At 71.1% G+C, this 57,086-nt stretch carries 55 protein-coding genes and 2 pseudogenes (2 of these 57 running past the window's edge); 38 read left to right on the forward strand and 19 right to left on the reverse strand.

The genetic code is table 11. The features are described 5' to 3' along the window. Together LV457_RS07980 and LV457_RS20185 are read right to left on the reverse strand one after the other, a co-directional pair. Positions 1-315 carry the start of a DUF2252 domain-containing protein gene (locus LV457_RS07980; protein ID WP_232170243.1) on the reverse strand. 1,017 nt of this gene lie to the left of the window's left edge, so 315 of the gene's 1,332 nt are visible here — the first part of the coding sequence; it begins with the start codon at positions 313-315; its stop codon lies beyond the left edge, outside the window. Between the two features lie 28 nt (positions 316-343). Further along, positions 344-2,107, reverse strand: a complete 1,764-nt coding sequence (locus tag LV457_RS20185) for a PQQ-binding-like beta-propeller repeat protein (RefSeq protein WP_232170244.1) — start codon at positions 2,105-2,107, stop codon at positions 344-346. A 91-nt stretch (positions 2,108-2,198) separates the two neighbouring features. On the opposite strand from LV457_RS20185, the gene LV457_RS07990 reads away from it, so the two are divergent. Together LV457_RS07990 and LV457_RS07995 are read left to right on the forward strand one after the other, a co-directional pair. Continuing rightward, on the forward strand, positions 2,199-2,645 hold the full coding sequence (locus tag LV457_RS07990; RefSeq protein WP_232170245.1) for an SRPBCC family protein: 447 nt from the start codon (positions 2,199-2,201) through the stop codon (positions 2,643-2,645). Between the two features lie 41 nt (positions 2,646-2,686). Continuing rightward, positions 2,687-2,860: a CsbD family protein gene (locus tag LV457_RS07995; protein WP_232170246.1), complete on the forward strand. Its 174-nt coding sequence runs from the start codon at positions 2,687-2,689 to the stop codon at positions 2,858-2,860. Between the two features lie 5 nt (positions 2,861-2,865). On the opposite strand, the gene LV457_RS08000 is transcribed toward LV457_RS07995, so the two are convergent. Genes LV457_RS08000 through glp form a run of 4 tightly spaced genes read right to left on the reverse strand, consistent with a single transcriptional unit; the run spans position 2,866 to position 7,849 of the window. Then, positions 2,866-5,019, reverse strand: coding sequence for an AAA family ATPase (locus LV457_RS08000; RefSeq protein ID WP_232170247.1), 2,154 nt, complete (start codon positions 5,017-5,019; stop codon positions 2,866-2,868). A gap of 1 nt (position 5,020) precedes the next feature. Further along, positions 5,021-5,914, reverse strand: a complete 894-nt coding sequence (pssA, locus tag LV457_RS08005) for a CDP-diacylglycerol--serine O-phosphatidyltransferase (RefSeq protein ID WP_232170248.1) — start codon at positions 5,912-5,914, stop codon at positions 5,021-5,023. Positions 5,915-5,922: 8 nt separating this feature from the next. Beyond that, positions 5,923-6,636, reverse strand: a complete 714-nt coding sequence (locus tag LV457_RS08010) for a phosphatidylserine decarboxylase (protein ID WP_374198761.1) — start codon at positions 6,634-6,636, stop codon at positions 5,923-5,925. Positions 6,637-6,655: 19 nt separating this feature from the next. Continuing rightward, positions 6,656-7,849 (reverse strand): gephyrin-like molybdotransferase Glp, encoded by a 1,194-nt coding sequence (gene glp, locus LV457_RS08015; protein ID WP_232170444.1) that lies wholly within the window; start codon positions 7,847-7,849, stop codon positions 6,656-6,658. Between the two features lie 23 nt (positions 7,850-7,872). Here glp and LV457_RS08020 point away from each other — a divergent pair, with 23 nt between their 5' ends. The 7 genes from LV457_RS08020 to LV457_RS08050 are packed head-to-tail and all read left to right on the forward strand — an operon-like array spanning position 7,873 to position 15,359. Beyond that, complete coding sequence (locus LV457_RS08020; RefSeq protein WP_232170249.1) at positions 7,873-8,358, forward strand: PH domain-containing protein; 486 nt, start codon at positions 7,873-7,875, stop codon at positions 8,356-8,358. Continuing rightward, positions 8,355-9,806 carry a PH domain-containing protein gene (locus tag LV457_RS08025; protein WP_232170250.1) on the forward strand — a complete coding sequence of 484 codons (1,452 nt, stop codon included), beginning with the start codon at positions 8,355-8,357 and terminating at the stop codon, positions 9,804-9,806. Before LV457_RS08020 ends, LV457_RS08025 begins: the two co-directional genes overlap by 4 nt. A 10-nt stretch (positions 9,807-9,816) precedes the next feature. Then, complete coding sequence (locus LV457_RS08030) at positions 9,817-11,058, forward strand: aminotransferase class I/II-fold pyridoxal phosphate-dependent enzyme (protein ID WP_232170251.1); 1,242 nt, start codon at positions 9,817-9,819, stop codon at positions 11,056-11,058. Positions 11,059-11,082: 24 nt separating this feature from the next. Next, on the forward strand, positions 11,083-11,835 hold the full coding sequence (locus LV457_RS08035; protein WP_305071240.1) for an alpha/beta fold hydrolase: 753 nt from the start codon (positions 11,083-11,085) through the stop codon (positions 11,833-11,835). Beyond that, the gene (locus tag LV457_RS08040; protein ID WP_232170252.1) at positions 11,832-13,355 is read left to right on the forward strand and encodes a UDP-N-acetylmuramoyl-tripeptide--D-alanyl-D-alanine ligase; all 1,524 of its coding nucleotides are present in this window, start codon (positions 11,832-11,834) and stop codon (positions 13,353-13,355) included. Before LV457_RS08035 ends, LV457_RS08040 begins: the two co-directional genes overlap by 4 nt. A gap of 28 nt (positions 13,356-13,383) precedes the next feature. After that, positions 13,384-14,493 (forward strand): hypothetical protein, encoded by a 1,110-nt coding sequence (locus LV457_RS08045; RefSeq protein ID WP_232170253.1) that lies wholly within the window; start codon positions 13,384-13,386, stop codon positions 14,491-14,493. 47 nt (positions 14,494-14,540) lie between these two features. After that, a complete protein-coding gene (locus LV457_RS08050; RefSeq protein ID WP_232170254.1) occupies positions 14,541-15,359 on the forward strand; it encodes an HAD-IIA family hydrolase in 819 nt (272 codons plus the stop codon). Here the strand turns inward: LV457_RS08050 and LV457_RS08055 are convergent. Beyond that, positions 15,356-17,065, reverse strand: coding sequence for a DEAD/DEAH box helicase (locus LV457_RS08055; protein ID WP_232170255.1), 1,710 nt, complete (start codon positions 17,063-17,065; stop codon positions 15,356-15,358). The two genes, LV457_RS08050 and LV457_RS08055, sit on opposite strands and share 4 nt — an antisense overlap. An 89-nt stretch (positions 17,066-17,154) precedes the next feature. After that, positions 17,155-18,123: a hypothetical protein gene (locus LV457_RS08060; protein WP_232170256.1), complete on the reverse strand. Its 969-nt coding sequence runs from the start codon at positions 18,121-18,123 to the stop codon at positions 17,155-17,157. Between the two features lie 176 nt (positions 18,124-18,299). On the opposite strand from LV457_RS08060, the gene LV457_RS08065 reads away from it, so the two are divergent. Beyond that, entirely contained in the window at positions 18,300-18,866 is a 567-nt protein-coding gene (locus LV457_RS08065) for a putative colanic acid biosynthesis acetyltransferase (protein ID WP_232170257.1), read from the forward strand. Positions 18,867-19,052: 186 nt separating this feature from the next. Further along, complete coding sequence (groL, locus tag LV457_RS08070; protein ID WP_232170258.1) at positions 19,053-20,678, forward strand: chaperonin GroEL; 1,626 nt, start codon at positions 19,053-19,055, stop codon at positions 20,676-20,678. Positions 20,679-21,161: 483 nt separating this feature from the next. Here groL and LV457_RS08075 read toward each other — a convergent pair whose 3' ends face one another. Beyond that, positions 21,162-21,659, reverse strand: coding sequence for a MarR family winged helix-turn-helix transcriptional regulator (locus tag LV457_RS08075; protein WP_232170259.1), 498 nt, complete (start codon positions 21,657-21,659; stop codon positions 21,162-21,164). Positions 21,660-21,682: 23 nt separating this feature from the next. Here LV457_RS08075 and LV457_RS08080 point away from each other — a divergent pair, with 23 nt between their 5' ends. Continuing rightward, entirely contained in the window at positions 21,683-23,233 is a 1,551-nt protein-coding gene (locus tag LV457_RS08080) for an FAD-dependent monooxygenase (RefSeq protein ID WP_232170260.1), read from the forward strand. On the opposite strand, the gene LV457_RS08085 is transcribed toward LV457_RS08080, so the two are convergent. Continuing rightward, positions 23,172-23,672 (reverse strand): MarR family winged helix-turn-helix transcriptional regulator, encoded by a 501-nt coding sequence (locus LV457_RS08085; protein ID WP_308192176.1) that lies wholly within the window; start codon positions 23,670-23,672, stop codon positions 23,172-23,174. The genes LV457_RS08080 and LV457_RS08085 overlap by 62 nt on opposite strands. Positions 23,673-23,752: 80 nt before the next feature. On the opposite strand from LV457_RS08085, the gene LV457_RS08090 reads away from it, so the two are divergent. From LV457_RS08090 to LV457_RS08110, 5 genes are all read left to right on the forward strand, one after another. Beyond that, positions 23,753-23,956: a hypothetical protein gene (locus LV457_RS08090; RefSeq protein WP_232170261.1), complete on the forward strand. Its 204-nt coding sequence runs from the start codon at positions 23,753-23,755 to the stop codon at positions 23,954-23,956. A gap of 88 nt (positions 23,957-24,044) precedes the next feature. Beyond that, the gene (locus LV457_RS08095) at positions 24,045-24,863 is read left to right on the forward strand and encodes an SDR family oxidoreductase (RefSeq protein ID WP_232170262.1); all 819 of its coding nucleotides are present in this window, start codon (positions 24,045-24,047) and stop codon (positions 24,861-24,863) included. 76 nt (positions 24,864-24,939) lie between these two features. Continuing rightward, a complete protein-coding gene (locus tag LV457_RS08100) occupies positions 24,940-26,337 on the forward strand; it encodes a lipase family protein (RefSeq protein ID WP_232170263.1) in 1,398 nt (465 codons plus the stop codon). Further along, positions 26,334-27,719: an alpha/beta hydrolase family protein gene (locus LV457_RS08105; protein WP_232170264.1), complete on the forward strand. Its 1,386-nt coding sequence runs from the start codon at positions 26,334-26,336 to the stop codon at positions 27,717-27,719. Before LV457_RS08100 ends, LV457_RS08105 begins: the two co-directional genes overlap by 4 nt. A 25-nt stretch (positions 27,720-27,744) precedes the next feature. Further along, a complete protein-coding gene (locus LV457_RS08110; RefSeq protein ID WP_232170447.1) occupies positions 27,745-28,137 on the forward strand; it encodes a VOC family protein in 393 nt (130 codons plus the stop codon). On the opposite strand, the gene LV457_RS08115 is transcribed toward LV457_RS08110, so the two are convergent. Further along, complete coding sequence (locus tag LV457_RS08115; protein ID WP_308192178.1) at positions 28,134-28,580, reverse strand: SRPBCC domain-containing protein; 447 nt, start codon at positions 28,578-28,580, stop codon at positions 28,134-28,136. The two genes, LV457_RS08110 and LV457_RS08115, sit on opposite strands and share 4 nt — an antisense overlap. Before the next feature lie 124 nt (positions 28,581-28,704). Here LV457_RS08115 and LV457_RS08120 point away from each other — a divergent pair, with 124 nt between their 5' ends. Genes LV457_RS08120 through LV457_RS08135 form a run of 4 tightly spaced genes read left to right on the forward strand, consistent with a single transcriptional unit; the run spans position 28,705 to position 33,052 of the window. Continuing rightward, positions 28,705-29,226: a mycothiol transferase gene (locus LV457_RS08120; RefSeq protein WP_232170266.1), complete on the forward strand. Its 522-nt coding sequence runs from the start codon at positions 28,705-28,707 to the stop codon at positions 29,224-29,226. Between the two features lie 60 nt (positions 29,227-29,286). Next, positions 29,287-30,813: an aldehyde dehydrogenase family protein gene (locus LV457_RS08125; protein WP_232170267.1), complete on the forward strand. Its 1,527-nt coding sequence runs from the start codon at positions 29,287-29,289 to the stop codon at positions 30,811-30,813. 12 nt (positions 30,814-30,825) lie between these two features. Further along, positions 30,826-31,689, forward strand: a complete 864-nt coding sequence (locus tag LV457_RS08130) for a hypothetical protein (protein ID WP_232170268.1) — start codon at positions 30,826-30,828, stop codon at positions 31,687-31,689. A 22-nt stretch (positions 31,690-31,711) separates the two neighbouring features. After that, positions 31,712-33,052 (forward strand): cytochrome P450, encoded by a 1,341-nt coding sequence (locus tag LV457_RS08135; protein WP_232170269.1) that lies wholly within the window; start codon positions 31,712-31,714, stop codon positions 33,050-33,052. Between the two features lies 1 nt (position 33,053). On the opposite strand, the pseudogene LV457_RS08140 reads toward LV457_RS08135, so the two are convergent. Continuing rightward, positions 33,054-35,111 (reverse strand): annotated as a pseudogene (locus LV457_RS08140) (prolyl oligopeptidase family protein); the annotation flags it as partial. Beyond that, complete coding sequence (locus tag LV457_RS08145) at positions 35,104-35,451, reverse strand: hypothetical protein (protein ID WP_232170270.1); 348 nt, start codon at positions 35,449-35,451, stop codon at positions 35,104-35,106. The pseudogene LV457_RS08140 and the gene LV457_RS08145, both read right to left, overlap by 8 nt. 94 nt (positions 35,452-35,545) lie before the next feature. Between LV457_RS08145 and LV457_RS08150 the strand changes: the two genes are divergently transcribed. The 5 genes from LV457_RS08150 to LV457_RS08170 all read left to right on the forward strand — a co-directional run bounded on the left by LV457_RS08150 (position 35,546) and on the right by LV457_RS08170 (position 41,912). Continuing rightward, positions 35,546-35,974, forward strand: coding sequence for a hypothetical protein (locus LV457_RS08150; protein WP_232170271.1), 429 nt, complete (start codon positions 35,546-35,548; stop codon positions 35,972-35,974). A gap of 54 nt (positions 35,975-36,028) precedes the next feature. Beyond that, complete coding sequence (locus tag LV457_RS08155) at positions 36,029-36,514, forward strand: hypothetical protein (RefSeq protein WP_232170272.1); 486 nt, start codon at positions 36,029-36,031, stop codon at positions 36,512-36,514. Between the two features lie 611 nt (positions 36,515-37,125). Further along, positions 37,126-39,888, forward strand: coding sequence for an AAA family ATPase (locus tag LV457_RS08160; RefSeq protein ID WP_232170273.1), 2,763 nt, complete (start codon positions 37,126-37,128; stop codon positions 39,886-39,888). Positions 39,889-39,976: 88 nt separating this feature from the next. Next, entirely contained in the window at positions 39,977-41,500 is a 1,524-nt protein-coding gene (adh, locus tag LV457_RS08165) for an aldehyde dehydrogenase (protein WP_232170274.1), read from the forward strand. Positions 41,501-41,504: 4 nt separating this feature from the next. Beyond that, the gene (locus tag LV457_RS08170) at positions 41,505-41,912 is read left to right on the forward strand and encodes a DUF779 domain-containing protein (protein ID WP_232170275.1); all 408 of its coding nucleotides are present in this window, start codon (positions 41,505-41,507) and stop codon (positions 41,910-41,912) included. On the opposite strand, the gene LV457_RS08175 is transcribed toward LV457_RS08170, so the two are convergent. Continuing rightward, a complete protein-coding gene (locus tag LV457_RS08175) occupies positions 41,909-43,042 on the reverse strand; it encodes a TetR/AcrR family transcriptional regulator (protein ID WP_232170449.1) in 1,134 nt (377 codons plus the stop codon). The genes LV457_RS08170 and LV457_RS08175 overlap by 4 nt on opposite strands. 157 nt (positions 43,043-43,199) lie before the next feature. On the opposite strand from LV457_RS08175, the gene LV457_RS08180 reads away from it, so the two are divergent. The 8 genes from LV457_RS08180 (at position 43,200) to LV457_RS08215 (ending at position 47,951) form a co-directional block, all read left to right on the forward strand. After that, on the forward strand, positions 43,200-44,084 hold the full coding sequence (locus LV457_RS08180) for an oxygenase MpaB family protein (RefSeq protein WP_232170276.1): 885 nt from the start codon (positions 43,200-43,202) through the stop codon (positions 44,082-44,084). A 12-nt stretch (positions 44,085-44,096) separates the two neighbouring features. Next, on the forward strand, positions 44,097-44,345 hold the full coding sequence (locus tag LV457_RS08185) for a hypothetical protein (protein WP_232170277.1): 249 nt from the start codon (positions 44,097-44,099) through the stop codon (positions 44,343-44,345). Between the two features lie 69 nt (positions 44,346-44,414). Beyond that, positions 44,415-44,642, forward strand: coding sequence for a hypothetical protein (locus LV457_RS08190; protein WP_374198763.1), 228 nt, complete (start codon positions 44,415-44,417; stop codon positions 44,640-44,642). Then, entirely contained in the window at positions 44,639-44,998 is a 360-nt protein-coding gene (locus LV457_RS08195; RefSeq protein ID WP_232170278.1) for a hypothetical protein, read from the forward strand. Before LV457_RS08190 ends, LV457_RS08195 begins: the two co-directional genes overlap by 4 nt. A 66-nt stretch (positions 44,999-45,064) precedes the next feature. After that, positions 45,065-45,343, forward strand: a complete 279-nt coding sequence (locus LV457_RS08200; protein WP_232170279.1) for a putative holin — start codon at positions 45,065-45,067, stop codon at positions 45,341-45,343. Beyond that, the gene (locus LV457_RS08205; protein ID WP_232170280.1) at positions 45,336-45,920 is read left to right on the forward strand and encodes a hypothetical protein; all 585 of its coding nucleotides are present in this window, start codon (positions 45,336-45,338) and stop codon (positions 45,918-45,920) included. Before LV457_RS08200 ends, LV457_RS08205 begins: the two co-directional genes overlap by 8 nt. Before the next feature lie 9 nt (positions 45,921-45,929). Then, a complete protein-coding gene (gene lpdA, locus LV457_RS08210) occupies positions 45,930-47,336 on the forward strand; it encodes a dihydrolipoyl dehydrogenase (RefSeq protein WP_232170281.1) in 1,407 nt (468 codons plus the stop codon). Between the two features lie 69 nt (positions 47,337-47,405). After that, the gene (locus LV457_RS08215) at positions 47,406-47,951 is read left to right on the forward strand and encodes an alpha/beta fold hydrolase (protein ID WP_232170282.1); all 546 of its coding nucleotides are present in this window, start codon (positions 47,406-47,408) and stop codon (positions 47,949-47,951) included. 12 nt (positions 47,952-47,963) lie between these two features. Here the strand turns inward: LV457_RS08215 and LV457_RS08220 are convergent, their stop codons facing one another. Further along, a complete protein-coding gene (locus tag LV457_RS08220) occupies positions 47,964-48,515 on the reverse strand; it encodes a carboxymuconolactone decarboxylase family protein (RefSeq protein WP_232170283.1) in 552 nt (183 codons plus the stop codon). Between the two features lies 1 nt (position 48,516). Then, positions 48,517-49,938 (reverse strand): acetate metabolism transcriptional regulator RamB, encoded by a 1,422-nt coding sequence (ramB, locus tag LV457_RS08225; RefSeq protein WP_232170284.1) that lies wholly within the window; start codon positions 49,936-49,938, stop codon positions 48,517-48,519. A gap of 166 nt (positions 49,939-50,104) precedes the next feature. On the opposite strand from ramB, the gene LV457_RS08230 reads away from it, so the two are divergent. The 3 genes from LV457_RS08230 to LV457_RS08240 all read left to right on the forward strand — a co-directional run bounded on the left by LV457_RS08230 (position 50,105) and on the right by LV457_RS08240 (position 53,421). Further along, on the forward strand, positions 50,105-50,878 hold the full coding sequence (locus tag LV457_RS08230; RefSeq protein ID WP_239030507.1) for an acyl-[acyl-carrier-protein] thioesterase: 774 nt from the start codon (positions 50,105-50,107) through the stop codon (positions 50,876-50,878). A gap of 264 nt (positions 50,879-51,142) precedes the next feature. Then, complete coding sequence (gene aceA, locus LV457_RS08235) at positions 51,143-52,429, forward strand: isocitrate lyase (RefSeq protein WP_232170286.1); 1,287 nt, start codon at positions 51,143-51,145, stop codon at positions 52,427-52,429. A gap of 131 nt (positions 52,430-52,560) precedes the next feature. Then, positions 52,561-53,421 (forward strand): 3-hydroxybutyryl-CoA dehydrogenase, encoded by an 861-nt coding sequence (locus LV457_RS08240; protein ID WP_232170451.1) that lies wholly within the window; start codon positions 52,561-52,563, stop codon positions 53,419-53,421. Positions 53,422-53,463: 42 nt separating this feature from the next. Here the strand turns inward: LV457_RS08240 and LV457_RS08245 are convergent. The 3 genes and pseudogenes from LV457_RS08245 to LV457_RS08255 all read right to left on the reverse strand — a co-directional run bounded on the left by LV457_RS08245 (position 53,464) and on the right by LV457_RS08255 (position 55,873). Then, positions 53,464-54,170, reverse strand: a pseudogene (locus LV457_RS08245) (endonuclease domain-containing protein). A 131-nt stretch (positions 54,171-54,301) separates the two neighbouring features. After that, the gene (locus LV457_RS08250; RefSeq protein WP_232170287.1) at positions 54,302-55,159 is read right to left on the reverse strand and encodes a polyphosphate kinase 2 family protein; all 858 of its coding nucleotides are present in this window, start codon (positions 55,157-55,159) and stop codon (positions 54,302-54,304) included. 9 nt (positions 55,160-55,168) lie between these two features. Further along, positions 55,169-55,873, reverse strand: coding sequence for a TetR/AcrR family transcriptional regulator (locus LV457_RS08255; protein ID WP_232170452.1), 705 nt, complete (start codon positions 55,871-55,873; stop codon positions 55,169-55,171). A 249-nt stretch (positions 55,874-56,122) separates the two neighbouring features. Here LV457_RS08255 and LV457_RS08260 point away from each other — a divergent pair, with 249 nt between their 5' ends. Further along, positions 56,123-57,086, forward strand: the 5' portion of a protein-coding gene (locus tag LV457_RS08260; protein WP_232170453.1) for a DUF445 domain-containing protein. Its footprint extends 308 nt past the window's final position; 964 of the gene's 1,272 nt are visible here — the first part of the coding sequence; its start codon is at positions 56,123-56,125; the stop codon falls past the right edge of the window.

Below are 57,086 nucleotides of genomic sequence, written 5' to 3' on the forward strand. Positions count from 1 at the left end.
GAAATCGTTGACGTCGAACACCACGATGCCCGCGCTGTCCATGTAGGTGCCGTAGTTCTCGGCGTGCAGGTCGCCCTGGATCCACACCAGCCGGGTGCGGTCGTCGACCCAGGGATCGTCGATGCGCGCGACGTCGTCGTAGAACAGCGGCGCGCTGCCGCGGTAGAAGGCGAACGGGTCGGCGGCCATCTTGCGGAACTTGTGGCGGAACGCCCGCTCGTCGCGCTCGATCAGGTCGGCGAAGGCGTCCTGCAGCACCGACACGATCTGCGCCTGCCGCTCGTCGTCGTCCTCGGGCACACCCGCCACCGCCATGGCCGGAGGGTACCGCGGCCCCGGCGGTTCAGCGGTAGCCGTCGATGTAGGTGCCGGTGCGGTCGGCGCGGATCACCAGCAGCGCCCCGGGCACCGGGAGCAATCCGATGGCATCGGCGCCATCGGGCAGGGCGGATATCCGGGCGCAATCAGTGCCGTCCAACAGCCGGATGTCACGCGTCCGCCCGGACTCTTCCGCCCGGACCCGCACCAGGAGTTGTTCGGGCAGCGCGACATAGTCGTCGTCGACGCCATGCGACGAGTAATCGCCGCGGCGCACACCGGTGGCGATGTCGGTGGGCAGCTCGCAGCGGACCCGGCCGTCGGCGTCGCGAAATTGCAGTCGCGGTGTCGGATAGGCGACCAGGTAGCCACCGGTGGAGTTGCGTGTCGGGACCGCCCAGCCGGGTGGCTGGATGGCGGTGACCGTGCGTTTGTCGACGTCGGCGACCACGGTCTGGGAGATCCGCGAATCCGACGCGACGCTCACAGCCACGGCGGGCCCGACCGGGCTCACCGTGATCCGAGCGTCGGGAACCGGCGGGACCGACGCGAACAACGTGGTGTCCCAGTCGACGCGTCCGGATCCCGGGTCCGCGCTCACCAGGCGCACGCTGCCGTCGGGACAGGTGAAGGTGCCGACGATTCGGGCCGGAGTGTCGGCGGTGGCCGGCCGGCACTGCCGATGTGGCGTGTCGACAGACCACATCCGCTGACCGGTCCACGGGTCGAAGCCCTCCCAGCGGCGGCCCTCGTCGCGGGTGACCACCGGGAACCGGGGGTCGGCGTCGGAACCGGAGGTGGTGAACTCGCGGCTGCTGAACGGGTCTGCCGGGTCGCGGCCGATCGTCCACAAATGCTCACCGGTCACGGCATCCAGGCCGGTGACCTCGTAGACGGTGCCGATGACCACGACGCGCCCGGCGCCGTACACCCGCATGGTGCTGACCGGGGCGGTGCGGGGACCGGTGCGCCGGTAGGTCCACCGCGACGTGCCGTCGGCGGCGTAGGCGGTGACGGTCCCGCGCTGCAGCACGACGAATCCGGCGCCGGCCGGCTTGATCATCCACTCCGGGGTCTCGCTGCGGTCCGGTCCGTCGACCACCTTCATCGTGAACGCGCTGGCTCCGAGGGCCGCGGGCAGCGGCGGGATCTCGACCTCGGCGGCCGTGGTGGACTCGATGTACCGGTTCTCGTCACCGGCGCGGACAACGGCGACGTTGAGCGTGACCCCGGCCGCCAGCCCGAACACCAGCCCCACGATCGCGAGGGTGCCGGCGATGCGCCCGGGACGCCGCACCGGCGGCAGCAGGGGCGCGGCGATCAACGCGGCGAGCGCACCCATCCCGGTGAGCGCCCACGCGGCCAGCGCAGCGGGAAGAGCGGGACCGACAGGGTATTCGTCCATGACGGCGCGGTAGAAGGCGGGTAGGCCACGGCTGTTGGTCGCCACGTCTCCGACGGCGAGCACGGCGCCGGCCACCAGCAGCCAGCGGGCGGCGCTTGCCCCCCGCCACCCGGTGGCCGACACCGCCAGGCCGATCAGCAGCATCACCGCGAAGACGACGGCGGTGGTGGTGAGGGTCTGCGGCAGCTCGCGGCCGAAGGGGTGCAGGGCGACGGTCTCGCGATCCCACGTGCCGTCGGTGACCGCGCGCCGGGCGCCGGTTCTGCTCCACACCGCCAACCCGAGCGCGTAGCCGAGCAGCCCCGCGGCCAGCGCACCCAGCAGTGCACTCGCCGCCCGAACCGCCTTGCCGGCGGTGCACGGCAGGTCACGGCGGAGTCGCACCGAAGTATTGTCGCAGCACGTACTCGGTGCCGGCGCCGCAAGATTCGCCGGGCGCCGCGTGCGTGTGACGCGGACCGCCTACGGTCGGTGCATGACCTTCATGCGCGTCGTCAGCGCCGGCCGCGACGTCTCCGCGCCGGCCGCGACGATCTTCGAGCTGATCGCCGACCCCGCCCGCCATCCGGAGTGGGACGGCAACGGCAACCTGGCGCACGCCGCGACCGGCCAGCGGGTGAGCGCCGTCGGGCAAGTGTTCGCGACGACCATCACCAAGGGCGAGGTGCGGGAGAACCACGTGGTCGAGTTCGTCGAGGGCCGCCGCATCGCGTGGCGGCCGGCGGAGCCGGGCGGGCGGCCGCCCGGCCACTTGTGGCGCTGGGAACTCGAACCGCTGACCGACACCCGGACCCTGGTCACCCACACCTATGACTGGTCCCAGCTGCGTGATGAGCAGCGCATCGAGTTCGCGCGGAACGTCACCACCGACACGCTGCGCCGCTCGATCGACCGGCTGGCCGCGCTCGCCGAAAACGCCTGAGCCCGTTTCGGCGTGCGGTGCCAGCGGGTACTCGTTCCCGCATGAGTGGAACCGATAAGGCCAACAACAAGATCGAAGACCTCGCGGGCAAGGCCAAGGAGGGCCTGGGCAAGCTGACGGGCGACCGCAGTACCGAGAACGAGGGCAAGGTCGACCAGTCGAAGTCCAGCCTCAAGGACGCCGGCGAGAAGGTGAAGGACGCCTTCAAGAAGTAGGCGGGTCAGCGGCTGTCGCTGAACGCCCGCAGTGCATCCACCTGGATCGGGTCCAGCGATGGCCGCACCGTCCGGCGCGCCGTGACCACGTCGGTCACGGTGACGTCGGCGGCGTCGATCGAGCGCCGCATCGCGGTCAGCGCGGCCTCCCGCAGCAGCGCCACGCAGTCGGCGGCGCTGTAGCCGTCCAGGTCGGCGGCCAGGGCATCGAGGTCGACGTCCACGGCCAGCGGGACCGCCTTGCCGGCGGTCCGCAGGATCTCGCGGCGGGCCGCGGCGTCGGGCGGTTCGACGAACACCAACCGCTCGAGCCGGCCGGGCCGGAGCAGCGCCGGGTCGATGAGGTCGGGCCGGTTGGTGGCGCCGATGACGACGACGTCGCGCAGCGGCTCGATGCCGTCGAGTTCGGTGAGTAGCGCGGCGACCACGCGGTCGGTCACCCCGGAGTCTTGGCTCTGCCCGCGCCGCGGCGCCAGCGCGTCGATCTCGTCGAGGAACACCAGCGACGGCGCGGAGTCGCGGGCCCGGCGGAACAGCTCGCGGACCGCCTTTTCGGACGAGCCGACCCACTTGTCCATCAGCTCAGCGCCTTTGACCGCGTGTACCGAGAGCCGCCCGGTGCTGGCGAGCGCGCGCACCAGGAACGTCTTACCGCAGCCCGGCGGCCCGTAGAGCAGCACGCCGCGCGGCGGCTGCACGCCGAGCCGGGCGAACGTGTCGGGGTGCTGCAGCGGCCACAGCACTGCTTCGGTGAGCGCCTGCTTGGTGGCCGTCATGTCGCCGACGTCGTCGAGCGTCACCGAGCCGACCGACACCTCCGCGGCGGCCGAGCGCGACAGCGGCCGGATCACCGACAGCGCACCGGCCAGGTCGCTCTGCGTCAGCGCCGGGGGAGTGTGGTCGGTGCTGGCCCGGGCGGCCGCTCGCAACGCCGCCTCCCGCACCAGCGCGCACAGATCTGCGACGACGAATCCCGGGGTGCGGCGCGAGATCTCGTCGATGTCGAGGTCACGGGCCGGCACGTTGCGCAGCAGCACCTCGAGCAGCGCGCGCCGCGTCGGGGCGTCGGGCAGGCTGAGCCCCAGCTCGCGGTCGCACAGGTCCGGCGCCCGCAGCCGTGCGTCGACGCCGTCGGGCATCGCGGTGGTCGCGACGAACGCCACCCCCCGGCTCGCCACCGCGGTGCGCAGCTCGGCGAGGATCAGCGTCGCCACCGGTTCGGGCGTTTCGGGCAGGAGCGCGTCGACGTCGGTGATGAGCAGCACCCCGCCGCCGGCCCGCACCCGGGCGGTGGCCGACGCGATCGCGGTGCGGCGGTCCTCGGCCGCGAGCGCGCCCACCGCGGGGCCGTCGACCTCCACCAGCCGGCGGCCCGCGCACACCGCCCGCACCAGCGTCGCCTTGCCCACCCCGGCCGGCCCGGAGACGAGCACACCGAGATTGGCTGTGGCACCGAGTGTTTCGAGCAGCGCAGGCTCGTCCAGCGCGAGCTTGAGCCATTCGGTGAGCCGCTGCGCCTGCGGCTGCGCGCCCTTGAGGTCCTCGACGGAGATCGGCGGGGCGGCGGGGGCCTCGACAGCCGCGGGTGCGGTGCGCGCGGCCGCCGTCCAGCCGCCGTTGCCCCAGGTGACCGACGAATTCGGTTGCACGCTCACCGGTCCGGCCGGGTCGGTGCCGGTGACGGTCAGCAGCTCGGAGGTCCAGGTGATGCCGACCGCGGTGGCGAGCGCCTGGCTGGCGGCCGACGTGGACGTGCCGGGGCCGAGGTCGCGCGGCAGCAGCGACACGGTGTCGCCGACGCTCAACACCTTGCCCAGCAAGGCTTGGCGCAGCGTTGCCGGCGACACCGAACCGGTGGCGAGCGCCGACCCCGACAGCGTCACCGTCCGGGCGCCGTGGACGGTCACCGGCGCCACGACCACGGGGGCGTCCTCGCGCAGCCCGGCGTTGGACAACGTCACGTCGTCGAGCAGCGCGGTGCCGGTGGGCGTGCCGGCCGGCGCCACCCCGGCGACGGCGGCCGTGGTGCGGGAACCGATGAGCGACACCGCATCCCACTCCCGGATGCCGAGCGCGGCGATGGCCTCCGGGTGCAGCCGGACGACGCCGCGGCGCGAATCCGATGCGGAGGTGTTCAGCCGGGCGGTGAGGGTGAGCATGTCAGCGGGTGGGCGGCCGCTCGGCGTCGGCGGGCGGCACCGCGCCCGGCCGGCGCAGGCCGAGCCGGCTCACCGAGCGGCGGTAGACCCGCGGCCGGTCGGGGCGCTGCGCCCGGCGCAGGTTGCGCCGCACCTGGCGCTGCTGCTTGGGTCGCTCGTCCCACACTTCGGGGTGGGCGGCGAGCCAGGCCCGGCTGCGCACGGCGAACGGGATGTGCAGCACGTAGGCGACGATGATCACCAGGATCACGATGTAGCCGTAGCGGATCGAGGCGGCCACGCCGATCGCCAACAGCGCCAGCAGCGGCACCGCCATGCGCGGCGGCACCGCAAAGGTGTGGATCTTGCGCATCGGGATGGTGCTGACCGTGAGCAGCGAGACACCGACCAGCCAGATACACACCGCCGGCGCCGAGGTCCACCAGCCGTCGCCGAACTGCTTGAAGGCCGCCAGCGGGCCGATGGCGCCGATCGCACCGGCGGGTGCCGGCATGCCGGTGAAGAACTGGCTCTCGTAGGCGGGGCGCGCGCCGTCGAGCATCGCGTTGAACCGCGCCAGCCGCAGCACGATGCACACCGCGTACAGCAGCGCGACGATCCAGCCGATCTCCGAGCTCGGCAGCAGCGTGAAGTACACGATGAAGGCCGGCGCCACCCCGAAGTTCACCGCGTCGGCCAGCGAATCGATCTCCTCGCCCATCTTCGACGTGGCGCCCAGCATGCGGGCGACCCGGCCGTCGAGGGCGTCGAGGATGGCCGCCGCCGCGAGGAACGCCATGGCCTCGGTGGGGCGGTTCTCCAGCGCGAACCGCACCGACCACAGGCCCAGGCAGATGGCGGTCACCGTCATCGCGCTGGGGATGAGGCGCCGCACGTTCAGCTGTGGGCGTTTCATGCGCGGTTTCACGGCAGCTCCGCGAGCACGGTCTCGCCCGCGACAGCCCGCTGCTGCGGATAGACCTGCACCGCCGAACCGGGCGGCAGGTAGGTGTCGAGCCGCGAGCCGTAGCGGATCAGCCCGTAGGTGTCGCCGATCGCGACCGTGTCGCCGGGCCGCACGTCGCACACGATGCGGCGGGCCAACAGGCCGGCGATCTGCACCGCGACCACGGTGGCGCCTTCCGGGGTGCGGATCACGACGCTGTTGCGCTCGTTGTCGGCGCTGGCGGCCGCCAGCTCGGCGGAGCCGAACAGCCCGGGCCGGTGCTGCACGTCGACCACCTCGCCGCCGACCGGCGCGCGCTGCACGTGCGCGTCGAACAGGGACAGGAAGATGCTGACGCGCGGGACCGGCTCGGTGCCCAGGCCCAGTTCGGCGGGCGGCACCTCCTCGTCGACCAGGCAGATCAGGCCGTCGGCGGGGGCCACCACCACGCCGTCGCGGGGCGGTGGGGTGCGCGGCGGATGCCGGAAGAACAGGGCGTTCACCGCGGCGGCGGTCAGGCCGGTGGTGCGCAGCACCCGCGAGCGGCGGCCCAGCGCGGCGACGGCCAGTCCGGCGGAGATGAACGGGAACCCGGCGGGATGCACCGGCGGGACCGTCGTGCGGATCAGGGCCAGGAGTCGGGCAGGGCCGGAATCGAGTTGCTCGTCACCGATGCGGGGGCGGCTGGCCACGCGGCCATAGTACGGAGAGCTATCCGAGGTCCCACACCTGCACGCGGGTGCCCGCGGCGACGGTGTCGACGTCCTCGGGGATCTCCAGCAGGCAATTCGCCGACGCGAGCCAGCGCAGGTGGTGTGACGCGGGTGGTCCGTAGCCGGTGACGGTACCCGCGGCGGCGTCGAACACGCCGCGCCGGAACTGCCGCTTTCCGGCGGGCGACGTCAGCGATTCGGTGAGGACGGCGTCGCGGCGCGGCCGGTCGGGGCGCGGCAGGCCCATCGCGGCGCGCAGCGCGGGCCGCACGAACACCTCGAACGACACCAGCGCGCTGACCGGGTTGCCGGGCAGGGTGACGATCGGAACTCCGCCGACGCGGCCGGCCCCCTGCGGCATCCCGGGCTGCATCGCCACTTTGACGAACTCCACGCCGCCGCCCGTCAGCGCGTCCTTCACCACCTCGTAGGCGCCCGCGCTGACGCCCCCGGTGGTGACGATGAGGTCGGCCTCGCCGGCGTGGCGGTCGAGCACCGCGGTGAATTGGGCGACGTCGTCACCGGCCATCGGGGTGGCGACCACCTCGGCGCCGGCGTCGCGCACCGCGGCGGCGAGCATCACGGCGTTGCTCTCGTAGATCTGGCCGGGCTGCAGCGCGGTGCCGGGCGCGACGAGCTCCGTGCCGGTGGACATCACCAGCACCCGCAGCCGCGGCGCCACCGTCAGCTCGCCGATGCCGAGCGCGGCGGCCAGCCCGAGCGCGGCGGGGGTGACGACCTGGCCCGCCCGCAGCACCACGGTGCCCGCGGTGACGTCCTCGCCGGCGCGGCGGATGTGCCGGCCCGGCTCGGCGGCCAGCCGGATCTCGACGACGTCGGTGGCGGCGTCGGTGGCCTCGACCGGCACGACGGCCGTTGCGCCGGCGGGCAGCGGGGCGCCGGTCATGATCCGGTGCGCGGTGCCCGGTGCCAGCGTCGGGACGTCGGTGCGGCCGGCGGGGATGTCCGCGGTGACGGGCAGCCGCACCGGGTGTACGGCGGCGGTCGCGACGTCCTCGGCGCGCACCGCGTAGCCGTCCATCGCCGAGTTGTCGAAGACCGGCAGCGACAGCGGCGCGACGACGTCGGCCGCCAGCGCCAGCGCCTCGGCGGCGGCCAGCGCAACGGTCTGCGGCGGCCGCGGGGTGATCAACGCGCCCACGACCGCGCGGTGCTCGTCGACCGTGCGCATCATGCGACGAACATACTGAGGGCATGACCACGATGGTCGACCCCGCACACCGGCCCAGCAGCCGCGCGCCGCTGCGGTGGTGCACCGAGGCGCTGCTGTCGTGGCTCGTGCCGGTGGTCGGCCAGCTGGTGTGGGCGGTGCTGGCGCCGGAGCCGCGGTGGGCGCACGTGTGCGCGGCCGCCGCCACCGCGGTGCTCGTGATCGCCCACGTCGGGGTGATGCCGTGGTGGCGCTACCGGGTGCACCGCTGGGAGGTGAGCCCGCAGGCCGTGTTCACCCGCACCGGCTGGCTGACGCAGGAGCGCCGGATCGCGCCGCTGTCGCGGGTGCAGACCGTCGACACCCAGCGCGGGCCGCTCGACCGGCTGTTCGGGCTGGCGACCGTCACCGTCACCACCGCGTCGTCGGCGGGGGCGGTGCGCATCGTCGCGCTCGACGCCGACGTCGCCGACCGGGTCGTCGCGGCACTGACCGAGCGCGCCGCGCAGGAGGCCGGGGACGCCACATGACCGCCGCGGACGACGGCTGGCGGCGGCTGAGCCCGCGGATGCTGCTGGTGCATCCGGTGCACGAGGTGCTGCGGCAGGTGCCGGTGCTGATCGGGTCGGTGGTGCTGGGCTCGGCGACGGGCTCGACGGGGTGGCCGCTGGCGGCGCTGGCGCTCACCGTCGGCGTCGGGCTGGGACGCTGGTTCACCACCGCGTACCGCATCGACGACGACACCGTCACCCTGCGATCGGGGCTGGTGCAGCGCCGCGTCGTCGCGGTGCCCCGCAACCGCATCCGGTCGGTGACCACCGACGCGCGGCCGCTGCACCGGCTGCTCGGGCTCGCGGTGCTGTCGGTGAGCACCGGGCAGGAGGCCGCCGGCGACGCGCGATTCGAGCTCGACGCCGTCGAGGCGGCGGCGACGCCGCGGCTGCGGGCGCTGCTGCTCGCCGACGACGTACCCGAGGCCGCCGCGCCGGTCGGGGAGGTGCTGGCGCAGTGGACGCCCGGCTGGCTGCGCTACAGCCCGCTCAGCCTGTCGGGGCTGGCCACCGTGGGCGCGGCCGTCGGCCTCGCGCTGCAGGCGGGGCTCGGTCCGGCGCTGCGGGACTCCGCGATCGCCGACACCGGTGCCGCGGCGGCGCAGCGCTTCGGGCCGGCGGCGGTCGCGACCGCCGCCGCGGTTGCCCTGCTGCTGGTGTCCACCGCGCTGGCGGTGCTGACGTCGCTCCTGCGCTACGGGAACCTGCTCTTGCGCCGGGATCCGGGTGACCGGCTCTACCTGCGCCACGGCCTGCTGCGGGTGCGCGAGCACAGCTTCGACATGCGTCGGCTGCGCGGCGGCACGCTGCGCGAACCGCTGGTGGTGCGCGCGGTCGGCGGCGCCCGGCTCGACGCGGTGATGACCGGCGTCGGCGGCGAAGGCGAGTCGTCGCTGCTGCTGCCGCCGTGCCCGGCCGGCACCGCGCGCGGCGTGCTCGGCGCGCTCATCGACAGCGACGAGGCCGCGTCCGGGCCGCTGCAGTCCCACGGGCCCGCCGCCGCCCGCCGCCGCGTCACCCGCGCGCTCGCGCTGCCCGTGGCCGCCGGCGTGGCGCTCGGCGTGGCGTCGGGGTGGCTGGCGGTGCCGGGTTGGGCGTGGGCGGCGGTGGCGGTGGCCGTCGTGGCCGCGGCGCTGCTGGCCGTCGACCGGATCCGGGCGCTCGGCCACCGCGTGGACACCGGCTGGCTGGTGACGCGCGCCGGCAGCGTGGAGCGGCGCCGCGACTGCCTCGCGACGGCCGGGGTGATCGGCTGGACGGTCCGGCAGACGTGGTGGCAGCGCCGCGCCGGGGTGGCCACGCTCGCCGCCGCCACCGCCGCCGGCCGCAAGCGCTACACCGTGCTCGACGTGCCCGCCGAGCAGGCGTGGGCGGTCGCCGCCGCGGCGTCGCCGTGGGTCGCGCGCAGTCGGTGGGCCCGCCCTTAGACTCATCGGCGTGCCGCCGCACCGCCCGGACGTGACCGCGTCGCCACGCATCCTGTCGCTGCCCAACACCACGCGCGTCGCGCTGGCCGAGCGCGCCGCCGCCCTGCTGCGCGAGGGCCACACGGTGCTGCGGCTGGAGACCATGGACCCGGCGGTGTTCGACCTGCCCGCACCCGACCCGATCCTGCGCGACATGGTGGCGTCGCTGCCGTCGGCGCAGGGCTACAGCGAACACCAGGGGCTGTTCTCGGCGCGGCGGGCCGTCGCGCTGCACTACGAGCTGATCCCCGGCTTCCCGGCCGTGGACGTCACCGACATCTGGCTCGGCAACGGCGCGTCCGAGCTCATCATCATGGCCGTCGGGGCGCTGATCTCCGCCGGCGACGAGATCCTGGTGCCCCGGCCGTGCGAGGCGATCTGGACCGCCGCCACCGCGATCGCCGGCGGTCGCCCGGTGTACTACGACTGCGATCCGGACGCGTCGTGGGACTTCGACGTCGACGCGATCGCCGCGCAAGTCACCGACCGCACCCGCGCGATCGTCATCTCGAACCCGAACAACCCGACGGGCCGGGTGTACCCGTCCGAGCTGCTGCGCGCGCTGGGCCGGCTCGCCGCAAAGCGCGGGCTGGTGGTGCTCGCCGACGAGACGCTGGAGAAGGTGGTGTTCCCGCCGACGGAGTTCGTGCCGATGGGCGTCTACGCTCCCGACACGCTCTGCCTGACGTTCGGCAGCCTGTCCTTCGGCTATCGCGCCCCCGGCTACCGCGCCGGCTGGCTCGTGGTCTCCGGGCAGAAGCAGCTCGGCGGGCAGTACATGCGGGCGCTGTCGCTGCTGTCGGAGCTGCGCCGGTCCTCGAACACACCCGGCCAGCACGCGGTGCAGGTGGCGCTCGGCGGTCGGCAGACCATCGCCGAGCTCACCGCGCCCGGTGGCCGGCTGTGGGGGCAGCGCGAGGCCGCGGTGGCCGCGCTCGGCGCCGTCGCGGGGCTGCGGTTCCACCAACCCGAGGGCGGCCTGTCGGTCTTCGTCGGCGTCGACGAGGAGTGCTACGGCACCGTCGCCGATGACGCCGAATTCGCGATGGAATTGCTGGAGAGTCACCACGTGCTGGTGGAGCCGGGCCGCTGCTTCTCCATGGCGTCGGCCAATTACTTCCGCGTCACATTCCTGGCGCGCGAGCGGGTGTTCGGATTGGCGGTCAACCGCATCGAGAAATGCCTGGAGAACCACCGCGACGCCGCGGACTGATTACCCGATGGTAGGTTGTGCCCGATGTTGACCGCACTGCTGTCCGGCCGCGTGATGGCCGACCGCCACGGCGCCGACCGGCCGTCGGTGGTGGCGCTGCACGGCTGGCGGCGCGACTCGTCGGACTTCCGCGGGGTGCTCGCCGGGCAGCAGGCGCTGGCGTTCGACCTGCCCGGGCACGGCACCACCGCACCACCCGAGACCGCCTGGGGCTCACCGGAATACGCGCAGCTGGTCATCGAGGCGCTCGACGGCCACGCGGCCGCCCCGGTGACGCTGGTCGGCCACAGCTTCGGGGGCCGCGTCGCCGTCCACGTCGCCGCGCAGCGGCCCGACCTGGTCGGCTCGCTGATCCTCACCGGCGTGCCGCTGTACCGGCGCAGCGCCGCCCCGGCCACCCCGCCGCTGGCTTTCCGCGCCGCGCGGGCGCTGCACCGCCGCAAATTGATCTCCGACGCTTTCATGGACGCCATGCGCGACCGCTACGGTTCGGCCGATTACCGCGCCACCAGCGGCACCATGCGCGCCATTTTCGTCAAACTCGTCAACGAGAATTACGACGACGCCCTGGCCGCCATTTCGAAAAATGGCGTACCGGTGCAATTGGTGTGGGGCGGAAATGACACCGAGGTGCCGGTGTCGGTGGCCGAGCGCATCGCGGCCGCCATTCCGCAGGCGCAATTGCGCGTCGTCCCCGATTCCGGCCACCTCATCGACGACGCGCTCACCGCGGCCCTGCGCGACGCGATCGCCCGGAGCAGCGCCGCCAGCCGATGACCGCCGCATTGTGGGTGCTGCTGGTTGCCGGCTACGTGCTGGCGACCTGGAAGTGGCTGCGGGTCGCCCAGCGGGAGCACTACGCACCCGGCCGGGTGTCGCGGATGGCGCTGATCTGGCTGCGGGCCCGGCCCGTTAGCTGGCTGCAGCTCGCGGTCGTCGCCGCGGCGTTCGTCGCGTCGGCGCGCTGGCCGTGGGCGGCGATCATCGGGATCGCGGCGGCCACCGTCTTCCCGTGGGGGCTGGCCATCGCGTCGCGCACCACGCCGCTGGCGTTCACCGGCCGGGTCTGGCGGCTCACCGCCGTGCTGGCGGTGATCGAGGCCGTCGTCGTCGCCGCGCCGATGGACCCCCGCTACGGGGTGCTCGGGCTGGCGCTGCTGCCGCTGCTGACCGACCTCGCGCTGGCGATCACCCGGCCCGTCGAGGCCGCGATGGCCGGCAAGTACGTGACGGCGGCGCGCAAGCGGCTGCGCGACGTCTCACCCACCGTCGTCGCCATCACCGGTTCCTACGGCAAGACGTCGACCAAGGGGTACGCCGCGGCGCTGATCGCCGACGCCAAACGCGTGCTCGCCAGCCCCGCGAGCTTCAACAACCTGCTCGGGCTGTCGAAGGCCGTCAACGACGGGCTGGCGCCCGGCACCGAGGTGTTCATCGCCGAGATGGGCACCTACGGGCCCGGCGAGATCCGGCGGCTGTGCGAAATGTTCACCCCGTCGATCGCGGCGATCACCACCATCGGCGAGGCGCACCTGGAGCGGATGGGCAGCCGCGAGACCATCGTCAAGGCCAAGTCGGAGATCGTCGAGACCGCCCGCACCGCGATCCTCAACGTCGACGTCCCCGAACTCGCCGAGCTGGCCGACCGGATCGCCGGCGAGAAGACGGTGCTGCGCTGCTCGGCCAGCACGCCGGCGGGCGCGGCGGTGGCCGTCGTGCCCGACGGCGATCGCTGGCGGGTCCATCTCGACGGCGAACCGGCGACCGAACTGCCCGCCCCGCGGACCGGGTATCCGATCAACCTGGCCATCGCCGTCGCCATCGCGCTGGCCGTCGGGGTCGACCGCGACCGCGTCGTCGCCACCGTCACCAAGCTCGCCGACAGCCTCGCGCCACCGAGCCACCGCGCCGAGGTCAGCCGGGCGGCCGACGGCACGGTCGTCATCGACGACACCTACAACGCCAACCCCGAGGGCGCCGCCGCGGCCATCCGCTCGGCGCGTGAGCTCGCCGCCCCGGGCGCGACGGTGTGGACGGTCACCCCCGGGATGATCGAGCTGGGTCACAACCAGGTGGAACGCAACCGGGCGCTGGGCGCGCAGGCGACCGCCGAACCGCACATGCGGCTGGTCATTACCGGATACGTGAACCGGCGTGCTCTACTCGACGGCGCCACCGACCGGGCGCGGGTGCTCGTCGCGAAGGACCGCCAGGCGGCGATGGTGCTCGTGCAGCGCGACCTCGCTCCCGGCGACGTGGTGCTCTACGAGAACGACCTGCCGAGCCACTACCCGTAGGCCGGCTCCCAGAAGCCCAGGAGTGAAGTTGAGCGACATCACGGTGGTGTTCGGCGGCCCCTCGCCCGAGCACGACATCAGCATCCTCACCGGCCTGCAGGCCGAGCGGATCCTGCGCCGTCATGGCGACGTCAACGCCGTCTACTGGGATCGCCGCGGCAATTGGCACCTGGTGCCCGCCGAGACCGAGGCCCGCGACTACATCGACGGCCCCCCCGCCAAGGCCACCGAGCTGGAGCTGTCGGTGGGCGGCTCGGGCGGCTGGAGCACCAAGAAGGGGCTGCGGACCCGGCACATCGACGCCGGCGTGGTGCTGAACTGCTGCCACGGCGGGCTCGGCGAAGGCGGCGGCGCCCAAGGGCTCTTCACGCTCGCGGGCATCCCGTCGACCGGCGCGTCGGTGTGGGCCGCCGCGCTGGGTATGGACAAGTACGCGTTCGGCACGGCCGTGCGGGCGGCGGGCCTGCCGACGCTGCCGCGCGAACTGCTCACCGAGACCAGCACCCACACGATCGACGGCCCGCTGATCGCCAAGCCGCGCTTCGGCGGGTCGTCCATCGGCATCGAGGTCGCCGACTCGGTGGACACCGCGCGGGCGTTGCTGCGCAACAGCATCCACCTGCGCCTCGGTGCCGTCGTCGAACCCTTCCGCGAGGACCTCTACGACCTCAACATCTCCTACCGCACGCACCCCCAGTTCGAGGTGTCGCTGATCGAGCGGCCACTCAAGGGCGGCGGAGGCAGCATCTACTCCTTCGCCGACAAGTACCTCAACCAGGCCGGCCTGGCGGGCGCCCCGCGCGAACTGCCCGCGCAGGTGTCCGACGCCGTGCGCGACGCCATCTACGACTGCGCTCGCGCGGTGCGCGACGTCACCGGCATCACCGGCATCGTGCGCGTCGACTTCCTGTCCGACGGCACCGAGGTGTTCGTCAACGAGGTGAACTCCATCCCCGGCGCGATGGCGCTGTACCTGTGGCCCGACCACGCCGCCGACCGGCTGCTGCTCGACGCGCTCGACGAGGCCCGCAAGGAGTTCACCGCGGCCGCCGCGGCGCAGGCCGGCAATCCCACCGCGGCGCTGCAGGTCGCGGGCGGCATCTCCGGCAAGCTCACCGGGTTGCGCACCGAGGGCTGAGCCCCGCCCCGACTTGCGGCGCACCGGCCGCCGTTTACCTTTGCACCATGGCGGTCGGCGGCGTGCTCTTCGATATCGACGGCGTGTTGATGACGTCGTGGCGGCCCATCCCGGGGGCGGCCGAGGCGCTGCGCACGCTCGCCGACCATCAGGTGGCGTGCTCGTACCTCACCAACACCACCACCCGCACGCGCGCCGACATCGCCGCCAAGCTCACCGACGCCGGGCTCACCGTGCACGCCGACGAGATCATCACCGCGGCGGTGCTCACGGCCGAGTATGTGCGGCAGCACCATCCGCACGCCCGATGTTTCCTGGTCAACAGCGGCCACATCGCCGAGGACATGCCCGGCGTCGACATCGTGTCGTCCGATGCGTTCGGCGACCGCGACGCGATGCCCGACCCGCCGGACGTCGTGGTGCTCGGCGGCGCCGGGCCGGAGTTCGACCACCGCACGCTCAGCTGGGTCTACGACTGGATGGCCGCCGGCGTGCCGGTGGTCGCGATGCACCGCAGCACCTCGTGGAAGACCGACGACGGGCTGCGTATCGACACCGGCATGTACCTGATCGGCATGGAGGAGACGTCCGGACGCAAGGCCACCGCGGTCGGCAAGCCCGCGCCGGCCGGGTTCCTGGCGGCGGCCGCCCGGCTCGGCGTCGAGCCCGAGGACATGTACATGATCGGTGACGACCTGAACAACGACGTGTTGGCCGCGCAGGTCGTGGGCATGACGGGCGTGCTGGTGCGTACCGGCAAGTTCCGGCAGGAGGCGCTCGACCGCTGGGCCGCCGACGAGTTCGCGATGCAGCCCAACCACGTCATCGACTCGGTCGCCGACCTGCCCGAGCTGCTCGGGCTCTAACGCAGCGAGCGCACCGCCTCGATGCGGGCCTGCAGCTGGTCGCTGGTGGCCGCGGCGACGGGCGGGCCGCCGCAGATCCGCCGCAGCTCGTTGTGGATCTGCCCGTGCGTCTTGCCGGTGCGGTGGTGGGCCAGCGACACCAGCGTGTTGAGCTCCTTGCGCAGTTCGCGCAGCTTGGTGTGGGTGCTGGGCGGAACCGCCGCGCCCGTCTTCGACCGCGTCGCCAGCTGTTCCTCCTGCCGGCGGCGCAGCAGGTCGCGCATCTGCGCCGGGTCCAGCAGGCCGGGGATGCCGAGGTAGTCGGCCTCCTCCTCGCTGCCGGCGGGCGTGGCGGTGCCGAACGACGAGCCGTCGAAGATCACCTGATCCAGCTCGGCGTCGGCGCCGAGCGACTCGAAGCCGTTGTCGAGCTCGTTCTTCTCGGTCTGCTTGCGCTGCGACACCTCGGCGTCCAGCGGGTCGTCGAGCGTCTCGCGGTGCGGCTTGCCCAGCACGTGGTTGCGCTGCGCCTCCAGCTCGCTGGCCAGTTGCAGCAGCGACGGCACCGACGGCAGGAAGATGCTCGCCGTCTCGCCGGGCCGCCGCGAGCGCACGAACCGCCCGATCGCCTGGGCGAAGAACAGCGGCGTCGACGCGTTGGTGGCGTAGACGCCGACCGACAGCCGCGGCACGTCCACACCCTCGGACACCATGCGCACCGACACCAGCCACCGACTCGTGCCCGCCGCGTATTCGATGATGCGGTCCGAGGAGCCCGGGTCGTCGGACAGCACCAGCGTCGGGGTCTCGCCGGTGATCTCGGTCAGCAGCTTGGCGTAGGCGCGGGCGGCCTGCTGGTCGGAGGCGATGATCATGCCGCCGGCGTCGGGGATGTGCCGGCGCAGCTGCCGCAGCCGGGTGTCGGCGGCGGTGATCACCGCCGGCATCCACTCGCCTTGGGCGTCAAGGGCGGTGCGCCAGGCGCGCGCGGTCTGCTCGGCCGACAGCGGCTCGCCGAGCCGGGCCGAGAACTCCTCGCCGGCGCTGGTCCGCCACCGCGCCTCCCCGGAGTAGGCCAGGAACACCACCGGGCGCACCACGCCGTCGGCAAGCGCGTCGGAGTAGCCGTAGGTGTGGTCGGCTTTCGACTGCTTGACGCCGTTGCCGTCGGGCTCGTAGGTGACGAACGGGATCGGGCTGTCGTCGCTGCGGAACGGCGTGCCCGTCAGCGCGAGCCGGCGGGTGGCGTCGTCGAACGCCTCGCGGATGCCCTCGCCCCAGCTCTTGGCGTCGCCGCCGTGGTGGATCTCGTCGAAGATCACCAGCGTGCGCGTGTTCTCGGTGCGCACGCGGTGCCGCGTCGGGTGGCTGGCGACCTGGGCGTAGGTGACGACGACGCCCTGGTAGTCGCCCGAGGTGTACCCGACGGAGTTGCTGTACTTCGGGTCGAGCGCGATGCCGGCCCGCGCCGCGGCGAACGCCCACTGGTTCTTCAGGTGTTCGGTCGGCACCACGACGGTGACCCGTTCCACCGTGCGGTCGGCGAGCAGCTCGGCGGCGATCCGCAGCGCGAACGTCGTCTTGCCGGCGCCGGGGGTGGCGACGAGGAGGAAATCGCGCGGCTTGGCGGTGAGATACCGCACCAGCGCCCGTCGCTGCCAGCCCCGCAGGTGCTGGGTGCTGGGCAGCTCGGCAGTGCCCACATTGGAGCCCGCGTCAGCCCGCACCCGTACTCCTCCAGTGATCGATGCCGAAGTCTGCCAGACCGCCGCGCGGGCCGTCCAATTGCCGCGTGTCCCAGGCGTTTTGCGGCCCGTCAGCAGCGTTCCCAGCGTGCCGCCAGCTGGGATTCCGCGGGCACGCCGACGTGGCCGGGGCGGTGGCGGCGGCAGCCGCCGACGGTGATCTCCAGCGAGCCGGCGGGCCCGCCGACCGTCAGGTCGACCGGTCGGCCGAACCCAGGCAGTGCCGCCGCCACCGCCTCGATGCGCCCGACCGTGGCCGGGTCGGCGAGGTCGGCGTCGTCGATCGTGACGGTGGTCCGCCAGTTCCCCGAGCCGGGCGGCACCGCGCCCGTCCACCCGCGCGGGGCCAGGCCGGGACCCGCCGCGGCGACGACGCGCTGCCACAGCGCGGCGGTGTGGGCGTCGGGCAGGTACGCGCTCGACCGGTACCCGCCGACCAGCCACTCGACCGGCTGCAGGGTGGGGTGGCGCAGCAGCAGCGCGTGCAGCGCCGCGTCGTCGAGCGGCGGCCGCAGCACCACCTCGCCGCGCACCGTGCGGCGCGGGACGCCGGTCCACGACACCCGCAGCGCCGTCGCCGCCACCGACGGGGTGCGCACCGCGTCGACCAGCGTGGCGGTCGCCTCGGTGGCGTCGGTGCTGCGCAGGCCGTCGCCGGGAAAGATCTTGAGCCGGCTGTCCGTGCCGGCAGGTGACGGCAGCGACAGCGACAGCATGGTGAAGTACTCGCCGAACCCGGCCAGCCCGTCGACGAAGTCCGCCACCGCCCGCTGCGCTTGGGGCACCGTGACGTCGCGGTCGAAGGTGGCGGCCACGCCGAACGTGTGGCCGTCGGACCGGCCCTCGGTGAAGCTGGCGGTGACCGACGCGACGCCGTCGCTGCCGCGCAGCTGCTCGACCAGCGCGTCGGCGGCCGCCCGCTGGCTGGACAATCCGCAGCCGGCGGCCAGCGCCGCGACCGACAGCCACACCACCGCCCGGTGCAGCCCCACGGTGCGGCGGGCGCGCGGCAGCGCAGGCTCGTCGCGTTCGCAGGTCACGGCACAGGGTAAGGCGGCGCGCGGGTGCGACGCCGCCGAACCGCCAGGTGCCCGTCAGCAACCTCGGCGCTCGCCGCCGGTGCCTACTATTGGCTGCGAGCGCGCGACCACGGACCTGGGCGGGGAACGGGGGACCGGCGCGCCCGGATTTCGTCGGACAACATCGAAAGGACGTCGTGACAGCAACTCCTCAGCCGGTCGAGGTGTCGCCGGGCGAACGGTTTTCGCTGCGGGACTTCAGCGGCTACGACAAAGGCCGCGGCTTCTTCTGGCAGCTCGCGTGGGTGATCGCCTCCAACACGCTGATGAACCGGCTCTGGTTCCCCCGCAGGCTGCGCGTCGCCGTGCTGCGGGCGTTCGGCGCCACCATCGGTGAGCGGCTCGTCATCCGACACACCACCAAGATCCAGTGGCCGTGGAATGTGACGATCGGCGACGACTGCTGGATCGGCGAGGACGTCCAGCTCCTGAGCATCGAGAAGATCACCATCGGGTCCAACACCTGCATCTCGCAGGGCGCGGTCATCTGCGCGGGCAGTCACGACCCGAGCAGCCCGACGTTCGAGTGCAACAACGCGCCGATCGTCATCGGCGACGGGTGCTGGATCGCGCTGCGGGCAGCGGTGCTCGCCGGCAGCACCATCGGTGACGGCGTGACGGTCGGCGCGTGTGCGCTGGTCAGCGGGGATGTGCCGGCGGGCACCACGCTGGTGGCGCCCCGGTCGATCGCGCTGCCGCGCTAGCCCCGCCGGACCTTGCACTCGCAGGTGCCGAGTGCTAAGAAAGGGGTTGGCACTCGCGAACGGCGAGTGCTAGGTCGGGACGGTGAGGCCGGGGACCCCCTGGGGGAGCACACTCCAGCCGTCCGTCGCGGGCACTGCACCCGGCCGAGAAGACGTGCATCCCCAATCCGGAGGAAACACTTCGCAATGGCCAAGACAATTGCTTACGACGAAGAGGCCCGCCGCGGCCTCGAGCGGGGCCTGAACAGCCTCGCCGACGCGGTAAAGGTGACGCTGGGGCCCAAGGGCCGCAACGTCGTCCTGGAGAAGAAGTGGGGCGCCCCCACGATCACCAACGATGGTGTGTCCATCGCCAAGGAGATCGAGCTGGAGGACCCGTACGAGAAGATCGGCGCCGAGCTGGTCAAGGAAGTCGCCAAGAAGACCGACGACGTCGCGGGTGACGGCACCACCACCGCCACCGTGCTCGCCCAGGCGCTCGTGCGCGAGGGTCTGCGCAACGTCGCCGCCGGCGCCAACCCGCTGGGCCTCAAGCGCGGCATCGAGAAGGCCGTCGAGAAGGTGACGCAGACGCTGCTCGACTCGGCCAAGGAGGTCGAGACCAAGGAGCAGATCGCTGCCACGGCCGCCATCTCCGCCGGCGACAGCCAGATCGGCGAACTCATCGCCGAAGCCATGGACAAGGTCGGCAACGAGGGTGTCATCACCGTCGAGGAGTCGAACACCTTCGGTCTGCAGCTGGAGCTCACCGAGGGCATGCGCTTCGACAAGGGCTACATCTCGGGCTACTTCGTGACCGACGCCGAGCGGCAGGAAGCGGTCCTGGAGGATCCCTACATCCTGCTGGTCAGCTCCAAGGTGTCGACCGTCAAGGACCTGCTGCCGCTGCTGGAGAAGGTCATCCAGTCGGGCAAGCCGCTGCTGATCATCGCCGAGGACGTCGAGGGCGAAGCGCTGTCGACCCTGGTGGTGAACAAGATCCGCGGCACCTTCAAGTCCGTCGCCGTGAAGGCCCCGGGCTTCGGTGACCGCCGCAAGGCCATGCTGCAGGACATCGCGATCCTGACCGGTGGCCAGGTCATCAGCGAAGAGGTCGGCCTGTCGCTGGAGACCGCCGACATCGCGCTGCTCGGCCAGGCCCGCAAGGTCGTGGTCACCAAGGACGAGACCACCATCGTCGAGGGCGCGGGCGACTCCGACGCCATCGCCGGCCGCGTGGCCCAGATCCGCAGCGAGATCGAGAACAGCGACTCGGACTACGACCGCGAGAAGCTGCAGGAGCGCCTGGCCAAGCTGGCCGGCGGTGTTGCGGTGATCAAGGCCGGCGCTGCCACCGAGGTGGAGCTCAAGGAGCGCAAGCACCGCATCGAGGACGCCGTGCGCAACGCCAAGGCCGCCGTCGAGGAGGGCATCGTCGCCGGTGGCGGCGTCGCGCTGCTGCAGGCGGCCCCGGCGCTGGAGGAGCTCAAGCTCGACGGTGACGAGGCGACCGGTGCGAACATCGTGCGCGTCGCCCTCGAAGCCCCGCTGAAGCAGATCGCCTTCAACGGCGGCCTGGAGCCCGGTGTGGTGGCCGAGAAGGTCCGCAACTCCGACAAGGGCGTCGGCCTGAACGCCGCGACCGGTGAGTACGAGGATCTGCTCGCCGCCGGCGTCGCCGACCCGGTGAAGGTGACCCGCTCGGCGCTGCAGAACGCGGCGTCCATCGCGGCGCTGTTCCTCACCACCGAGGCCGTCGTCGCCGACAAGCCGGAGAAGGCCGCCGCACCCGCCGGCGACCCGACCGGTGGCATGGGTGGCATGGACTTCTAGGAAGTTCGCTCGGGAGGCCCGGTCTGCGTCGGCAGGCCGGGCCTCTTGCCGTTGTGTCCTTGCGCGCTGATTGTGCGGTTTCATCCGCGACTCGCCGCTGGCCGTGCCCGGATTCGCACGATGTGCGCCGGCAGGCTGTGGACAACCGCAGGCAGCGCGTCGGCGACCGCTGTGGCTGTGGCACGGTCCGGTGATGCACGCGACGGAATGGCCTTTCCGGGCCGCGGACGCACTGAACGACGGAGCGCTGACGCTTCGGGAGCTCCGCCGCTGCTGCGTGGCGGTCTATCCCGGGGTGTGGACGCTGAAGGGCGCCGAAGACAGCGGTCGGGCGGGCCTACGCGGCGTGGCTGTGGTCGAACCGCCGGGGAGTAGTCGCCGTGGCCACAGCACTGCCACCTGGAAGGTGGCTATGTCAACTCCGCCTGGCCCCAGTAGGACGGCCACGGCTGTTCCTGAGGGGTTATGGGGGTATCCCCGGGGTCATTGGGCCGTGGGAGGCCGCAGGGGTAATTCGCCATCGAGCTCAATTCCGCTATGAGTAGCCAGATTCGATATGAGCTGGGCCAGGACGCGTCCTAGGACGGCGGCATCCGCGGGGCTGATTTCCGTCAGCGCGCGGTGCTGCAGCTCGACGAGTCGGCCGCGGGCGTCGGCGAGGACGGTGAGCGCCGCGGGCGTGAGTTCGATAATCCGACGACGGGCGTCGGCTCGGTCCGAGGAGACCGACACGAGACCATCGCGGCGCATTCTGCTTAGCAGTTGTGCCATGGAGGGCTGTTCCATTCCCGCGGAGTGCGCTAGAGCAGTCTGTGTCATGCCCTGACCGTCCCGCAACAGGGCCAACACGGGTATGTAGGCGTGCCGAAGCCCCAGGGGAGCCAGGGCTTGGTCGGCGGCGGCGGCATAGAGCCGTGATGCCCGGGTCATCAGCCGCCCCAGGTCAAGCAGGTCGTTGCCGGCCGCGTCTATGCTTTCCATAGGCACCAATGTATATTACATAGGTGCCTATCGAAGCGATCGACTCCCATAATCGCGTATCCGTTGTCGTCGTCGGGGCGGGCCCGACCGGCCTCATGCTGGCGTGCGAATTGCGACTGGGTGGGACCGACGTACTGGTCGTGGAGAAGCGCCCCACCGGAACCGTCGGAGAGTCCCGTGCCCCTGGAATTCAGGCTCGCACGCTGGAAATGCTGGATCAACGTGGACTACTCGAACGGTTCGACCAACGGGGCCGCCGGCTGCCAACGGTGTTGTTCGGAGCGATGCCGATGTCGGTCTCTGATCACGTGCCGGGGTGGCCCGACGGCATGATCCTCGCCCAGCACGAAACCGAACGTCTCCTCCTCGAGCGGGCACTCGAGCTCGGTGTCAGAATCCGCTGGGGTGCAGCGCTTGTGGGGCTCCATCAAGACGAGCGGGGTGTCGAGCTCTCGATCGACAGCGGTTCGGAGTGGACGACCTTGCGCTGCGACTACGTGATTGGCTGCGACGGCGGCCGCAGCGCAGTGCGCACGCTGGCAGGAATTCCGTTTCCCGGCGAGGACGCGACCTCGCACTGGATCGTGGCGGACGCACGCCTCACCGATCCGCCGCACGAGCCGTTCCTGCGTACTCCGGTTGTCGGGATGGCCCAGGTCAGCCAGACCGAACCCGATTGGCACCGCGTCAGTGTGCCCTTGCTGTCACCGCCCACCGACCGCAGCGCTGCGCCGACCATTGAGGAACTGCGAACCGCTCTGGTGCGGGGTTTGCAGACCGACTTCGGACTCAGTGACATCCGGTGGGTATCACGGTTCACCGACGCTGTGCACCACGCCGCCCAGTACCGCCAGGGCCCGGTGTTCCTGGCCGGCGACGCAGCTCACACCCACTCGCCCATTGGCGGCCAAGGGCTAAACCTCGGAATCCAAGACGCCGTCAATCTCGGCTGGAAACTCGCCGCCGTCCTCAGCGGTGGGCCCGAGATTCTCCTCGACACTTACCACTGTGAGCGCCATCCGGTCGGCGCTGCCGCCATCTCGATGACCAAGGCACAAACCGCCTTGCTCAAGCCGGGTCTACAGGTCGACGCCCTCCGCACCGTGGTGGGTCGAATGCTTGCGACACCCGAGGTGTGCGTGAGCATCAGTACCGCGCAGAGCGGCCTCGGCGTCCGGTATGGCGACGACGACCACCCGCTCATGGGTCGCCGTGTGCCGAACCTGGGGTTGATCGAGGCCGGCTGCACCACTCGACTCTTTGACCTGCTCCATGACGCGAAGTTCCTCCTGCTCAACTTCGGAGACCACGACCTCGGCGACGTGGCACAGCGGTGGCACCCCCGTCTTCGGTATGTACAGGGCCGCTTGGACGACAACACGCCCGCGCAATGGATCCCGGGCGGCAACGGAGTCCGAGCTCCTCAGGCCCTGCTCGTCCGCCCCGACGGATACATCGCCTGGCTAAGGGAAAACGACGAACCGATCGACGTCCCAGGACTCACTACGGCAATCACCGAATGGATGGGCGCGGGGTGTCGACCGTCCCAAACAGACAAAGACATCGCCAAATAGCGGACGGCGCCGACGACGGTGGCGCCCGCAAACACCCGGTGATACGGCGCGACCATGCCGCCACCCGTTGCCGTCGCTCGTCGGTACGATCTCGGACGCGCGAGACCATCCCTGCGGCTTCCAGCCGCTTGACCAGCGGCGTGATGGTGCCTGCGTCCATGTCCAAACGGGCACCAAGTGCACCGACGGTCTGGGGTGCACCGTCGAGCAATGCCAGGATGACCAGGTACTGCGGGCCCCAACGGCTCGAGGAACGGCTTGTGCAGCCGGACCATCCGGTTCGCCGCACCGTAGAGCGCAAACGACAGTTGTTCACCCAGTCGCCCGTCTGTGCCCGCTGTCGTCGTGACCTTGGCTGGATCTCCAGTGCGTGATTGCATAGTGGACTAGATAATAGCACTAGAGACGACTGGCCGAAGATGAACTGCGGCGTCAGCACTCCTCAACGAGACAAGATCTGACCAGCTGGATGGTTTCCCGTGGCGTCGAGCCAAGGACTGATCAGGGTCAGCCCCACTGGTGGGGTGCGTCGACTTCGACGGAGCGCACCACTGGACGGATGCCCGGCAGCGCACCTGGGATGTCGAGCGGTACGCGCGGCTGCCTGAGCTGGGCTGGATCGATGTCCGGGTGACCAGCGGCATGCTGCATCGGCAGCCGAAGGTGTTCCTCGACCGCGTGGGGGCGGCACTCCTGTCGCGCGGCTGCGCGTGGACGTGGTGAGTGTGCAGTTTCATACCGGACGCTCGGCGTGTCGCGTATGAAACCGCACACTGTGCCAGCACGCAAACCCAGCGGTAGCGTGCTCGCCATGCCGCTGCCGCCGCCGTCCGCCACCTCCACCGCGCTCGTGACGGGCGCGTCGTCGGGCATCGGGGCCGACATCGCCCGCGAGCTGGCGGCCCGGGGGCACGGCGTCACGCTGGTGGCCCGTCGCGCCGACAAGCTGCAGGCGCTGGCCGGCGAGCTGACGAACGTGCGCGTCGAGACCATCGCCTGCGACGTCGCCGACGAGCAGGCGCGCGCAACGCTGTTCGACGAGGTGGCCCGCCGCGGGCTTACGATCGACATCCTGGTCAACAACGCCGGCCTGGGGACGATCGGCGCGGTCGCCACCACGACGGTCGCCAAGGAGCTGCAGCAGGTCCGCGTGAACGTCGAAGCCGTCATCGACCTCACGACCCGGGCGGTGCAGCAGCTGGTCCCGCGGGGCCGCGGCGCCATCCTCAACGTCGGCTCGACGGCGGGCTTCCACCCGTTCCCCGGCCAGGCGGGCTACGCGGCCACCAAGGCGTTCGTGCACTCCTACACCGAGGCGGTGCGGGCAGAGCTCGCCGGCACCGGCGTCACCGTCGTGACGCTGTGCCCGGGGCCGGTGCGCACCGAGTTCCTGCAGCGGGCCGGCATGGACGAGCGGACGTTCGCCGACGCCTTCCCGAAGTTCATGTGGATGCCGTCGCGGGACGTGGCGAAAGTGGGCGTCGACGCGCTCGCGGGCGACGGCGGCACCGTGATCGCCGGCTTGCCGAACAAGCTCAGCACCCGCCTGCTCACGCTGCTGCCGCGCCGGGTGCTGCTGCCGACGCTGGCCCGGCAGCATCCCGGCCTGCGCCGCGACCGCTCGGCCTGACGGCGTCCGGTCGGCGGTGAGCGTCGCGCGGCGACGAGGACGGCCGGCGGACGCGGCGCCTCTCTACGATGGTGCGGTGCCAAGACTCTTCGGTAGCGGACGCCTCGGCTTGACGACGCCTGTGCCCGCCGGATCCCGGCGACTGCGGCGCACGGCGGCGCTGGCGTTCTCCGCGATGGTGGTGTGCGCCGCGCTGAGCGGGTGCGGTGACGATTCCGCGCCCTCGGTGGCGGCCACCACCAGCGAGCCGGGCGCCAAGCTGAAGGGTGACTACGGCGGCAAGGACTACGGCTCGCTGGTCGACGCCTACCTGCTCACCGACCGCAGCATCGAACTGCGGGACGCGGCGTCGCTGACGGCCCGGATCACCTACATCTCCGTGCTGGGCACCAACAACAACCTGCTCCCGACCACCGCAACGCTGTTCGTGCCCCGCGGGCCGGCGCCGCAGAAGGGGTGGACGACGGTGGCGCTCGGGCATCCCACGACGGGCATCGACCGGTTGTGTGCACCGTCGCGGTCGCGCGACCTGCTGGGGCTGTCGTCCACCGTGGTCGGGTTCCTGCGGGCCGGCTTCGCGGTGACGGTTCCGGACTACCAGGGGCTGGGCGGCGGCGACGTCAAGCACCCGTATCTCGATTCGACCACCGTGGGGTTCAACCTGATCGACTCCGTGCGCGCGGCGCGCAAGGTGGTGCCCGAACTGTCCGCGCAGTGGGCCGCGGTCGGCGTGGATCAGGGCGGTCAGGCGGCGTGGGCGGCCAACGAGCTGGCGACGAACTTCGGCGGCGGGCTCACCTTCCTCGGCTCCATCAGCGTGGCGCCGTTCGCCGACGTGCAGGGGCTCGCCGACGCGGCGGCCGCCGGCACCTTGACCGCAGCGCAGAAGTGGATGTACGTCGCATACCTCAACTCGCTGGAGAACGCGTTCGGCACCGACTTCAACCTCGACGACTACCGCCGCGGCGGCGCCCAACAGAAGTGGGACGACGTGCTGGCCTGCGACGGCCGCCAGCCGGAACAGTTCTACGGCGAGGCCGCTGAGCTGTCGCCGGACGACCTGCGCCCGGCGAGCGCCGACGCCGTCGAGGTGCTGCGGGGCTTCCTGCGCAAGACGACGTTGCCGCAGGGCGTCACGGCCAAGCCGATGTGGGTGATCTACGGCGAGCAGGATCCGCTGATGCCCCCGGCGTGGACCGACATCGCGCTGGATCGCGCCTGCGGGTACGGCGACGTCATCCAGATCGAACGCCAGCCCGGGCACCCGGTGCTCGTCGACGTGCCCCGGGCGGTCGAGTGGATCAACGCCAGGGTCGCCGGCACACCGCCGATCAACGACTGCGCCACCCGGGGCGCCCCGCCCGCGGGCGGTGAGCCGACACCCACCGAATCGGCCGAGCCGGGCGAGACGCCCACCGAATCGGCCGAGCCGAGCGAGACGCCCACCGGCACCGCACCGGGTGCCACGCCATGACGACGGCTGCGCTCGCCGCCGAGGTGTCGCTGCTGCACGGCTGGGCGCCGGTGACGCTGCAGGCCGTCGGTGTCGCGGTGGTGGTGCTCGCGGTGACGCGGCGGTCGCGGCGATGGTGGACGGTGTGGATGCCGGTGGCAGCCGTCGTCGGGGTGGTGTCGGCGCTGGCGGTCCGCTGGTACGTGGAACACCAGGGCTGGACCGGTGAACCGCCGCCGGTGACGTTGTGGGTGTGGGTGGCGCTCAGCGGGATCGCCGTCGTCGTGGTGGCGGCCGGCTGGCGCGGTGTGCACTGGTGGCGTCGGGTGGTGGCCGTGCTGGCCGTGCCGATCGCGCTGCTGTGCGCGGCGCTGGTGGTCAACCAGTGGCTGGCCTACCTCCCGACGGTGGGCGACGCGTGGGCCCGCGCCACCGGGGCACCGCTGTCCGGCCAGACCGACCGCAGCGGGGTGGCTCGGCTGCAGGATGCGGGCGCGTCACCGGCCAAGGGCACCGTGGTGGAGGTGACCATCCCCGACGCCGCGTCGGGGTTTCGGCATCGCAAGGAGTTCGTCTACCTGCCGCCGGCCTGGTATGCCAGCAAGCCGCCGCCGCCGCTGCCGGTGGTCGTCATGATCCACGCCGAGTTCGGCCACCCCACCGACTGGCTGGTCGCCGCCAACGCGCAGCAGACGCTCGACGACTTCGCCGCCCAGCACGGCGGCAACACGCCGGTGGTGGTATTCGCCGACTCCAGCGGCACGTTCTCCAACGACACCGAGTGCGTGGACGGGCCCCGCGGCAACGCCGCCAAACACATCACCGACGACATCGTCCCGTACGTGATCTCCGAATTCGGGGTGAGCCGCAACCCGGCCAACTGGGGCGTGGCGGGCTGGTCGTCGGGGGGCACCTGCTCGCTGCTGCTGACCGTCAAGCACCCGGAGCTGTTCAGCGCTTTCGTCGACATCGACGGGCAGCGAGGCCCGTTCGCCGGCGACCGCCAGCAGACCATCGCGCGGCTGTTCGACGGTGACGAGCAGGCGTGGGCGCGGTTCGATCCACGCACGGTGATGAGCCGGCACGGCCGATACGACGGGGTGGCCGGCTGGTTCTCGACCTCGCGCGAGGGACCGGTGGAGTACCGCTCGGGGGCCCCGCCGCCACCGGGTGCCGCGCCGCCGCCGGAGGTCGACGACGAGACGAACGTGCTGGATCCGGGGGCGACGGCACGCTACCTGTGCGCGCTGAGCAGTTTCTACGGCATCGAGTGCGCGGTGGTGCCCTACGCCGGTGAGCACGACTTCGCCGACGCGGGCAAGGCGTTCGCGGCGGCGCTGCCGTGGCTCGCCGGGCGATTGGGGACCCCGGGGGTTCCGCGGACCGGACTGCCCGGCTCCTGACGGTTCGCTGCCTACGATGGCTTCCGTGATCGACCACTTCGGTATCAACTGCGCCGACTGGGCGCGCTCGCAGGATTTCTACGACAAGGTGCTGCACGTCCTCGACTGTTCGCGGCAGCTCGACTTCGGCGTCGCCATCGGATACGGCCGCGACGGGCATCCGTCGTTCTGGATCTCCGATGCGTCGGCGGGCGACGCGGCGGGTCCGAACCGCGAGGTGCACATCGCGTTCGCCGCCGACAGCGCGGAATCGGTGCAGGCGTTCTACCGGACGGCGCTCGCCCTGGGCGCCGAGCCGCTGCACGCGCCGCGGCTGTGGCCGGAATACCACGAGAACTACTACGGGGCGTTCGTGCGCGATCCCGACGGCAACAACGTCGAGGCCGTCTTCCACGGCGGCGGGCCGGCGACCAGCTAAGCGCCGAGCCGCGCCGAGTACGCGTCGCGCAGCGAGTCGAGCCCGATCTCGGTGGCCGCGGCGCCGGCCACGCGGCGGCGGGCCGGCGCGTCGATGGTGCCGGCGAGCACGTCGAGGCACAGGTGCCAGCCCGCGGCCATGCGGGACGACGCCTCCGGCGACGGCATCGAGTGGTCGAGCATCAGCCGGCATCCGGCCGCGGTGGGGGTGAGCCGCCACTGCAGGACGTCGTCGGCGCCCCACCGGTGCACCAGCTCGCGGGGCGGGTCGACGGCCAGCACCTCACCGTCGAGCACCGCCGCATCGGGATCCTCCTGGATGTCGGCGGGTCCGACGCGCTCCAGCGCGCGATCGGGCACCACCGGCGACCAGCGGCGCAGCCGATCCGGGTCGGTCAGCCACGCCCACACCGACTCGACCGGATGCGGGAGCTCGCGCGTCATGGTCAGCACCCAGTACTCACCGCTGCGCGTCAGCGTGGCGTCGAGGTTCATCGCGTCAAGGATTCCGCACCGGGCTGCGACCGTCCCGCCGACACGCCCGGCGCTCGGGCGTAGGTTGGCTCACATGGCCGCCACCGACGATGCCCGCTCGGCGCGGGAGCTGCTCCGCGACCTGTTCACCCGCCTCGTCGAGCACGTCGATGCCGTCACCGACGGCCTCTCCGACGACACCGCGACCTACCGGCCGACCCCGGCCGCCAACAGCATCGCGTGGCTGCTGTGGCACAGCGCGCGGGTGCAGGACGCGCAGGTCTGCGACATCGCCGGCCGCGACGATGTGTGGTTGCGCGACGGCTGGGTCGACCGGTTCGGCCTCGACCTGCCGCGTGACGCCACCGGCTACGGGATGAGCGCCGAGGACGTCGGCAAGGTGCGCGCGCCGGTGCCGCTGCTCGCCGACTACTACCACGCGGTGCACGACATGACGCTGGGCGTGGTGGCGGGCCTGGACGCCGAGGCGCTGGCGCGGGTGATCGACACGAACTGGGATCCACCGGTGACGGCGAGCATGCGGCTGGTGAGCATCGTCGACGACTGCGCGCAGCACCTCGGGCAGGCCGCCTATCTCCGGGGCATCGCGCCGTAGCACTTGACGCCTGTCAAACCCGGTGCGACCTGCGTCACAGCGCCGGTTACGATGGGGCGCATGACCGCCACCACCGATGTCGCCTCGCCGGAATCCGGCACCATCCTCAACCCAGCGACCGGCGCCGTCGCCGGCCAGGTGCGCTGGACCGATCCCGCCGACGTCCCTCGGATCGCGGACGGCCTGCGCAAGGCGCAGCGCGAGTGGGAAGACCGCGGCCCGGCGGGACGCGCGAAGGTGCTCGCGCGGTACGCGATCTGGCTGGAGCGCAACCGGGCCGAGATCGAACGGCTGCTGATCGCCGAGACGGGCAAGTCGGCCGCGGACGCCTCACAGGAGGTGCCGCTGCTGCTGATCATCATCAGCTACTACCTCAAGACCATGGAAAAGGCGCTGGCGCCGGAGAACCGGCCCGCGCCCGTCGCCTTTCTGGCGATCAAGAAGATCACCGTGCACTATCGGCCGCGCCCGGTGGTCGGGATCATCGCGCCGTGGAACTTCCCGGTCGCCAACGCGCTGATGGATGCGCTCGGCGCGTTGGCCGCCGGTTGTTCGGTGCTGCTCAAGCCGTCGGAGCGGACGCCGCTGACGGCCGAGGTGTTGCTGCGCGGCTGGCTGGAGTCGGGCGGGCCGGAGGTGTTCGCGCTGGCGCAGGGCGCTCGCGAGGTGTCCGAGTCCGTCATCGACAACTCCGACTACATCCAGTTCACCGGATCTACCGCCACCGGCCGCAAGGTCATGGAGCGCGCCGCCCGCCGGCTCACGCCGGTGAGCCTGGAGCTCGGCGGCAAGGACCCGATGATCGTGCTCGACGACGCCGACGTCGAGCTGGCAGCGCACGCGGCCGTGTGGGGCGGCATGTTCAACGCCGGCCAGATGTGCGTCTCCGTCGAGCGCGTCTACGTCATGGAATCGGTGTACGACCAGTTCGTCGAGGCCGTGCTGCGCGACGTCAAGTCACTCAAGCTTGGTGCGGGCGAAGGTAATTCGGTAGGCGCGATGATCGACGCCAACCAGCTGGCGGTCACCGAGAGCCACGTCGAGGAAGCCCGCTCGAAGGGGGCGCGCGTCCTCACCGGCGGTAAGCGCGCCGGCGGCACCGGTTACTTCTACGAGCCGACCGTGCTGGTGGACGTGGACCACTCCATGACGTGCATGACCGAGGAGACGTTCGGCCCGACGCTGCCGATCATGAAGGTGAAGACCGTCGAGGAAGCCGTCCGGCTGGCCAACGACAGCCCCTACGGCCTGTCGGCGTCGATCTTCAGCCGCGACGTGGAGCGGGCGCGGGCGCTGGCCACGCAGCTCGACTGCGGAGCGGTGAACGTCAACGACGTCGTCGCGAACCTGATGTGCACCACCGCCCCGATGGGCGGCTGGAAGGCGTCGGGCATCGGCGCGCGCTTCGGGGCGGCCGACGGGCTCCGCAAGTTCTGCCGGCAGGAGACCGTGACGGTGCCGCGCACCGCGGCCGGCGCCGGCGGCAACTACTACAACAATTCGCTCAAGGCGCTCGAGCGGATGAACAAGCTCATGACGCGCGTCGCGCTGGCGCGGCCCAAGAAGGTGGCCAAGAGGACGCGTTAGTACGCCTCCGGGGTGCGCTTTGTTCTGACGGCGCTGCTCTGGCTGCTGGCGACGGCGTCGCTGGCCGTGGCGGTGCCGGCCGGCTGGGCCGAACGCACCGTCATCCGGCCCGACGGCTACGCCGCGCTCGCCGAGGAAGCCGCCGCCGACCCGTCGCTGCGCGAGGCCATGGCCGCCGAGATCAGCGCGCGGGTCCTCGACTACGCGCAGGCGGGCGGCTACGACGTGCAGGAGCCGCTGGTGCGCGGGCTGGCGACGTCCTATGTCGCCGGCCCGGACTTCCCGCACCAGTTCGGGCAGGTGAACCTGTTCGCGCACGGCTGGGTGTTCACCGACCGCGCCCGCACCGACGGCGTCGGCAGGTGGCAGGTGGACCTCGGGCCGATGATCAATTCGACCGACCTGCGTGACGCGCTGAGCCGCTACGGCGTCGACATCCCCGACGACGTCAGCATCCCCGTGGCGGTGTCGGCGCCGGATGCGCTGCGGCCCGGGCAGCTCCGGCCGCTGGCCACCTGGGGACCGTGGGTGAGCATCGGGTCGGCAGCGCTGACGGCGCTGTTCGCGCTGTTGACGATCGCGGCCGCACGGTCGCGGGGACGGGCGGTGGCGGCGCTGGGGGTGTCGGCCCTGCTGGTCGGCGCGGCCGGCTGGGCGGCGATCGAGGTGGTGCGCGGCGACATCACCAATGCGCTGGACACCACCACCGGCAACGTCCGTGCCATCGCCGCGGTGCTCGTCGCGCAGGCCGAGGAGAGCGCGCACTTCTGGCTCAACGTGACCATGGCGACCGGCGGTGCGCTGGTGGTCGGCGGTGTGGTGCTCTCGGCGCTCGGCGGCGCGCGACGGGAACGCCGGGCGGCAGTTTCGCGGTGATGTGCCCGGGTAATCGCTGCCCGTGACGGGCAGCGGAGCGCGCATCAGCGGCATGGCGGCGGTGGCGACGCTCACCGACCTCGGGTTCTCCTCGATCGCCGCGGGCGTGATCGCGCGGCGCCGGCCGGTGGTCCGGCTGCTGGAGAAGATGCAGGCCGACGAGCGGGCGGTGCGCCGGCTGCAGCTGCTGCGGCAGCGGTACGGCGCCGGCCCGGTCGAGCTGGTGATCCCGGGGCGGCGCATCCTCGTCGTCATCGATCCCGCCGACGTGGCCCGCGTCCTCGACGGCGCGCCCGACCCGTTCCATCCCGCCAACCGGGAGAAGCGCAAGACGCTGCAGTGGCATCAGCCGCGCGGTGTGCTCATCAGCCGCGGGCCGATCCGCGCCGAGCGGCGGCTGGTGAACGAGGCCGCGCTGGACACCGACCTGCCGGTGCACCGGATGGCGCCGCTGTTCGCCGAGAAGATCGCCGAGGAGGCGCGGCGCATCGCCGACGACGCCGCGGTGCGCGGCCGGCTCGACTCGTCGACGTTCACGACGGCGTGGTGGAAGTTGGTGCGCCGCATCGCGTTCGGTGACGCCGCCCGCAACGACGACAAGATCACCGACCTACTGCTGCGGCTGCGCAAGGCGGGCAACTGGTCCTTCGCCGCGCTGCCGCACCACAAGCGCCGGTCGCAGTTCTTCGAACGGCTCTACGCCTACGCCGAGTCGCCGGAGCCGGGCACGTTGCTGGCCGCGCTCGCCGAGGTGCCGGCCGGAGGCGCGGTCGACCCCGTCGGGCAGGTGCCGCAGTGGATCTTCGCGTTCGACGCCGCCGGCATGGCCACGGCGCGCGCGCTGGCCCTGCTCGCCACACACCCCGACGAGCGGACGCGGGCGCTCGCCGACGCGGCGGATCCGGACCAACCGGCGCTGCGCCCGTTCCTGCGGGCGTGCGTGCAGGAATCGGTCCGGCTCTGGCCGACGACGCCGACCATCCTGCGGGACACCACCGCCGACACCACCTGGGGAAGCGGCGACGATCAGTGGACCGTCGCGGCCGGCGCCGCGCTGATGATCGTCACGCCGGCGTTCCACCGCGACGACTCGCTGCCGTTTGCGCACCGCTTCGCCCCCGACATCTGGCTCGACGGCACCGCGGCGCGCTATCCGCAGCTGGTGCCGTTCAGTGCCGGGCCGGCGGTCTGCCCGGGTCGCAACCTCGTGCTGTTCACCACCAGCACGCTGCTGGCACAGTTGTTGCGGGCGTTGACGTTCGAGCTCACCTCATCGCCCCGGCCGACTCCCGATCGACCGCTGCCGATGACGCTCAACCAGCTGACGCTGGAGTTCGCCGTGCAGCCAGCGGTGCGCGCGTGACTCAGTTGAGGACCCGGTGCAGAAAGGCGTACGCCAGGGCCGACTGGAAGGCGGCCTGGGCGTTGTCGGCCGCGCCGGCGTGGCCGCCCTCGATGTTTTCGTAATAGCGCACGCGGTGGCCGGCCGCCTCCAGCGCCGCGGTCATCTTGCGCGCATGCCCGGGGTGTACCCGGTCGTCGCGCGTCGAGGTGGTCATCAGCAGCTCCGGATAGTCGGCGTCGGCCGAGATGTGGTGGTAGGGCGAGTATTCGGAGATGAACTCCCAGTCGGCGGGATCGTCGGGGTTGCCGTATTCGGCCATCCACGACGCGCCGGCGAGCAGTAGGTGGAAGCGCCGCATGTCCAGCAGCGGCACACTGCAGACCAGCGCGCCGAACAGCTGCGGGTACTGCGTCAGCATCACGCCCATCAGCAGCCCGCCGTTGCTGCCGCCCTGCGCGCCGAGCTGCGCGACGGTGGTGACGCCGCGCTCGACGAGATCGCTTGCGACAGCGGCGAAGTCCTCGTGGACCTTGTGCCGGTTCTCCCGCATGGCCTGGGTGTGCCAGCTCGGCCCGTACTCCCCGCCGCCGCGAATGTTGGCCAGCGCGTAGCTCCCGCCGCGAGCGAGCCACAGCCGGCCCAGCACGCCGGCGTAGGACGGCGTGCGGCTCACCTCGAAGCCGCCGTAGCCGCCGAGCAGCGTCGGCCCCGGCGCGGTCGTGTGGCGGTGGCGCACCAGGAAATAGGGGATCGCGGTGCCGTCGGCGGAGGTGGCGAAGTGCTGGTCGACGGCCAGGTCGGCGGCATCGAAGAAGGACGGTGCCCGCTTGATCTCCGCGAGCGCGCCCCCTGGTGTGCCGTGCAGCAGCCGCGACGGCGTGGTGAATCCGCTGGAGTCGAGGAAGATCTCGTCGCCGTGTTCGTCGGTGTCGACGATGACGGTGTTGGTGTTGGCGGGGATGTCGGTGATCGGCGTCGCGTCCCAGCTGCCCGGGGTGTACACCTCGACGCGGCTGGCGACGTCGACGAGCGTGACGACCACCAGCGCGTCGCGCGTCCAGGCGTACTGGTGCAGGCAGCTGTGCGCGTCGGGTGCGAACACCGTGCGCAATTCGGCGGTGCCGGTGAGGAACTGCTCGTAGTCGGCGGCGACGAGCGAGCCGGGCGCAAATGTGCGGTCACCGACCACCCACGGGGTGCGCGGCTCGACCAGCAGCCAGCCGCGGTGTACCGACACCGACGACGCGTCGAGGGGCACGTCGATCCGAAGCAGCTCGCCGTCGCGCAGCTCCCAGCGCTCGCAGGTGTAGAAGTCGAGCGCCCGGATGAGCGTCGTGCGCTCGTAGCCGGGGGTGCGGTCGACACCGGCGGCGACCTGCACGTCGGAGGCCTCGCCCTCGAACACCGGCTCGGCGTCCGCCAGCGGTTGACCGCGCCGCCACCGCTTGACGATCCGCGGATAGCCGGAGTCGGTGAGCGAGCCGGGACCGAAGTCCGTGCCGACCAGGACGGTGTCGGAGTCCTCCCACGCGACGTCGGTCTTCGCCTCTGGGAGCTCGAAGCCGCCGTCGACGAAATGCCGTGTGCGCATGTCAAATTCGCGAACGATCGCCGCATCGGACCCGCCGCGGCTCAAGCTGACCAGCGCCAGGGAACGTTCCGGTTCGATGACGTCGGCGCCGGCCCACACCCAGTTCTCGCCGTCGAGTCGTGCGAGCTCGTCGACGTCGATGACGACATCCCAGTCCGGCTCTTCGGTGAGGTACGAGCTCAGACTCGTCCGCCGCCACAGCCCGCGCGGGTTCTCGGCGTCCCGCCAGAAGTTGTAGAGGAACTCGCCGCGCCGGCGCACATACGGGATGCGGGAGTCGGTGTCGAGCACTTCCAGCGCCTCGCTGCGCATGGTCTCGAAGTCGTCGTCGCAGAGCTCGGCGATCGTCGGTTCGTTGTGCGCGCGGACCCAGTCGAGCGCCTCGTCGCCGGTGATGTCCTCGAGCCACAGGTAAGGATCGTCGGAGTCGGCCATGCCCGGCATCCTGTCAGCCACCGGGCGGTCGCGCCGTCCTGGGTTACCGGTCGCCGGGGTGCGTCGCCGCGAGCACGGGCTCTAGCAGCAGCCCGATCGCGCTGAGGATGAGACCGGCGGTGATCGGGGCGACGTAGTAGACACCGAGCGCGAACTCGGCTGCGTTTCCGGCGAACAGGTCGGCGATGAGGTCGCGTGTGGTCGCCCAGAACGCCGCCGCCGTGAGGAGCAGCAGGCCGATGCCGGCGACGAGGCTGAAGCCGCCGTAGGCTGCGAGCCACCGCTCGCCCGGAGCCGGCCGGCATCTCAGCGCGCTGCCGAGCGCCCGTCGGGCCCGGGGACCGAGGTCGGGTTCGTCGAGCCAGTCGGCCAGCGCCCAGTGACCGTCCACCCTGCAAGATCGGGGCGAGGTTCACGACGATTTCGACGGCGCCCAGGATGGCGAGGCGCCAGCAGACGATGCTCAGCATGGGGTCGGACACCAGGTGCGACGCGACGGCGAAGCCCGCGGTCATGACGGTGTCGACGGCGAGCCCGGCCAGCGCCTGAATGGCGCGTTGCCGTCGCGGCAATGTGAGAGCAGGGGTCGAGTCGACGAAGAACGACACGGCGCCCCAGTAGAAGCCGAAACCGGCGCGACGCGGGGTTCGGCCGTAGTGCACCAGCGCCACGGCGTGCGCCAGCTCGTGGGCGATGACGGTGACGACACCGAGCGCGATCATCAGCAACGCTTCGAGCGCGGGAGTGTCGCTCACCATCGGGACGTCGGGGCGCCCGGCGAACAGGGCGACGATCCCGGCGACCACGACGCCGCACAGTGCCAGCTTGCCGACGGGGTGGAGGACCGCCGGCACCAGGAATCGGTCGAGCCAACGCGCAGGGGTGGCGATGCCGGGCACCATCAAGCCGGATGACGTCAGCGCGAGCCTTGACGGTGCCGGCCCGCCGCCCACGTCCGAGCCGTCCCGGTGGAGGATGTGGAGATCGACGAGGTCGTCGATCAGCCCGGGGTCGAGCGGCGGGCCGAGGCGCTGCTCCAGCTCGTCTCGTGTCGGCCCCTGCGCGAGGAGTGCGGGCAGCTCAGCGGCGCGAGGGTGCTCGAAGAGAACGGTCTCGCCGGTCCCCCCGGCCAGCACCAGCCCGCGCTTGCTGACCCGGTAGTGCACGTCGGTATCGAATGCGAGCCGCGAATCGACGCAGGCGTCGCCGGGTCGAGCTGGCGACGCGACCGGAGTCGTGCGACGCTGAGCGCCCATCGAAATTTCCTTCTGTCACAAGTGTGGGAGGTCGGCGGAGAGGGGTCCTCGGTCGCGTTCCGCACCGGGCTGTCCCTCGCCGCCGTTCCCCTCGAGGTACGGCTACGACGGATCTCAGATCCGGCCACGTATGCAGCGGGCCAGCCGGTTGAGTTTGCGGATCATGAGTCACCTCCTTCGGGACTCCGAGGTCGGTGAGGCCGGTTCAGCGACCGGGCCTGCAGGTGCGGGCCAGTCGGGTCAGCTTGCGGATCATGGGGTCACCTCCTTCAAGACGAGTGGTCGTGCCGGGCAGGTCAGCGCCCGACACGAATGCAGCGGGCCAGCCGGTTGAGTTTGCGGATCATGAGTCACCTCCTTCGTTCGTGAGGTCGCCTGAGCGGGTCAGAACTTGATGCGGAAGCCGCGGGCCAGTCGGGTCAGCTTGCGGATCATGGGTTCACCTCCTCTGTTCGTGTGGTGGTCGCAGTGGTTCGATGATTAGGCGCCGAGCCGTTTGACGGCCCACCACAGGTTGACGTCGGCTCTGGGCAATGCCGGCGACGCAGCGGTCGCGAATGCGCGGTTCGCTCGCCGGCTGCGCCGAGGCGGCTCGACGCGGGCCGCAGATGCGGCCACCGGGGGATCGACCCCGGCTTTCGGTGATGTCATGCCGCCTCCGTTGCAGGTCTGTGCGCTAGCGAAACGCTAGGAGGCGAGCCGGTTACGGCGATACAGGGTTTCCCCTGGTATTGTTCGGTCGTTTGCTGCCACAAAGTTTGTTTGCGGAATCGCTTGCCCGCGTCCGCCGCGCTTGTCACGATGCGTTGGTGTCCGATCTGGGGGTGGGGCGCGAGGCGGAATCGCGTGCCGTGGACGAGTTCTTGCTGCGGGTGGCCGAAGGTCCGACTGCGCTGGTCATCGAGGGAGAGCCGGGCATCGGCAAGACGACGGTCTGGCTGGACGCGGTGCAGCGGGCGGTCGACGCGGGCTGCGTCGTCCTCTCGGCGCGCGGTGCCGCCGCGGAGGCGCGGCTGAACTACGCGGCGCTCGCCGACTTGCTCGGGCACCTCGAGCCGGCGGTCCTGGACGACCTCCCCCCGGTGCAGCGTGCCGCGGTGCAGGCAGTGTTGCTGCGCGGTACCGACGAAACCACAGCCGACGAGCGCGCGCTCGCCGCGGCATTCCTCACGATCGTCGAGCGTCTCAGCGACGCAGCACCGGTGATCGTCGGCATAGACGACGTCCAATGGTTGGACGTGTCGAGCCGCGTGATCGTCGGCTTCGCGGCTCGCCGGCTGCGGGGCCGGATCGGACTGTTGATGACCGCCCGCACCGGCGAACCCGGCGTGGCGGACATCGCCACGTGGTTGCACATGCCGCGCCCGGAGGCGTTGACGCGGATCCGCCTGAAGCCGTTGTCGCTCGAGAGTCTCCACGGCGTCGTCAGGACCCGCGTCGGTCGCACGTTGCCGCGTCCGCTGATGGCGCGGGTGCACGCCCTGTCCGGCGGCAATCCGTTCTACGCGATCGAGTTCGCGCGTGCGCTGGGCGCCGACTCCCTTCACAGTGCGGACGGCATGCCCGAGTCGTTGGCAGAGGTGGTGAATCGCCGGCTCGGAGCCGTCGACGGCGAGGCCGCGGACCTGCTCCTCACTGCCGCGAGCGCAGCCGCACCGACCATCGACCTGCTTTCCCTGGCCATGGACGTGACCCCGAATCGTGTTGTGGACGCGCTCGGTGACGCCGAGGCGGCCGGCGTCGTGCGCATCGACGGTCCCCGCGTCAGCTTCACCCACCCGCTTCTCGCGCACGGCGTCTACAGCCGGGCCGAGCCCGCGCAACGCAGATCCACGCACGCTCGGCTCGCCGCAGTCGTTGATCAACCGGAGGTGCGCGCCCGGCACCTCGCGTTGGGTGCCGACTCCGATCCCGCCACCCTCGAAGCGCTGGACCACGCCGCCGCCCGCGCGGCTCGCCGCGGCGCGTACAGCGCCGCCGCCGAGTTACTCGACCTGGCGATCACCGTCGGGGGCGATACCGTCCAGCGTCGGCTGCGCGCCGCGGAGCAGCATTTCCGTGCGGGGGCGTTGCAGCAAGCGCAAACGCATCTGGACCACCTCGAACCCCATTTGACCGGCGGAGCGCTCAGCTGTGCTGCGCTGATACTCCGGGCCGCCGTGGAGGGCCACAGCCGAAGCATCCCCGACGCCGTGACGGCGCTCAACGACGCCCTTCGCCACGCCGAATCAGACGGATTGCGACAACGGGTCCTCCACCACCTGACACCGATGGAGATCCTCCTCGGCGACCGCACCAGCGCGTTGGAGCATGCCCGTGACGCCGTCGCGCTGGCCGACCGCATGGGTGATCCGGCGCTTCGCAGCCAAGCGCTCACGAGCTATGTCTTCGCGCGTTTCCTGAACGGGATGGGTGTCGATCGGACGGCGTTGACGGCGGCGCTGGAGTTGAAGGACTGCGACGTGAGCGCCGCACCGACGGCACATGCCGACGGGGTCGCTGCGGTGATCACCGGCTGGGAGGGGCGACTGGAAGATGCGCGCACCGCCTTGCGGACAGTCGCTCGGCACTTCTCGGATCGCGGCGCCGAGATCGACGTCCTCTTCGTGGCCGGCCACGCCGCGATGGTCGACATCTGGCTCGGCCGCTACGCCGACGCCGAACGCATCGCCGATGATGCGCTCCGGCGCGCGGAGGCGATGGGAGGCCACCTCGTGGTGGCGAACGCCCTGAGCAATCGAGCGGCCGTTGCGGCGTACACCGGGCACGCGGCGGAGGCACGCGACGGTAGTCGTGCCGCGTTGGCGGCCGCGCACGCCTGTCGCAGCTCTTATCTGAGCGTCGCGCCACTGGCGTGCCTTGCGTTCGTCGAGGTGTCGGTGGGCGACTACGCCGCCGCGCTCGACGTGCTCACGCCGCTGCTTGCGTCGTTCGATCCCGATCGCGATACGGAGATCGTGCTCGGGGGCTATCTGCCGGACGCGGTCGAAGCGTTGTGTGCTCTGGGGCGGGTGGACGAGGCGGAACCGTTGACCGCTGCGCTGGAAGCGAATGGCACCCGCCTCGACCGGCCGTGGGCGTTGGCGACGGGCGCCCGGTGTCGCGGACTGATCGATGCCGCGCGCGGGTCGCTCGCCGCCGCAACGCACGACGTCGAGCTGGCGATGAGCCACCATGCGCGACTGCCGATGCCCTTCGAGCGGGCTCGTACCCTGCTACTGCAAGGTCAGCTGCAACGCCGTCGCCGTCAACGCCAGGCCGCTGCCACGTCACTGACCGATGCGCTGACCGCCTTCGAGGAACTGGGCAGCCCGCTGTGGGCGGCGCGCTCCCGCGCCGAGCTCGACAGGTTGAGCGCTTCCGGGAGGCAGGGTTCGGTGCTGACTCCGGCCGAACAGCGAGTGGCTGACCTCGCCGCAGCGGGGCTGTCGAACAAAGAAATCGCCGGCGAGCTCTTCCTGGCGCCGAAGACCGTCGAGATGAATCTCAGCGCCGTCTACCGCAAGCTCGGGATCCGATCACGCGCGCAGCTGTTCGCACGGTTGAACGCCGAAGACGGAGAACGACGGTGAACCCCTCACGGTGTGGCCGCCGGGGGTTCGAAGCGCCCGCGCGCGCGTAATGTGAGCCGGGTTACACCCGCTCGCCCAGGGAGTCGTCATGACCGTCTACACACGTCCCGGCAGCACCGGGGCCATCATGAATTTCAAGAGCCGCTACGGCAACTTCATCGGCGGTGAATGGGTACCGCCCGCGGGCGGCGAGTACTTCGAAAACCCCACGCCCGTGACGGGCCAGCCGTTCTGCGAGGTGCCGCGGTCGACGGACGTCGACATCGAGCGGGCGCTCGACGCCGCCCACGCCGCCGCGCCGGCGTGGGGCAAGACCGCGCCGGCAGAACGCGCGCTCCTCCTCAACCGGATCGCGGACCGCATCGAGGCGAACCTGGAGTCGCTGGCACTCGCCGAGTCGTGGGACAACGGCAAGCCCATTCGCGAGACGCTGAACGCGGACCTGCCGCTGGCGGTCGACCACTTCCGCTACTTCGCCGGCGCCATCCGCGCGCAGGAGGGCTCGCTCTCCCAAGTTGACGACGACACGGTTGCCTACCACTTCCACGAGCCGCTCGGCGTCGTCGGGCAGATCATCCCGTGGAACTTCCCGATCCTCATGGCGACGTGGAAGCTGGCGCCCGCACTGGCCGCCGGCAACGCCATCGTCCTCAAGCCCGCCGAGCAGACCCCCGCGTCGATCCTGTACCTGATGTCGCTGATCGGCGACCTGCTGCCGGCGGGCGTGCTGAACGTCGTCAACGGGTTCGGCTTCGAGGCGGGCAAGCCGCTCGCGTCGAGCAACCGGATCGCGAAGATCGCGTTCACCGGCGAGACCACCACCGGCCGGCTGATCATGCAGTACGCGTCGCAGAACCTGATCCCGGTCACGCTCGAGCTGGGCGGCAAGAGCCCGAACATCTTCTTCTCCGACGTGATGGCCGCCCACGACGACTATCAGGACAAGGCGCTCGAGGGCTTCACCATGTTCGCTCTCAACCAGGGCGAGGTGTGTACCTGCCCGTCGCGCAGCCTCATCCAGGCCGACATCTACGACGAGTTCCTGGAGCTGGCCGCCATCCGCACCAAGGCGGTACGGCAGGGCGATCCGCTGGACACCGAGACGATGATCGGCGCGCAGGCCTCCAACGACCAGCTCGAGAAAATCCTGTCCTACATCGACATCGGACGCTCCGAGGGCGCGAAGGTCGTCACCGGCGGCGAGCGCACCGACCTCGGCGGCGATCTGGCCGGCGGTTACTACGTGCAGCCGACGATCTTCACCGGCGACAACCGGATGCGGATCTTCCAGGAGGAGATCTTCGGTCCCGTCGTTGCCGTCACCAGCTTCAGCGACTACGACGACGCCATCGCCACCGCGAACGACACGCTCTACGGCCTGGGCGCCGGGGTGTGGAGCCGCGACGGCAACATCGCCTACCGCGCCGGGCGCGACATCAAGGCCGGCCGGGTGTGGACCAACTGCTACCACATGTATCCGGCACACGCGGCGTTCGGCGGCTACAAGCAGTCCGGCATCGGCCGCGAGAACCATGCGATGATGCTCGACCACTACCAGCAGACCAAGAACCTGCTGGTGAGTTACAGCACAAAGGCGCAGGGGTTCTTCTGATCCCATGCCCGCACCACCGCGCGCGCTGATCACCGACGCGGCCGCCGAGCTGCTGGCGCGGCTGCGAATCCGGTACGGACCGTTGATGTTCCACCAGTCGGGTGGCTGCTGCGACGGGTCGTCGCCGATGTGTTATCCCGACGGCGACTTCATCGTCGGCGACCGCGACGTGCTGCTCGGTGTGGTGGCCGACACCCCGGTGTGGATCTCCGGACCGCAGTTCGCGGCGTGGCGGCACACCCAGCTGGTGATCGACGCGGTGCCGGGCCGCGGCGGCGGCTTCAGCATCGAGGCGCCGGAGGGCATGCGGTTCCTGTCGCGCGGCCGGGCGTTCGACGCCGACGAACTGGCTGCGCTGGACGCCGAGCCGCCGATCACCGGCGCCGAGTGGGCGCGCGGGGTGCGGCCTTAGCCGCCGAGCAACACCGCGGTCATCACGCGCCGCAGCACCTCGTCGCCCACGGCGAGCCGGCCCAGGTCGACCGCCAGCGCGAACACCGCGTGCACCGCGAAGTGCGCCTGGTCCAGCGTCAGGTCGGCACGGGCCGCCGTCACCAGCCGGGCCCACGCTTCGACGGTCGCATGCCGAATGCTGGTGAGCGCCAACACGTCCGGCTCGCTCAGGTGGTGGCGTTCGGTGAAGTACACGTATCCCGCGTGCGGATCGGCGATCGATTGCGCGACGAAGGCGTCGACGAGGGCCGCGACGGCGCGGCGTGGATCGTCGGCGCTCGCCGCGACCCTCCCGAGCTCCGCCGACAGCCGGTCCGCGGCGCGCCGGCACGCGGTGGCGAGGATGTCGGTCTTGCCGCCGGGGAAGAAGCGATAGATGCCCGACGCCGGGATGCCGACCGCCAGCGCGATGTCGTCCATCCCGGCCTCGCGGAAACCGCGCTCGTCGAACAGCCGCATCGACTCGCTCAGCAGCCGCTCGTAGGTGCTCGCGGCCGGCGCCCGACCCGCGGGCGGCGCGGCCCGCGACGGAGCTGCGTCGGGGAGCTGGACGGCCGCGATGTCGGCGGCCGCGGTGTGCAGTAGGCGCCGGACGGCGGCAGCCGGCGCGCCGTGGCGGTGGTCGGTGATGCTCCCGATCACGCTGAGCACCGCCGCCGACAGCGTCCAGCGTTGCCGTGAGGTGAGCGTGGGGCGCAGCGCGGCCAGCGGCGCCTGCACCCGGCGGTTGACCAGCTTGAGCTGACGGGCGAGTTCGGCGCGGTCGTCGCCGCGCAGGTAGCGGCCCTCCCACCGGTAGAGCCCGCCGGCGGTCCGGTTGGCCAGCGTGGTGGTGATCAGCGCGTCGACGACGTCGGCCAGCTGGTCGGCGGGTTCGGCGGTGGCGTCGACGAGCTGCTGCCCGAGCGACAGCACCGCGTCGCGGAACAGGTCGTACTTGCCGGGCGCGTGCCGGTACAGCGCGGCCGCGGTGATGCCGACCCGCGAGGCGATGTGCTCCATGCTGACGGCGTGGTAGCCCGCCGCGCTGAAGGCGTCGGCGGAGGCCTTGGCGATCTGCGCCTTACGGTCCCGGGGACGCCGCCGCACGCGGTCGGTGCCCGAACCCGCCGCGTTCATGGTCGTACGGTATCGCGCGACGCCGTCGAGCCCCGCTCCACAGCCGAACGGTCATTCACTTAGCATTGCGCGGCCGGTGCCGGCGTGCGACGCTGGAGAGCATCGTCGACGAGGACAGGACGGGGCCATGTCATCGGTTGCGCCGCTCACGCTGGCGGACACCCGCATCACGATTCGCCGCCGGACGCCGCGCTGGACCGTCGACGAGGAGGTGAGCGTCCGCGACGCCATGGATTTCTGGGCGTTCGCCGCGGGCGCGGCCAACGTCGTCATGCAGCTGTCGTGGCCGCAGGTCGGCCACGGCGTCGTCGAGAGCCCCGTCGACTCCGGCAACCTGCTCATCCATCCGTGGAAGCGGGCCCGCACCACCTTCGCGTATCTGGCCGTCGCGGTGTTCGGGACGCCCGAAGACCGCGCGGCCTACCGGGCCGCCGTCGACACCGCCCACCGCCACGTCCGCTCCACACCGGCGAGCCCGGTGCGCTACAACGCCTTCGACCGCGACGTGCAGATGTGGGTGGCGGCGTGCCTGTTCGTCGGGCTCGAAGACACCTACCAGCTGCTGCGCGGCGAGCTGACGCCGACCCAGGCCGAGCAGTTCTACGCCTCGGCGCACACCCTGGGCACCACGCTGCAGGTGCGCGAGGAGCAGTGGCCGCCCACCCGCGCCGATTTCGACGACTACTGGCTGACCGCCTGCGCGAAGGTGCACGTCGACGACGTCGTGCGCCGCTACCTGCACGACCTGCTCGACCTCAAGATGGTCAACGTCGCCCTGCGGGTCCCGTTCCGGCCGCTGCTGCGCTTCCTCACCACGGGTTTCCTCGCGCCGGTGTTCCGCGAGCCGCTCGGGCTGCCGTGGAGCCCGGCGCGGCAGCGGCGGTTCGAGGCGCTGTTCCGGTTCGTCGCGCTGGTCAACCGTTTTCTGCCGGGCTTCGTCCGCCAGGGCGGCAACTACGTGCTGCTCGCCGACGTGCGCCGCCGCGTGCGCCGCAACCGGCGGCTGATCTGACGGCGGCCGAGGATGACGAGGCTGCGCGCACTGCTCGACCGCACGGTGTCCGTCGCGGCCCTGCTGGAGGCGGCGCTGTGGCTGGCCGTTCCGTATCTGATCCTCGGCTTCGGCTGGGCGGCGCTGCACATCGAGCAGGTCCGGGTGATGGAGACCGAGTGGAAGCGGTTCCTGCCCGTCGCCGCCGACCTGTTCGCCTGGGGGCAGGCCGTCGGGCTGTGGCCGGTGCTCCTGCTGCTGCCCGACCGCTGTATCGCCTGAAAACCGTCCGCCTGAACCGAATGGACGTTAACATAGCGGGCGTCGTCATCGTCGGGGAGGTCGACACGCATGCTGCTGATACGCCTTCGGCAGATCCTGAGTTATCAGCTCACCATCGCGGAGCTGATCGGAGTCGGGCTGCTGCTCGGCATTCCGTATCTCGTGGTGGGCATCGTGTGGTCCGCCACCCACACCGAGCACCTCGCCGCGCTCGACGGCGCCGACCTGGTGGTGTCGTTCCTCGGCTCCATCGCGTCGTGGCCGGTGCTGTTGTTCTCGAACGTCTGCATGACATGACCGATCCGCGCGACGAATCGGTGCCGTCGAACCGGGTGCTCGCCGTGCTGACCGGCGGTGTGCTGCTGGTGGTCGTCGGGTTGGTGGCGCTGCGGTTTCCGGTGCTGCTCGACGCCTACGACAAACTCGGCATCCAGATCGACTGCGGCACCGGGTATCTCGCCGACCTCGATCAGGCGGGCCGCATGGGCCCCGAGTATGTCGACCGCTGCCACGGTGCGTTGCTGGTCCGTCGGCTGTGGGCCATTCCGCTCGCGGTGGCCGGCTGGCTGCTGCTGAGCGCCCTGGTGGTGTCGTGGATGTTCGCCGGCCGGCCGGCCGATGATCGCGTCGCCTCCCCGTCGAAGAGCGCCTGAGCGGGCGGCGAAACACCGTCGCGGGCTCCCGGGTGGCAACGGTTCCCCGCGCTAACGTCAGTAGCCGTGATACCGCTACCCCGGACGTGGCAGCTCACCGCGGCGATGGTGGCGGGCATCGCGGTCGGGCTGCTGGTAGGCGTCGCCGTGGCGTTGCTGCACACCGGACCCGTCCGGCCCGACATCGTCATCGCCTTCGTCGTCGGTGTGCCCGGCGCGCTGGGATTGCTGCTGGTCGCGACGGCCAATCGGCGCTGGGCCACGACGGCGGGAACCTTCGTGCTGTCCATCGCCCCCGGCTGGTTCGGCGCACTGGTGCTCGCGCAGGCGGTCAACGGTGGCTGACACCTCGTCGTCCCCGTCGACATCCCCGTCGACCGACGCCGGCCCCGCCACCCAGTGGGATTTGGCGGCGCAGCCCGACGCGCTCGCCGCCGAGGCGTTCGCCCCGGACCGGTCGTCGTTCACCGGGCCGCTGCCCACCCAGGCGCCGCCCGAGCCCGCGGCGGAGCCGGTCGCCGAGCCCGTCGCCGACCAGACACCCGAGCCGGCCGACGACCCGGTCGCGTCGCCCGTGCTGCCCGTCGTCGTACCCGGTGCCTATCTGTTCCTCAAACGCTGGCAGCTGTTCGTCGTGCTGCTGGCCGTCTGGGTGCCCGCCGCCGCCGTGGGCGCCGGGCTGTACCACTGGTGGTTCACGTCGTTCGACAAGACGTGGCCGGTGTTCGCGGTGCTGGCCTTCGTCGTCGGCTGCGCGGTGGCGGCGTTGCTGATGTCGCTGGTGCCGGACCGGCCGCTGGCGACCGCTGTGGCGATCGCGATGATGACGGCGATACCCGCGGCCGTCACCGCTGCAGCGCTGCTGCACGGCGCGTACTTCTTCTCCTGGATCGACCGCCCTGGGATCGCGCCACCTGGCTAGGGTGGTGGAGTGGCAGATCATTTTGACGTCGTAGTACTCGGAGCGGGCCCCGGCGGTTACGTGGCGGCGATCCGTGCCGCGCAGCTCGGCCTCAACACCGCCGTCGTCGAACCCAAGTACTGGGGCGGCGTGTGCCTGAACGTCGGCTGCATCCCGTCGAAGGCGCTGCTGCGCAACGCCGAGGTCGCGCACATCTTCACCAAGGAAGCCAAGACCTACGGCATGAGCGGCGAGGTGACGTTCGACTTCGGCACCGCCTACGACCGCAGCCGCAAGGTGGCCGAGGGGCGCGTCACCGGCGTGCACTTCCTGATGAAGAAGAACAAGATCACCGAGATCCACGGCTACGGCACGTTCACCGACGACCACACGCTGTCGGTCGACTTGAACGACGACGGCGGCACGCAGCAGGTGACGTTCGACCACGCGATCATCGCGACCGGCGCGCACACCAAGCTGGTGCCCGGCACGTCGCTGAGCGAGAACGTCGTCACCTACGAAGAGCAGATCATGGAGCGGGAGCTGCCGTCGTCCATCGTGATCGCCGGCGCGGGCGCCATCGGCATGGAGTTCGCCTACGTCATGAAGAATTACGGCGTCGACGTCACCATCGTCGAGTTCCTGCCCCGCGCTCTGCCCAACGAGGACGCCGAGATCTCCAAGGAGATCGAGAAGCAGTACAAGAAGCTGGGCGTGAAGATCCTGACGGGCACCAAGGTCGAGAAGATCGAAGATCCCGGCGGCGACGGCCAGGTGACCGTCTCGATCAGCAAGGACGGCAAGAGCGACGAGCTCAAGGCCGACAAGGTGCTGCAGGCCATCGGCTTCGTGCCCAACGTCGAGGGCTACGGGCTCGACAAGGCCGGTGTCGAGCTGAACGACCGCGGCGGCATCGGTATCAGCGACTACATGCGCACCAACGTGTCGCACATCTACGCCATCGGCGACGTCACCGGCAAGCTGCAGCTCGCCCACGTCGCGGAGGCGATGGGCGTGGTGGCCGCCGAGACCATCGCTGGCGCCGAGACCATGGAGCTGGGCGACTACCGGATGATGCCGCGCGCCACGTTCTGTCAGCCGCAGGTCGCGAGCTTCGGGCTCACCGAGGAGCAGGCCCGCGACGAGGGCTACGACGTCAAGGTCGCGAAGTTCCCGTTCACCGCCAACGCCAAGGCCCACGGGCTCGGCGATCCGAGCGGCTTCGTGAAGCTGGTCGCCGACGCCAAGTACGGCGAGCTCATCGGCGGGCACATGATCGGCCACGACGTCTCCGAGCTGCTACCCGAGCTCACGCTCGCCCAGAAATGGGACCTCACCGCCGGCGAGCTGGCGCGCAACGTCCACACCCATCCGACGCTGTCCGAGGCGCTGCAGGAATGCTTCCACGGCCTCGCCGGCCACATGATCAACTTCTGACCATGCGCGGGGCGGGCCGCCGCAGGGCTTCGCCGTGACCGCGGAACGCACGACGACGTTCGGCGGGTCATGACGGTCGACGTGTTGTTCCTGCACGGCGGCGGGCCCGACGGCTACGTCGCGGACCTCGAGCTGGCCGGTGCGCTGGGAGCCGAACTCGGACCGGGTTTCTCGGTGCACGTCCCGGATCTGACCGAGGAGTCCGACTGGCCGCGGGAGATCGCCAGCCAGGCCGCGGATCTCGCCGAGCCGCTGGTGGTGGTCGCCCACTCCCACGGCGGCGCGATGGCGCTGTCGTGGCTCGTCGGCTCCGACGACCTACCCGAGCTGGCGGGCGTCTTCCTACTGGCATCGCCGCGCTGGGGCAGCGACGACGACTGGGACGTCGAGGAATTCGCGCTGCCCGACGACCTGGCGCAGCAGCTGCCGCCGGTGCCGCTGTTCCTCTTCCACAACAGCGACGACGAGGTGGTGCCCGTCGAGCACCTGCAGCGGTACGCCGAGGCGTTGCCGGCGGCGCAGGTGATCGAGCTGCCCGCCGGCGGCCACCAGTTCGTCGACGGGGTCGAGGCCGTCGCCGCGGAGATCACGGCCATCACCGCCGACACCGACTGAGGCCGACACCGACTAGTCCGGGAAGTCGAGCGGCACCTTGAGCGTCGCGATGGTCGCCGCGAGCCCGTCGTAGTTGGCCGCCAACATGCAGAACTCGATGGCTTGCGGCCGGGTGAGGTAGCCGGTCAGCGCCTTCCACGTCTCGCCGGACACCGAGCGCGTCACCACGAACTCGTCGGTCGCGGTGATCAGCGTGCGCTGGCGGTCGGTCAGCCCGGGCGCGTCGGGGCCCTCGAAGATCTTGGCCTGGAACTCCGGGTCGAGCCCGCGGCTGCGCGCCAGCCGGCGGTGCTGCTGCAGCTCGTATGCGCTGTCGCGCAGGTGGGCGACGCGCAGGATCACCAGCTCGGCGTCTTGCCGGCTCAGCGTGCCGGCGCCCAGCAGCACCCCGGAATAGGGCAGCCACGCCAGGAACAGCCGCTTGTTCTGGCCGAGCACGTTGAACAGGCTGAAGCGCGGCGCCCGGATGGCGCGGGCGCCCAGCTTCGCGACGGCCCAGTTGAGCGGGCCCAGCTCCTTCAAGCCGCCGGGCGGGATGCGGGGGGTGTCGTCGGTCGTGCTCACGTCAGACCTGCTTTACCAGATAGGGCGACACCGTGCTGCGGTGCTCGTCGAGGTCGAGCGCGTGCCCGAGCGCCGGGAACGCCCGCTGCGGGCAGTTGACGCGTTCACAGACCCGGCACCCCGCACCGATCGGTGTCGCGTTCTCCCCGGACAGGTCCAACCCCTCCGAGTACACCAGGCGGTGTGCATGCCGGAGTTCACAACCGAGTCCGATCGCAAACGTCTTACCCGGCTGACCATAGCGGGACGCCCGCCGCTCGACGGTCCGCGCCACCCACATGTAGTTGCGGCCGTCGGGCATCTGGGCGATCTGGACGCCGATCTTCCCCGGGTTCGCGAACGTTTCGTAGACGTTCCACAGCGGGCAGGTGCCGCCGCTCGACGAGAAGTGGAACCCGGTGGCGGACTGGCGTTTGCTCATGTTGCCCGCGCGGTCGACGCGCACGAAGGAGAACGGCACACCGCGCATCGACGGGCGCTGCAACGTCGACAGCCGGTGCGCGATGGTCTCGTAGCTGACGGAGTAGAACGCGCTGAGCCGCTCGACGTCGTACCGGAACCGCTCGGCGACGCCGTGGAACGGGCGGTAGGGGAGCACGGTGGCGGCCGCGAAATAGTTGGCGAACCCGAGCCGGGCCAGCGTGCGCGACTCGTCGCTGGTGAAGTGGCCGTCGGCGACCAGGGCGTCGATGAGGTCGCCATGCTCGAGGTAGGCCAACTCGGCGGCGAGCCGGAACACGTACTGGCCCGACGACAGCTGCTCGCCGATCTCCAGCAGCCGGGTCTCGGGGTCGTAGCGGTGCATGACGGTGTCGCCGAGGTCGGAGCGGTGCACGATGCGCACGTTGTGCACCCGCGACAGCCGGTCGGCCAGGTCGCGGGCGAGGTCGCGGCGGTGCAGCCGCATCCGTACCGTCAGGTCCTCGGCCGCGGTGTCGAGGTCGTGCAGGTAGTTCTGCCGCTGGTAGAAGTACTCGCGCACCTCCTCGTGCGGCATGGTGATGGTGCCGCTCCCGCTTCCTGCGCCGTCGGCGAACCGCTCCTCGGTGACGGCCGCCAGCTGCGTGGTGGTGAGCCGGTAGCGGCGGTGCAGGTTCACCATCGCGCGGGCGAAGCCGGGATGCGCGGCGACGACGTCGGCGAGTTCGGCGGGCTCGACGTCCGCGCCGACGTCGCGGTCCATGGTCACCTCGCGCAGCTCGGCCACCAGCCGGGTGTCGTCCTGCGAGGCGAAGAACGTCGCGTCGACCCCGAACACCTCGGTGACCCGCAGCAGCACGCTGACGGTGAGCGGCCGGACGTCGTGCTCGATCTGGTTGAGGTAGCTGGGGGAGATGTGCAGCAGGCCGGCGAGCGCGGCCTGGCTGTAGCCGCGCTCGGTGCGCAGCTGGCGCACCCGCGATCCGACGAACGTCTTCGCCACCCGGCCAGCCTAGCAACGTGCGAAGCGGTTCTTCGCAGTGTTGGCAACACCTCCGCTGTGGCAGGATCGGGGCCGCCCGGGCAGCACGCGCGGCCGGGCCACAACCCAGGAGGAATCTGTGAGCGGCACCGCGGCGGCGGCCGGCACCGGCCTGGCGAAGGTGTTGATGCCGGTGCCCGACCCGCACCCCGACGTCTTCGACACCTCCTGGCCGCTGCGCGTCGCCGACGTGGACCGCACCGGGCGGCTCAAGTTCGACGCGGCGACCCGCCACATCCAGGACGTCGGCTCCGACCACCTGCGCGAGCTCGGCTTCGAGCAGACGCACCCGCTGTGGATCGTCCGGCGGACGATGATCGACCTGATCCGGCCCATCGAATTCCCGGACATGCTGCGGCTGCGGCGTTGGTGTTCGGGCACGTCGAACCGCTGGTGTGAGATGCGGGTGCGCATCGACGGGCGCAGGGGCGGCCTCGTCGAATCCGAGGCGTTCTGGATCAACATCAACCGCGAGACGCACGGCCCGGCGCGGATCGCCGACGACTTCATCGCCGGGCTGCAGCGCACCACCACGGTGAACCGGCTGCGGTGGAAGCCCTACCTGACGGCCGGTCGCCGGGAGGACGCCGACGACGTGCGCGCGTACCCGGTGCGGGCCAGCGACATCGACATCTTCGACCACATGAACAACTCGGTGTACTGGGGTGTGGTCGAGGACTACCTGTACCGGCACCCGGAGCTGGTGCAGCGCCCGCTGCGGGCCACCATCGAACACGATCTGCCGGTGGCGTTCGGCGACGCGCTGGAGATCATCACCCACGTGCACCCCGCCGGTTCCACGGACCGGTTCGGCGCCGAGCTGACGGACCGCACTGTTACAACGCTCACATTCGTGGTCGGCGACGAGACGAAAGCCGTCGCAGCGATCTTCCCGCTCTGAGCGCGCCCGCTAAACAGTACGAGCGTACTGACCAGCGGAAATGGTTACCGGCTGGTAGTGTCGCCGGCTCTTCACGTCGCTGTAACTTTGCAACCTTTGCAACGATGCCTCGACCGTTGGCGAAAGTTGGCAGCGGAAACGGGTGGACCTGCGGTTATGCGGTGAGGCATCCTCGGTACAGCACACGTTTGCCGTCGCACCGGTGTTAGCAAGTCGAAAATCCCGGCATCACCGGCGCGGAGAAGTTACGCAGAGGAGCAGTCGATGTCGACCGTTGGGGCACCGAAGTCAGCCGAAGAGATCAAGCAGGATTGGGACACCAACCCGCGCTGGAAGAACGTCACCCGCGACTACAGCGCCGAGGACGTCGTCGCCCTGCAGGGCACCGTCGTCGAGGAGTCGACGCTGGCCCGTCGCGGCGCGGAGATCCTGTGGAAGCAGCTCCACGAGATGGAGTTCGTCAACGCGCTCGGTGCGCTGACCGGCAACATGGCCGTCCAGCAGGTGCGCGCCGGCCTGAAGGCCATCTACCTGTCCGGCTGGCAGGTCGCCGGTGACGCCAACCTGTCGGGCCACACCTACCCCGACCAGAGCCTGTACCCGGCCAACTCGGTGCCGCAGGTCGTGCGACGCATCAACAACGCGCTGCTGCGCGCCGATGAGATCGCCAAGGTCGAGAACGACACCGCCGTGGACAACTGGCTGGTGCCGATCGTCGCCGACGGCGAGGCCGGCTTCGGCGGCGCGCTGAACGTCTACGAGCTGCAGAAGGCGATGATCGCCGCCGGTGTCGCCGGTTCGCACTGGGAGGACCAGCTCGCGTCGGAGAAGAAGTGCGGCCACCTCGGTGGCAAGGTGCTGATCCCCACCCAGCAGCACATCCGCACGCTGACCTCGGCCCGGCTCGCCGCCGACGTCGCCGACGTGCCGACCGTCGTCATCGCCCGGACCGATGCCGAGGCCGCCACGCTGATCACCTCCGACGTCGACGAGCGCGACCAGCCGTTCATCACCGGCGAGCGCACCGCCGAGGGCTTCTACCACGTGAAGAACGGCATCGAGCCGTGTATCGCGCGCGCCAAGGCCTACGCGCCGTACTCCGACCTGATCTGGATGGAGACCGGCACGCCGGACCTCGAGGTGGCCAAGCGCTTCGCCGAGGGCGTGCAGGCCGAGTTCCCCGACCAGATGCTCGCCTACAACTGCTCGCCGTCGTTCAACTGGCGCAAGCACCTCGACGACGCGACGATCGCCAAGTTCCAAAAGGAGCTCGGGGCGATGGGCTTCAAGTTCCAGTTCATCACCCTCGCCGGCTTCCACGCGCTGAACTATTCGATGTTCGACCTGGCCTACGGCTACGCCCGCAACCAGATGACGGCCTACGTCGAGCTGCAGGAGCGCGAGTTCGCCGCCGAGGAGCGGGGCTACACCGCGACCAAGCACCAGCGCGAGGTCGGCGCCGGCTACTTCGACCGGATCGCCACCACCGTCGACCCCAACAGCTCGACCGTGGCGCTCAAGGGTTCGACCGAAGAGGGCCAGTTCCACTGAGTTGCACCGCGAGCGTGCGTGTTTGTACGGCAACACGCCGTGAACGCCGGCATGCGGCGCACGCTCGCGCGGCTTGACAGTGCAGGCCCCGCCCGGAAAACCTGGGCGGGGCCTGCCGCCGTGAGAAGGGGATTGCGTTGAGCATCGAACGGGTCGGCGTCATCGGCGCCGGACAGATGGGGTCCGGCATCGCCGAGGTTTCGGCGCGCGCCGGCGTCGACGTGCTGGTCTTCGAGACCACCGACGCGCTGGTCGAGTCCGGCCGCAACCGCATCACCGGCTCGCTGGAGCGGGCAGCGTCGAAAGGCAAGCTGACCGAGGACGACCGCGACGCGGCGCTGCGGCGGCTGTCGTTCACCACCACGCTGGCCGACATGGCGGACCGCCAGCTGGTCGTCGAGGCCGTGATCGAGGACGAGGCCGTCAAGACCTCGCTGTTCGCCGAGCTCGACCGCGTCATCACCGACCCGGACGCGGTGCTGGCGTCGAACACCTCGTCCATCCCGATCATGAAGATCGCGGCCGCCACGGCGAACCCGCAGCGCGTGCTGGGCCTGCACTTCTTCAACCCGGTGCCGGTGCTGCCGCTGGTCGAGCTGATCGGCACGCTGGTGACCGCCGACGGCGCGATCGCCCGCGCCGAGGCATTCGCCGCCGAGGCGCTGGGCAAGCGGGTGGTGCGGGCCGCCGACCGCTCCGGCTTCGTCGTCAACGCGCTGCTGGTGCCCTACCTGCTGTCGGCGATCCGCATGGCCGAAGCGGGCGTGGCCACGGTTGAGGACATCGACACCGCCGTCGTCGCGGGCCTGTCACATCCCATGGGCCCGCTGCGGTTGTCCGACCTGATCGGCCTGGACACCGTCAAGCTTATCGCCGACTCGATGTTCGACGAGTACAAGGAGCCGCAGTACGCGCCGCCGCCGCTGCTGCTGCGCATGGTCGAGGCGGGCCGGCTCGGCAAGAAGTCAGGCCGCGGCTTCTACACCTACTAGCGTCGAGAACACCATTCTCGCCGTGAAAGCCGGCCGACAGCCTCAGGAACCGTAACCTCGGCGCTGCCGCAGAGCCGCCTGCACGCGGGCGATCACGGTCTGCGGCGCACCGCGCAGTTGACGGGCGCTGACCCGGACGACGATCCAGCCGCAGGCGGCTAGGAATTCCAGGCGCTCGATGTCGTTGGCGTGCTGCTGCGGGTCCGTCCAGTGCTGCGCGCCGTCGTATTCGACCGCCACCTTCCACTGCGGCCATCCCATGTCCAGGCGGCGCACGACGCGACCCCAGGCGTCCGTCACCGGTATCTGCGTGTGAGGCCGCGGCAGCCCGGCCCGCACGAGCAACAGCCGCACCCGGCTCTCCTGCGGCGACTCGGCGCCGGGATCGACCAGCGCCAGCGGGCCGCGGTGGTGCAGGGCATGCCGGACGCCGTGCGCAGTTCGTCGCCGGCGATGCGGCCGGTGTGCACCACGATGCCCGCCGGTGCCGGCTGGCGGACGCGCGCCAACTCCGCCGGAGCGTCGGCGGGCACCCAGCGCGAGCCGAGCGCCGCGGCGGCCGACAGCCCAGCGAGCGTCGCCTTCCGCCCCGACCACAACCAGGCTGCTTCGGCACGGTCGCGCGCGTCCAGCGGGGCCGCGGCGGGGGCATAGACGTTGCGATGCACTTTGACGAAGCGGGTGCGCAGGCGGTGCCGGGTCACCGCGCCCGATGCCAACGCCTCCGTGGCCAGCAGCAATTTGCTCACGCCGCTATGGCGGGCCGGCCGGCCGCCGGGTTCCCGTCACTACGGTTGTTGGCGAAAAACGGCCGGATTTGCGCAAGAACGGTGTTCTCGGCGAGGCGCAGCGAGGCGCGGCGGGGCGGAGCGAGGCGGGGCTACAGCGCCGCCAGCCGCCGCCGCTCGGCCTCGACGTCGAAGTCCGGCGGCGGCCAGCTCAGGTCCATCCCCTGCAGCGCGGCGATCAGCAGCTCGGCGACCGCCAGCCTGCTGTACCACTTGTGGTCGCACGGGATGACGTACCAGGGCGCGTAGTCGGTCGACGTCTTGTCGAGGACCGCCTGGTACGCCTCCTGGTAGGCCGGCCACAGCGCCCGCTCGTCGATGTCGCCCGGGTTGTACTTCCAGTACTTGTCGGGCCGCTTGAGCCGCTTTTCCAGCCGCTTCTTCTGCTCCTGTAGCGACACGAACAGCGCCACCTTGACGATCGTCGTGCCGCCGTCGACCAGTTCGCGCTCGAAGGCGTTGATCTCGTCGTAGCGGCCGCCCCAGACCTCGGGCGGCACCATGTTGTGGACCCGCACGATCAGCACGTCCTCGTAGTGCGAGCGGTCGAAGACGCCGATGTGCCCGGCGGGCGGTAGCGCCTTGCGGATCCGCCACAGATAGTGGTGGGCGCGCTCCTCCTCGGTGGGCACTCCGAAGGCGGTGTACCGGATGCCCTGCGGGTTGCCGGCGCCGACGACGTGTTTCACCAGTCCGCCCTTGCCGGCGGTGTCCATGCCCTGCAGCACCAGCAGCACCGAGCGGGTGTCGCCCTCGCGGCTGCGCGCGTAGAGCATCTCCTGCAGCTCGGCGAACAGGGCGCAGCGCTCCCGGCGCAGCGCCTTCGCGTCCGCCTTGCTGCCGGCGAACCCGGGCGTCGCGGACGTGTCGATGTCGGCGACCCGGTCACCGGGCCGGAAGCGCAGCGCAGCGGCGGGGTCGGCGGTCCACAGCGACGGCAGGTCGGCCATGGGCCAACACTAGTCAGCGGTCGGCGGCGGCAGGATCGGCGACGGGTGCGGCGTCGACCGGAACTGCTCCAGCGAGCCGCCCACCTCGACGATGCCGCACAGCGCACTCCACGACAGCATGGTCAGGTAGTCGATGAGCTCGTCGGCGCTCATCCGCGGATGCGACATCCAGGAGTGGGTGGCCAACTGCACACCGCCGACGATGAGGTACGCCCACGGCTCGACGCCCGCCGTGTCCATCCCCACTTTCTGCATGCGGCGGCGCAGCATCACGGCCAGCATCCGGGCGATGATCCGCTCCGAGTCGGCGATCACCTTGCTTTTGCTGGCGGAGCTGTTCGCCATCACGAACCGGTACGGCTCGGGTTCGTTCGCGACGGTGGACACGTACACCCGGATGATCTCTCGGGTGAGGTCGTAGCCGTCGAGGTCCGACGACAGCGCGGCGGCCATGTTCGGGATGAGCGTGGTCTGCGCGAACCGCATCATGACGGCGGTCGTCAGGTCGTTCTTGTCCACGAAATAGCGGTAGAGCACGGTTTTCGAGACGCCGATCTCGCCGGCGATCTCGTCCATGCTGACGTCGCGGCCGCGGCGGCGGATGGCTTCGAGCGCGCCGTCGACGAGGTCGGTGCGGCGCTCGACCTTGTGCTGGTGCCAGCGTCGCTTGCGACCGTCGGCCTTGGCCTTCGGCGGCTTGGCTGCGGCGCGCACCGCACCTGCGCCGATCGTTGCGGCCTGATCTACCACTGCTCGATTTTCCGTTCCCTAGACCCACTCGATACTACGGGCCGGAACGCGGTCGCGATCGGCGCGGTCACAGTTACTTTCGCGGTCGGGCCAGGGCGATGACGGATGATGGTTCCCGTGGCAGTGCAACCCGACATTCGGCCGGCGACGGCCTCGGCCGCCCCGACGCCGGTCCCGCGTCCGACGGCCGACGCGCCCGCGGCGAACCCGGGGGTGGCCGGGATCTTCGCGGCGGACTCCGCCGCCGACGCCCAGCGGCGCCGCAACCTGCGCCAGATGAAGGCGGTCGCGCTCGGCTTCTTACTCGGCGCGACGGTGCTGTTCCTGGTCAGCCGCTGGGCCGAGGCGCACCACGCCGGACCGTGGGCGGGCTACGTGGCGGCGGCCGCCGAGGCCGGCATGGTGGGTGCGCTCGCCGACTGGTTCGCGGTGACGGCGCTGTTCCGCCATCCGCTGCGGATCCCGATCCCGCACACGGCCATCATCAAGCGCAAGAAGGACCAGCTCGGCGAGGGTCTGGGCGCCTTCGTGCGCGAGAACTTCATGTCGCCGCCGGTCGTCGAGAACAAACTGCGCGACGCCGACGTGGCGGCCCGCGTCGGCCGCTGGCTGGCCGACGAGGCGCACGCCGCGCGGGTCGCCTCCGAGGTCGGGACGGTGCTGCGGGTTCTGGTCGAGATGCTGCGCGACGAGGACGTCCAGCACGTGCTCGACCGGATGATCGTCAAGCGCGTGGCGGAGCCGCAGTGGGGACCGCCGATCGGCCGGGTGCTGACGTCGCTGCTGGCCGAGGGACGGCAGGAAGCCCTCATCCAGCTGCTGGCGGACCGGGCGTTCGAGTGGTCGCTGAACGCCGGCGAGACGATCCAGCGCGTCATCGAACGCGATTCGCCGAGTTGGTCCCCGAAGTTCGTCGACGCCCTGGTAGGTGACCGCATCCACCGCGAGCTGATGGACTTCACCGACAAGGTGCGCCGGAACCCCGATCACGAGTTGCGGCGCTCGGCCACCCGGTTCCTGTTCGAGTTCGCCGACGATCTCCAGCACGACGCGGCGACGATCGGCCGCGCGGAGAACATCAAGGAACAGCTGATGGCCCGCGACGAGGTGGCCCACGCCGCCGAGACCGCGTGGAAGGCCGCGAAGCGGATCATCCTCGAGTCGGTCGACGATCCGA

It is taken from the genome of Mycobacterium sp. MYCO198283 (assembly GCF_021213805.1).
In the GTDB taxonomy this organism is placed as follows: Bacteria; Actinomycetota; Actinomycetes; order Mycobacteriales; family Mycobacteriaceae; genus Mycobacterium.

What these genes read in the sequence shown, in the direction of transcription:
- LV457_RS07990 (WP_232170245.1), top strand. Translation starts at nt 2,199, where the DNA reads ATGACCTTCATGCGCGTCGTCAGCGCCGGCCGCGACGTCTCCGCGCCG.
- LV457_RS08075 (WP_232170259.1), bottom strand. Translation starts at nt 21,659, where the DNA reads ATGGAAAGCATAGACGCGGCCGGCAACGACCTGCTTGACCTGGGGCGG.
- LV457_RS08170 (WP_232170275.1), top strand. Translation starts at nt 41,505, where the DNA reads ATGCCCGCACCACCGCGCGCGCTGATCACCGACGCGGCCGCCGAGCTG.
- LV457_RS08215 (WP_232170282.1), top strand. Translation starts at nt 47,406, where the DNA reads ATGACGGTCGACGTGTTGTTCCTGCACGGCGGCGGGCCCGACGGCTAC.
- aceA (WP_232170286.1), top strand. Translation starts at nt 51,143, where the DNA reads ATGTCGACCGTTGGGGCACCGAAGTCAGCCGAAGAGATCAAGCAGGAT.
- groL (WP_232170258.1), top strand. Translation starts at nt 19,053, where the DNA reads ATGGCCAAGACAATTGCTTACGACGAAGAGGCCCGCCGCGGCCTCGAG.
- LV457_RS08105 (WP_232170264.1), top strand. Translation starts at nt 26,334, where the DNA reads ATGACGACGGCTGCGCTCGCCGCCGAGGTGTCGCTGCTGCACGGCTGG.
- LV457_RS08250 (WP_232170287.1), bottom strand. Translation starts at nt 55,159, where the DNA reads ATGGCCGACCTGCCGTCGCTGTGGACCGCCGACCCCGCCGCTGCGCTG.
- LV457_RS08020 (WP_232170249.1), top strand. Translation starts at nt 7,873, where the DNA reads ATGACCACGATGGTCGACCCCGCACACCGGCCCAGCAGCCGCGCGCCG.
- LV457_RS08095 (WP_232170262.1), top strand. Translation starts at nt 24,045, where the DNA reads ATGCCGCTGCCGCCGCCGTCCGCCACCTCCACCGCGCTCGTGACGGGC.
- LV457_RS08190 (WP_374198763.1), top strand. Translation starts at nt 44,415, where the DNA reads ATGCTGCTGATACGCCTTCGGCAGATCCTGAGTTATCAGCTCACCATC.
- LV457_RS08125 (WP_232170267.1), top strand. Translation starts at nt 29,287, where the DNA reads ATGACCGCCACCACCGATGTCGCCTCGCCGGAATCCGGCACCATCCTC.
- LV457_RS08230 (WP_239030507.1), top strand. Translation starts at nt 50,105, where the DNA reads ATGCCGGTGCCCGACCCGCACCCCGACGTCTTCGACACCTCCTGGCCG.
- pssA (WP_232170248.1), bottom strand. Translation starts at nt 5,914, where the DNA reads ATGAAACGCCCACAGCTGAACGTGCGGCGCCTCATCCCCAGCGCGATG.
- LV457_RS08180 (WP_232170276.1), top strand. Translation starts at nt 43,200, where the DNA reads ATGTCATCGGTTGCGCCGCTCACGCTGGCGGACACCCGCATCACGATT.
- LV457_RS08035 (WP_305071240.1), top strand. Translation starts at nt 11,083, where the DNA reads ATGTTGACCGCACTGCTGTCCGGCCGCGTGATGGCCGACCGCCACGGC.
- LV457_RS08185 (WP_232170277.1), top strand. Translation starts at nt 44,097, where the DNA reads ATGACGAGGCTGCGCGCACTGCTCGACCGCACGGTGTCCGTCGCGGCC.
- LV457_RS08000 (WP_232170247.1), bottom strand. Translation starts at nt 5,019, where the DNA reads ATGCTCACCCTCACCGCCCGGCTGAACACCTCCGCATCGGATTCGCGC.
- LV457_RS08195 (WP_232170278.1), top strand. Translation starts at nt 44,639, where the DNA reads ATGACCGATCCGCGCGACGAATCGGTGCCGTCGAACCGGGTGCTCGCC.
- LV457_RS08120 (WP_232170266.1), top strand. Translation starts at nt 28,705, where the DNA reads ATGGCCGCCACCGACGATGCCCGCTCGGCGCGGGAGCTGCTCCGCGAC.
- adh (WP_232170274.1), top strand. Translation starts at nt 39,977, where the DNA reads ATGACCGTCTACACACGTCCCGGCAGCACCGGGGCCATCATGAATTTC.
- glp (WP_232170444.1), bottom strand. Translation starts at nt 7,849, where the DNA reads ATGCGCACGGTCGACGAGCACCGCGCGGTCGTGGGCGCGTTGATCACC.
- LV457_RS08115 (WP_308192178.1), bottom strand. Translation starts at nt 28,580, where the DNA reads ATGACGCGCGAGCTCCCGCATCCGGTCGAGTCGGTGTGGGCGTGGCTG.
- LV457_RS08040 (WP_232170252.1), top strand. Translation starts at nt 11,832, where the DNA reads ATGACCGCCGCATTGTGGGTGCTGCTGGTTGCCGGCTACGTGCTGGCG.
- LV457_RS08050 (WP_232170254.1), top strand. Translation starts at nt 14,541, where the DNA reads ATGGCGGTCGGCGGCGTGCTCTTCGATATCGACGGCGTGTTGATGACG.
- LV457_RS08025 (WP_232170250.1), top strand. Translation starts at nt 8,355, where the DNA reads ATGACCGCCGCGGACGACGGCTGGCGGCGGCTGAGCCCGCGGATGCTG.
- LV457_RS07995 (WP_232170246.1), top strand. Translation starts at nt 2,687, where the DNA reads ATGAGTGGAACCGATAAGGCCAACAACAAGATCGAAGACCTCGCGGGC.